Raw genomic sequence first — 56,648 nt, forward strand, 5'->3', positions numbered from 1 at the left:
GCCTCGCCGAAGCCTTGGAAATGCGGCTCAGCGTTCAGTTCCAGCCACTTCGAGAAGCAAGCTGACAGTGCGTGTCGAAGAGGGGGATCTCTCGGCGGGTTACCGGGAGATCGCGGTGGTGGCGGGGATGATCCGGTAGTCGCGCTGGAAGACCAGGTTGTGAAGGTCGGCGGCGGTGATGGCACGCAGGGTGCACAGTTCGGCTGCCGCCTGCTCCTCGTCGAAGACGTTGAGCGGCCATTCGCCGACCGTGGCGCCCCGGAGGTGGGGGTGGTGGAAGCTGCTTCCGTAGAAGGCCCGGATGACGACCGGGCTGATCTCCGCCGCCCGCTGTTCCCGCCACGACAGGGCCCAGACGGCCTCGACTCCGCCATCGGCCATCCGCTGGATGCCGCCGGAGGTCACCTCCCCGGTTCCGAGGAGCAGGGCGGAGTTGATCTCCTCCAGCGCCTGCCTGGCGTACGGATCGAGCAGCGTGACGGCTGCCGCGAAGAGCCGCTCCTTGTCCTGCCGTGAGACGGCGTCGCCGTGGGTGCCGTCACGGAGGTCGGCGAAGTGGCGCAGCAGTGCCGTGGTGTGATCGCTCTGAGGGGCGTTCATGGTGTTTCCTCCCCAGCTCATGGATGGACGGTCAAGGTGGGTGATGCCCGAAATGTGGTGTGGACCCCTTCTGCGCGCACCATGACATGAGATGCTCCATCGCCGATCGCGTGGGACGATCCCGGCGACGAGAGGGGCGCGAGGGTGGACACGGCGGAGTTGTACCTGCGGTTCGCGGTGCGGGAGGTCCGGGAACACTCCCCAGCGTATGAGAATCTGGCGCGGGGCATCGCCGCCGACGCACGGCTACTGGCCTTGATCGACGATCTGCCGCCGATCAAGCGGCAGCCGAACCTGTTGCTGGCCTCGGTGCGGTTCCTCGGCGGGCCGGTCGCTGATTTCGCCCCGTTCCGATCATGGGTCGTACGCCACTGGGCAGAGGTGCGGGACACGATCCTCACGCGCAGGACGCAGACCAACGAGGTCGGGCGGTGCGCGAGCCTGCTGCCGGTGCTCGCGGGCCTGGCGCAACCCCTGGCCCTCATCGAGGTGGGCGCCTCGGCGGGTCTGTGCCTGTACCCGGATCGCTACCGCTACCACTACGACGACCTGCCGGCCGTCGGTCCCGAGGACAGTCCCGTCGTGCTGGCCTGCCGTACGAACGGGAAGGTCCCGGTGCCCGGGCGGGTGCCGGAGGTGGTGTGGCGGGCCGGCCTCGACCTCAACCCGCTGGACGTGCGCGACGAGGAGGAGATGCGCTGGCTGGAATGCCTGGTCTGGCCCGGCCAGGACGAGCGGCTCCTGCGACTCCGCGGCGCCGTCCGGGTGGCCCGGGAGGATCCGCCGCACCTGGTCAGGGGCGATCTCAACGAGACGCTCCGCGACCTGGTCGCGCTGGCGCCCAAGGAGGCCACGGTGGTCGTGTTCCACAGTGCGGTCCTGCCGTACCTGGAGCCGGAGGCGCGGGACCGGTTCGTGTCGGCCGTACGGAGCCTGCCGGTGCGGTGGATCTCGAACGAGGGCTCGCCCCGGCTGCCCTCGATGCTCGCCCGGCTTGAGCACGGTCTCCCCGAGGATCGTCTGGCATTCCTCCCGGCGCTGGACGGCGAACCGGTCGCCATGGCCGGGCCGCACGGCGAGTGGCTGAACTGGCTCGACGCCTGACCCGCGCCGACACCGAACCTCGCTCGGACGTCCCTGTTCGGCACGGCCCGGGGCATCATGGTCGCGGCCATGACTCCAGACGTGTGGGGCGACGTGAACGGCCGCCCGGCTACTTCGTGGACCGTGCGTTCAGCGCGTTCCACTTGTGCAGCAGTTGGGGGACCTCGCCGCGGAGGAAGGCGAAGAAGCGCCGGGTCTCGTCCAGCCGGGCGCCCGCGGGCGTGTCCACGCCGAACACCTCGACCCCGTCGCGCGCCCCCTCCTCGAAGCGCCGATACACCTCGTCACTCGAGGTCGCCGCTTTGTACCACGCCGACTGGTCGACGCGGTAGTAATCACGACGCTGTCCGGGGTCTCGCTCGCGGGTCACCATCCCGACGCGCATCAGATACTTCACCGCCCCGGAGATGGCCGACGGGCCGACCTGGAGGCCGTCGGCGAGCTCCGCCGCGGTGCGTCTGCCGTCGTCGCTCACGAGGAGCGCGGCGAACACGCGAGCGGCCATGCGCGGGTAACCCGAGTCGGACATGATCACGGCGAAGTGCTCAAGGAACCGCAGCCCGTCGGCCCCGCTCTCGCTGCCGAGGTCCCCGGTCGTCCGGGCCTCTTCGGTCTCGGTCATCCAGGCCTCTCCGCATCGCCGCCAGTGCCACTGAAGTTTATACGCTATCCATACTTCACGAATTTTATGAACTTCATGTATTTTGTGTGGCATGGCAAACATGATCTCTGTGTCTGGCCTGGTCAAAACCTTTGGCCAGACACGGGCGCTCGACGGTCTGGACCTGACGGTCCGGGCCGGCGAGGTGCACGGGTTCCTCGGTCCCAACGGCGCGGGCAAATCCACCACCATCCGGATCCTGCTCGGCCTGCTGCGGCAGGACTCGGGCACGGCCCGGCTGCTGGACGGCGACCCGTGGCGGGACGCGACCGAGCTGCATCGCCGCCTGGCGTACGTACCCGGTGACGTGACCCTGTGGCCCACCCTGTCCGGCGGTGAGGTGATCGACCTGCTCGGCCGGATGCGCGGCGGGCTCGACCCCCGGCGGCGGGCCGATCTGTTCGAACGCTTCGAGCTGGATCCGCGGAAGAAGGGGCGGGCCTACTCCAAGGGCAACCGGCAGAAGGTGGCCCTGATCGCGGCACTGGCCTCGGATGTCGAGTTGCTCATCCTGGACGAGCCGACCTCCGGCCTCGACCCGCTGATGGAGGCGGTGTTCCAGGAATGCGTCCAGGCGGAACGGAGAAACGGCCGCACGGTGTTGCTGTCCAGCCACGTCCTCGCCGAGGTCGAGGCACTGTGCGACCGGGTCAGCATCATCCGGAACGGCCGCACGGTGGAGACGGGCACCCTCGCCGAGCTGCGTCACCTCACCCGTACCTCGATCACGGCCGAGCTCGCCGGCCCCGTCCCGCGGCTCGACGGGTTGATCGGGGTGCACGACCTGTGGACGGACGGCAACCGGGTGCGCTGCCAGGTCGACGGCGACGCGCTGGACGCGCTGCTGCGTGAGATCACGAAGGTCGGCGTGCGGAGCCTGGTCAGCCGGCCGCCGACGCTGGAGGAGATGTTCCTCCGCCACTACGAGGACGACTCGGCCGACACGAGTGGAAGGCACGCGGTGGTGCGGTGATGAACTCTCCCCAGGATCCTCAGGGTCCCCAGGGTTCTCCGAAGGGGACGAGCACGGACGGAAGGCAGGCGGTGGCGCGGCGATGAGCACTCTCACCGGCACCGGCGGCCTGATCCGGCTCATCCTGCGACGCGACCGGATAAGGCTGCTGGTGTGGTTCGGGCTCGTGTCGATGCTCGCGATCGGCATCGCGGCCTCGGTGGCCGGGGCCTATCCCACCGAAGAGGCGCGCCGGGCGTTCTTCGAGACGACCAACGGCGACCCGACCCAGATCATGGCGATCGGACCGATCTACGATTCGTCCCCCGGCGGGATCGCCGCATGGCGGGTGCGCGGGCAGGCCGCCCTGCTGATCGGGCTGGCGAGCCTGTTCCTGGTGATCCGCAACACCCGCGCGGAGGAGGAGTCCGGCCGCGCCGAGCTGCTGGGCTCGACCGTGGTCGGCAGGCACGCGGCACTGACGGCCGCGCTGACCGTGGTGTTCGCCGCCAACCTGGTCACCGTGCTCGTCGTGACCTCGGGGCTCGTGGGTCAGGGGCTGCCTCTGGGCGGCTCCCTGGTGATGGCCTCGTCGTTCGCCGCCGCCGGTTGGGTCTTCGCCGCGCTCGCGGGCCTGGTCGCGCAGCTGACCGAGAGCTCCCGTGCCGCGAACGGCATCGCCGTCGCGGCGCTGGGCGTCCTGTACGCGGTGCGCGCGATCGCCGACATCAGGGAGAGTGCCCGGCTGTCCTGGCTGTCGCCCTTCGGCTGGACCCAGCGCATGCGTCCCTTCGCCGGCGATCACTACTGGCCCCTGCTGCCCGTCCTCGGTCTGGTCCTGCTGCTCGTGGCCGGGGCCTATGCGCTGTCCGCACGGCGTGATCTGGGAGGAGGGCTCCTCCCGTCCAGGCTCGGCCCCGCCACCGCCACGCCGGGCCTGCGCAGTCCGCTCGCTCTGGCATGGCGGCTGCAGCGGGGCACGTTGATCGCCTGGACCCTCGCGTTCACCGCGTTCGGCGCGGGTCTGGGCGGTGTGGCGCGGAGTGCCGCCGAACAGCTGAACGAGAGTGAGGCGCTCGGAGACCTGACCGAGCGGATGGGCGGCGGCGCCCGTCCCGTCGACGGCTTCTTCGCCTTTGTCATCTATCTGATGAGCCAGGTCATCGCGGTCTACGCGATCCAGGCGACCCTGAGACTGCGGGGCGAGGAGAACTCCGCCCGCGCCGACACCGTACTGACCGGTCCGGTGGGCAGGCTGCGCTGGGCGAGCGGTCACCTGACCATCGCCGCGGTCGGATCGGGGGTCGTGCTCGCCGGATTCGGCCTCGGCATGGGGCTGGTCTACGGGCTCTCCACGGGAGACGTGGGCGGCGAGCTTGCCCGGCTGCTGGGTGCGAGCCTGACGCGGCTGCCGTCGGTTCTGGTGCTGGCCGCCATCGCGGCGATGGTGTACGGCCTGCTGCCCCGCCTCACCGCGATCATCGCCTACGCCGCGCTCGGCCTGTGTCTCTGCCTCGAGTTCGCGGTGGAACTACTGCACGCCGGCCCGTCGATCCTGAAGATCTCGCCGTTCGCGCAGACGCCCGGGCTTCCGGTCGCCGAATTCACCGTGACGCCGCTGGTCCTGCTGGTCGCGGTCGCCGCCGGTCTCACCGCCGCCGGGCTGGCCGGGCTCCGCCGCCGCGACCTCGGATGAAACGCGGAGACGCCGTCTGACGGAGGCCCGGCGCATCGCGGCGCACGTGCTCCCGCCCAGCGCGGCGACCACGAGCAGGCCTAGGCGCAGCAGGTCGGACCCGGTGAAGCCGAGCTCTCCGGCGGTGTTGACCAGGAAGCCCGTGCCGAAGAGCCATGCCATGACGGCCGTCGCCAGCGAGACCGGGACCCGGATCCCGCAGGCGGCATAGCCGAACACGGCGAGCGCCATGATCAGTACGCGGGCGGTGGTCTCCGCCGGGGCGAAGGACAGCGAGGCGACCACGGTCGCGGTGACGACAACGAGGAAACCGCCCCCGAGCGAGAACCCGACCGGCTCGGACCGGGCCGTCGCCACCGCATCCTCCGAAGGCCGAGTTCTCGCAACCGTCTCTCCGGGAGGCCGGGGCGTCCCGGCCATCCTCTCGGAAGGCCAAGCTCTCGTATCGGGAGGCCGGGGCGTTCCAGCCATCCTCGCGGAGGACGGGGTTGTCACGGCCGCTTCTTCGGGAGGCCAGACCATCACATCGGTCCCCGAGGAAGACGGGACCATCGCGTCCCCTTCTCCGGAAGACCGGGCCGGCACACCCGTTTCTCCGGGAGAGCGGTCTGTCGCACCGGCTTCTCTGGGAGGTCGGGCTACACCCGCTTCTCCGGGAGAGCGGAACACCTCAGCCGCTCCCTTGGCAGGCTGGAGCACCTCGATCGCTTCTTTGGAAGATCGGAACATCACAACCGCTCCCTACCCCGTCCCTTACAGGCCTACGTCACGGCGCATCAGGTCCTCGTCCACTTCCCGGCGGACGAGCAACCTCGCGCGGTTGTTGTGCACGGCGACGACCGGGGGCCGGCCCATGAGGTTGTAGGTCGAGGCCATCGAGTGGTGGTAGGCCCCGGTGGCAGCCAGCGCGACGAGGTCGCCCGGGCGCAGGTCGGCGGGGAGCTGGACGTCCTCCGCGATCATGTCGCCCGTCTCGCAGTGGTGGCCGACGATGGTGAACGAGCGCGGACCCTCGCGGGAGACGCGTCCGGCCAGACGGACGGCGTAGCGCGCGCCGTACAGGGCGGGGCGGGGGTTGTCGCTCATCCCGCCGTCGACGGCGACGAACGTCCGCGAGCCGCCGTGCTTGACCGCGACGACGCGGTAGAGCGTGGTCCCGGCGGTGCCGACGATCGCCCGGCCCGGCTCCACGATGAGCCGCGGCACCGGCAGGCCGAGTCCCGCGGCCCGCTCCGTGATCGCGGTGAGGACCGCATCCGCGAACCGTTCGGGGCTCAGCCCTTCCTTTCCCGGAAGGTAGGCGATGCCGTGCCCGCCGCCCAGGTCGAGCTCGGGCAGGACCACGTGGTGGGTGTCGCGGATCCTGGCCAGCTCGGAGACCAGCGTTCTGGCCGCCAGTTCGTACGGCTCGACGCTGTCGATCTGCGAGCCCAGGTGGCAGTGCAGGCCGACCAGCTGCAGCCGGGGCTGGCGCAGGACCCGTGACACCGCCTCGCCCGCGGCTCCGCTCATGATGGACAGGCCGAACTTCTGGTCCTCACCCGCCGTACGGATCTTGGGGTGGGCGCCCGCCTCGATGTCGGGTGTCACCCGGACCAGCACCTTCTGACGCCGGTCGATCGGGACGAGCGCGGCGAGCCTGTTGATCTCGCCGATGTTGTCCACCACGATCCTGCCGACGCCCTCTTCCACTGCCTTCTGCAGCTCGGCCGGGGTTTTGGCGTTGCCGTGCATGATGATCCGCTGCGCGGGGAACCCGACGGATCTGGCCATCGCCAGCTCGCCTCCCGAGCAGACGTCAAGGCTCATTCCCTCGGCCCGCATCCAGCTGGCCATCGCGCGGGACAGGAACGCCTTGGCGGCGTAGGCGATCTCAGCCTCCGGAAGCGCGGACTTGTAGGCGCGGCAGCGCAGCCGTACGTCCGTTTCGTCGATCACGTAGGTAGGGGTGCCGAACCGGCGAGCGATCTCGGCGAGGGGTACCCCGCCGATCGTGACATCTCCTGTGGCGGTGGCTCGCATGGTCGCGGACCAGGGGGCGCCGGTGGTTTCGATGAGTACGGTCATGTCAGCACCTTGATCAGAATGACTACCACGGACACCACGACGATCATGTAGATCGGGCCGAGGTAGTCGGGCCGGATGAAAGGCCGGGGAAGAGGGCGGCGGGTCACGCCGGCCTCACCGGTATCCGCGTGGAATCCGCCGGAGTCCGCAGGGGACGGAGGGCCAGGACTCCGCGTCCCGGGCGGATGGGGAGCGGCAACGGGGATCCGCCTCTGCGCGAGACGCCCATACGTTCCTCCTGCTTTCGCAGCCGGACGGGATGCCGGCACAAAGGACGCTAAGACGACAAAGGCCAAAGGGAGCGAGTCCGGACGGGATCCTGACGCGCCCTCACCCAACCCTGACGACCCCTTGACGGGTGACTACCTTGCGCAACCATGAGATTTCAGATCGTCACGGTGACATCTTGTCGATCTTGAATTCTCCACGGTCGGGTCGGCCGGGATGGGTCATTCGACTACCTAGAGGATCTCAGCGATCACTTTTCGTATCCGGGCGTCAAGAGGCTGTCAGGGTTGGGGGAGGGTGCGTCAGGATCCCATTTGGAACCGCCCTTTCCGGTCGTAACCCGCCTTAACGTTCCTTTCGCCGGTCGTCTGGCCGGCTGCGAAAGCAGGAGGAACACATGGAAAGCTCGCGCATAAGCGACCCCCCATTACTGGTGCCCGTCCGTTCGGGGAGTGGAGCCATGGGGCTTCGCCTCTTCCGGACTCCAGCGGGCGAGCGGACGGCGGTCGCGTTCACCTCGCGAGACCAGCTGGCCAAGGTATTGGGCGACGACCAGGAATGGACGTGGCTCTGTGAGCGCGCGCTTCGGGGGATGATCGAAGATCTCGATGTCATCGGCATCGTGATCGATCCCGCGGGCGCCGTGGAGAGCGGAAACCGTCACCTGAGTGCGGCCTGACGCGCTGCGACGTGGGTCCCGGCCCCGTACGACGAGGCTGCGGCGTGGGTCCCCGACCCCGTACGACGAGGCTGCGGCGTGGGTCCCCGACCCCGTACGACGAGGCTGCGGCGTGGGTCCCCGACCCCGTACGACGTGCTGTGATGTGAGTCTCCGACCCCGTACGGCGCACTGCGGCGTGAGTCTCCGACTCTGTGCGACGCGCTGATATGTGGGTCCCCGGCCCCGTGCGGAGAGAGGTTTCCGACTCCCGCGCGGGGACGGGCGAAGGCCTTCCGGCCCCGTGGAGAGATTGTTTCCGAACCCCCGGTGTGGGGATGACGCGGGTATCCGAGCCCCCCGTATGGGGATTGTCTCCGAGTCCCCGTGCGGGAAAGACCGTGAATTTCCGAACCCCGTGTAGTGACGGCGTCAAAGCTTGACGGCCCCGCGTATGGAACCCGTCAAGAAGCGCCTTGCGGGGAAAAAATCACGATTTGCTGGTTTCCGCGCCACCCATCTGGTGTGGCGACTATTTCCGGATTTTGAGGAGTGAGATGACCGACCTCATCTTCGTCGTCCTGACGATCGCGATCTTCGTGATCTTCGGGTTCGTCGTGAAGGCGGTGGAGCGCCTGTGAGCGCCGTCAACGCCGCCGGCCTGGTGGTGGTCATCGGCTTGGTGGTCTTCGTGATCGCGGCCCTGCTCTTCCCGGAGCGCTTCTGATGAGTTCTACCTTCGCGGGGGTCCTGTTCATCGGATCCCTCATCGTCGTGCTGGGCCTGACCCATCGCCCCCTGGGCGACTACATGTACCGGGTCTACACCAGCGCCAAGCACAACGTCGTCGAGCGGTTCATCTACCGACTGCTCGGCGTCCAGCCCGACTCCGAGCAGCGGTGGAGCGTCTACGCCCGCAGCGTGCTGGCGTTCTCGGTGATCTCCATTCTCTTCCTGTACGGCCTGCAGCGCCTGCAGGACAAGCTCTTCCTGTCCCTGGGCATGGCACCGGTCACCGACCACACCGCGTGGAACACCGCGATCAGCTTCGTGACCAACACCAACTGGCAGTCCTACTCCGGTGAGTCCACGATGGGCCACCTGGTGCAGATGTCCGGCCTGGCGGTGCAGAACTTCGTGTCGGCCGCGGTCGGCATGGCCGTCGCCATCGCGCTGGTCCGCGGATTCGCCCGGAGCAAGACCGAGGGGCTCGGCAACTTCTGGGTCGACCTGGTCCGGGGCTCGATCCGCATCCTGCTCCCGATCGCCTTCGTCGGCGCCATCGTGCTGGTCGCCGGCGGCCTGATCCAGAACTTCGCCGGTGCGCACGAGCTGACGACCCTCGCGGGCAACCCGCAGGCGATCACCGGTGGCCCGGTGGCCAGCCAGGAGATCATCAAGGAGCTCGGCAACAACGGCGGCGGCTTCTACAACACCAACTCCGCGCACCCGTTCGAGAACGCCGCGACGTGGACCAACTGGGTAGAGATCTTCGCGATCTTCCTCATCCCGTTCGCCCTGCCGCGCACCTTCGGCAGGATGGTCGGCCAGGTCAAGCAGGGCTACGCGATCCTCGCCGTGATGGTCACCCTGGCCGTCGTAAGCGTCGTGCTGCTCAACGTCTTCGAGCTCGCCGGCAACGCCACCGTGCCGCAGGCCGTCGGAGCCGCGATGGAGGGCAAGGACGTGCGGTTCGGAGTGTCGAACTCCGCCACCTTCGCCGCCGCGACCACGCTCACGTCCACCGGCGCGGTCAACTCCTTCCACGACTCGTTCACCCCGCTCGGCGGCATGATGACGATGTTCAACATGATGCTGGGCGAGGTCGCGCCGGGCGGCGCGGGCGCGGGCCTGTACGGCATGCTCGTCCTCGCCGTGATCACCGTCTTCATCGCGGGCCTGATGGTCGGCCGGACGCCGGAATACCTCGGCAAGAAGATCGGCGCCCGCGAGATGAAGCTCGCGTCGATGTACTTCCTGGTCACCCCGACCCTGGTACTGCTCGGCACCGCTCTCGCCATGGGCTCGGCGGAGCAACGGGCGAGCATGCTGAACAGCGGGCCACACGGCCTGTCCGAGGTGCTCTACGCCTTCACCAGCGCGTCCAACAACAACGGCTCGGCGTTCGGCGGTATCACCGTCAACACCACCTGGTGGGACGTCGCGACCGGTCTGGCCATGGTGTTCGGCCGGTTCCTGCCCATCATCTTCGTCCTAGCCCTGGCCGGATCGCTGGTCAAACAGGCGCCGGTCCCGGCGTCGGCGGGCACACTGCCCACGCACCGGCCACAGTTCGTCGGCATGGTCGTCGGCGTGACGATCATCGTCGTCGCCCTGACCTTCCTCCCCGCCCTCGCGCTCGGCCCGCTCGCAGAAGGAATCCACTGATGTCCACCCCAGTGCTCGAAGCGCCGGGTCGTACCCCCGCCACGGAGAAGAAGATCGGTGGCGGACTGCTCGACCCCAAACAGCTCATCAGATCACTGCCGGATGCCATCAAGAAGCTGAATCCGGCGACGCTGTGGCACAACCCGGTCATGCTGATCGTCGAGGCCGGCGCGGTGTTCACCACCGTCCTCGCGATCACAGACCCGTCTTTCTTCGCCTGGGCCACCGTCGTGTGGCTCTGGCTGACGGTCGTCTTCGCGAACCTGGCCGAGGCCGTGGCCGAGGGCCGCGGCAAGGCCCAGGCCGCCACGTTGCGCGCCGCCAAGCGCGACACCAACGCCCGCCGTCTGAGCGGCTGGAAGCCCGGCGCCGACGTCTCCCGGTGGGACACCGTGGGCGCGCCGGAGCTCCGGCAGGGCGACTTCGTGGTCGTGGAGGCCGGGGAGATCATTCCCGGTGACGGCGACGTGGTCGAGGGCATCGCGTCGGTGGACGAGTCCGCCATCACCGGTGAGTCCGCCCCGGTCATCCGCGAGTCCGGCGGTGACCGGTCAGCGGTCACCGGCGGCACCAAGGTCCTGTCGGACCAGATCGTCGTCCAGATCACCCAGAAGCCGGGCGAGAGCTTCATCGACCGGATGATCGCCCTGGTCGAGGGCGCCAACCGGCAGAAGACGCCCAACGAGATCGCGCTGAACATCCTGCTGGCCGCGCTGACGATCATCTTCCTGATCACCACCGCCACCATGCAGCCTCTGGCGATCTTCTCCAAGGCGAACAACCCCGGCATCCCCGACTCGCTCGCCCTGACCGGCGACGGCGTGACCGGCATCGTGCTGGTCTCGCTGCTGGTCTGCCTCATCCCGACGACCATCGGCGCGCTGCTCAGCGCGATCGGCATCGCCGGCATGGACCGCCTCGTACAGCGCAACGTGCTGGCGATGAGCGGACGTGCCGTGGAGGCGGCGGGCGACGTGAGCACGCTGCTGCTGGACAAGACCGGCACCATCACCCTGGGCAACCGGCAGGCGTCGGAGTTCGTGCCCGTACAGGGTGTCACCGCCGAACAGCTGGCCACCACCGCACAGCTGGCCAGCCTCGCCGACGAGACGCCCGAGGGCCGCTCGATCGTGGTCTACGCCAAGCAGGCGTACGGCCTGCGCGAGCGGGAGCCGGGTGAGCTGGCCCACGCCGAGTGGGTCAACTTCACCGCCCAGACCAGGATGTCGGGCGTCAACCTCGACGGCCGCCAGGTCCGCAAGGGCGCGGCCACCGCGGTCATGCGCTGGGTCCGCGAGAACGGCGGGCACCCGACCGACGACGTCGGCGCCACGGTGGACGCCATCTCCGGCTCCGGCGGCACCCCGCTGGTGGTCGGCGAGTTCGCCGACGGCACGGCGCGCGTGCTCGGGGTCATCCACCTCAAGGACGTGGTCAAGCAGGGCATGCGCGAGCGGTTCGACGAGATGCGCAGGATGGGCATCCGGACCGTCATGATCACCGGTGACAACCCGCTGACCGCCAGGGCCATCGCGGACGAGGCGGGCGTGGACGACTTCCTCGCCGAGGCCACACCCGAGGACAAGCTCGCACTGATCAAGAAGGAGCAGGAGGGCGGCCGGCTGGTCGCCATGACCGGTGACGGCACCAACGACGCGCCCGCGCTCGCGCAGGCCGACGTCGGCGTGGCGATGAACACCGGCACGTCGGCCGCCAAGGAGGCCGGCAACATGGTCGACCTCGACTCCAACCCGACCAAGCTCATCGAGATCGTGGAGATCGGCAAGCAGCTCCTGATCACCCGGGGCGCGCTGACGACCTTCTCGATCGCCAACGACATCGCCAAGTACTTCGCGATCATTCCCGCGATGTTCGCCGCGGTCTACCCGGGCCTGGACGCGCTGAACATCATGCGCCTGGCCAGCCCGCAGTCGGCGATCCTGTCGGCGGTCATCTTCAACGCCCTGGTGATCATCGCGCTGATCCCGCTGGCGCTCAGGGGCGTCCGGTACCGGCCGTCCAGCGCGTCGAAACTGCTCAGCCGCAACCTGTACGTCTACGGTCTGGGCGGCATCATCGTGCCCTTCGTCGGCATCAAAATCATCGACCTTCTCATCCAGTTCCTTCCGGGGATGTCCTAATGGAACGCCTGCCCAGCTGGGTTCGCCAGCACCTCGCCGCGCTCCGCGCGCTGATCGTCCTGACCCTGATCCTCGGCGCGGCCTACCCGCTCCTGGTCACCGGGGTCGCCCAGGCCGTGTTCAACGGCAATGCCAACGGCTCGATCATCGACAGGGACGGCAAACCGGTCGGCAGCGCGCTGATCGGCCAGAGATTCACCGATGCCGACGGAAACCCGGTGGCGAAGTACTTCCAGAGCCGCCCGTCCGCGGCCGGTGCCGACGGCTACGACCCGACCTCCACCAGCGCCAGCAACCTCGGCCCCGAGGACATCCTGGACACCCTTCCGGTGCCGGGCGCCAAGGACGACGAGGGCAACCCGGACACGGGAAAGCAGTCGCTGCTCACCCAGGTCTGCACCCGGTCCAAGGCGATCGGTGAGCTGGACGGCGTCAGCGGGGCCAGGCCGTACTGCACGCCGGACGGCGTGGGCGCGGTGCTGAAGGTCTTCCCGGCCGTCGGCACGGTCACCCGCGCGGTCAGCGTCAACCAGGCCTGCCCCGCCGCGCCGTTCATCGCCGCCTACCAGGGCGTGAAGGTGGAGTGCGGCAAGCCCGGCGAGGACTACGCGGCCGGCCGTACCGTCGCCGTCCGCGGTGACGCCAAGGCCGTGGTGCCCGCCGACGCGGTCACCGCCAGCGGTTCCGGCCTCGACCCGGCCATCTCGCCGGCCTACGCCGAACTCCAGGCACCCCGCGTCGCCAAGGAGCGTGGAATGCCTCTGGAGAAGGTCAAGCAGTTGATCACGGAGAACACCACCGGCCGCTTCCTGGGCTTCATGGGCGACCCGGCCGTCAACGTCCTGGAGCTCAACCTGGCCCTCGACAGAGGATGACCGCGGTGCGGAACGCGAGGTACGAGCGATTCGCGCCGCGACTCCGGAGCGGAGCGATCGGTTGGACGCTGTGGAATGCGGGGTACGAGCGGTTCGCGCCGAGCCCCCGGAGCGATCGGTTGAAAACTGCAGAACATGAGGTACGGGCGGTTCGCGCCGGGGTTTCGGAGCGGGGCGACCGGTTGAACACGGGGTTCGCACGGTGCCTGCAGAGTGGAGTGACCAGGTGAGCACCGCACGTGGGCGGCTGCGGATCTATCTGGGTGCGGCCCCCGGTGTCGGCAAGACCTTCGCGATGCTCGGCGAGGGACAGCGGAGACTGCTGCGGGGCAAGGACGTGGTCGTGGGTCTCGTGGAGACCCACGGCCGCCCCCGCACGGCCGAGCTGGTCGAGGACCTGGAGATGATCCCCCGGCGGTCGATGATCCACCGGGGGACCGTTTTCACGGAGCTGGACGTGGACGCGGTCATCGCGCGCAGGCCGAGGGTGGCGTTGATCGACGAGCTGGCGCACACCAACGTGCCGGGTTCGCGCAACAAGAAGCGCTGGCAGGACATCGAGGAGATCCTCGACGCCGGGATCGACGTCGTCTCCACGGTCAACATCCAGCATCTGGAGTCGCTCAACGACGTCGTCGAGGCGATCACCGGGGTGCCGCAGCGCGAGACCGTGCCCGATGAGGTCGTCCGGCGGGCCAACGAGGTCGAGCTGGTCGACATGTCGCCCGAGGCGCTGCGCCGCAGGATGGCCCACGGCAACGTGTACGCGCCGGAGAAGGTGGACGCCGCCCTCTCCAACTACTTCCGGATCGGGAACCTGACCGCGCTGCGGGAGCTGGCACTGCTCTGGGTCGCGGGCAAGGTCGACGATCAGCTCGACCGCTACCGCGCCGACCACGGCATCGCCGGGACGTGGGAGGCCCGCGAGCGGGTGGTGGTGGCGCTGACAGGCGGCCCCGAGGGCGACACGCTGGTACGGCGGGCCGCCAGGATCGCGGACAGGACCAAGGGCGCCGACCTGCTCGCCGTCCACATCACCAGGTCCGACGGCCTGACCGAGGGAGATCCGGCCAACCTCGCCCGCCAGCGCGTACTGGCGGAGAGCATGGGCGGCACCTACCACCAGGTCGTCGGCGACGACGTCCCGAGGGCGTTGCTCGACTTCGCCCGGGGGGTCAACGCCACCCAGCTCGTGCTGGGCGTGTCCCGGCGCGGCCGGTTCGCCCAGATCTTCTCCCGGGGCGTGGGGATCACGGCGACCACGATGTCCGGCTCCATCGACGTCCACATGATCACTCATGACGAGGCGAGAAAGGGGCGTCGTCCCCCGTACTCCCGGGCCGCGCTGACCCGCAGGAGGAGGCTGGCGGGATGGGCGGTCGCCGTCATCGGGATGCCGGTGCTCACCGCCGTGCTGGTCCCGTTCAGGGACGTGCTGTCGCTGCCCAGCGAGATCCTGTTCTTCCTGGTCGTGGTCGTCGGCGTCGCCCTCATCGGCGGCATGTGGCCGGCCGTCACCGCGGCGGTCGGTGGCTCCTTCCTCATCAACTACTACTTCACTCCTCCCCTCCACACCCTGACGATCTACAACCCGGAGAACCTCTTCGCCCTCGTCGTCTTCATCCTGGTCGCCGCCGCGGTGAGCGGGATCGTCGACGTGGCGGCCCGCCGTACGAGGGAGGCGGCCCGGGCGACCGCGGACGCCGAGGTGCTGTCCACCCTGGCGGGCCATGTCCTGCGCGGGGAGGCGGCGCTGCCGTCCCTGCTGGAGCGACTGCGAGAGACCTTCGCGCTGACCTCGGTCACGTTGCTGGAGCGGATCGCCGAACCGGGCCCGGACGACCAGTCGGACCCCGAGGCCTGGCGGATCGTCGCCACCGCGGGCGGCTCCCCGTGCACCTGCCCGGGTACGGCCGACACGGACGTGACCATCGACGAGGACCTGGTGCTCGTCGTACGAGGCCGGCTGCTGGAGGCGTCCGACCGGCGGGTGCTGGAGGCGTTCGCCGCCGAGGCGGCCGTGGCACTGCGCCAGGAGAGGCTGAGGGAGGAGGCAGAACAGGCCAAGCCGCTGGCCGAGGCGGACAAGATGCGCACCGCGCTGCTCGCCGCCGTCAGCCACGACCTGCGCACCCCGCTCGCCTCGGCCAAGGCCGCGGTGGAGAGCCTGCGCAACACCGACATCCAGTGGAGCCCGGAGGATCGGCACGAACTGCTCGCCACCGCCGAGGAGTCCCTGGTCAAGCTCGACCGGCTGGTCGCCAACCTCCTCGACATGAGCCGCCTGCAGGCCGGGGTGCTCGGGCTGCAGGCGCAGCCGACGGGAGTGGAGGAGGTCGTGCCCCGTGCCATCGACGATCTCGGTCACCTGGCCGAGAGGATCGAGGGGAACATCTCCGTTGAGCTGCCCGAGATCATCGCCGATCCGGCGCTGCTGGAACGGATCCTGGTCAACCTCATGTCCAACGCGATCCGGTACAGTCCGGCCGGCCAGAAGGTCCTCGTCACGGGCAGCTGGCACGGCGACCACGTCGAGATCCGCGTCATCGACCGCGGCCCCGGCATCCCCCCTGAGGCGCATGATCGCGTCTTCATGCCGTTCCAGCGACTCGGTGACCGTGACAACCACACCGGTGTCGGCCTCGGCCTCGCCCTCTCGCGGGGACTCGCGGAGGCGATGGGCGGCACCCTCACACCCGAAGAGACACCAGGGGGAGGTCTCACCATGACCCTGACACTGCCCATCTCCTCACGGTCGCAGGCCGTGCTCGCCGTTGCGGAGGAGGGATGACCCGCATCCTCGTCGTCGACGACGAGCCCCAGATCCTGCGCGCGCTCCGGATCAACCTGGCCGCCCGCCGCTATGAGGTCGCGGTGGCCGCGGACGGCGGAGCGGCACTGCGCGAGGCGGCGGACTGGCATCCCGACCTGGTCATACTCGACCTCGGCCTGCCCGACATCGACGGGATCGACGTCATCCACGGACTGCGTGGCTGGACCTCGATCCCCATCGTGGTGCTCTCCGGCCGGGCCGGAGGCGCGGACAAGGTGGACGCGCTCGACGCGGGCGCCGACGACTACGTCACCAAGCCGTTCAACATCGACGAGTTGCTCGCCCGCGTCCGCGCGGTGACCCGGCGGACCGTTCTCCACGAGTCCGAGCTCGCCCAGATCCACATCGGCGACCGCGTCGTCGACCTGGTCAGCAAGACCGTCTCCGACGGTGTGCGGCTGACCCCCACCGAATGGCATCTGCTGGAGATCCTGCTGCGCAACCCCGGCAAGCTGGTCAGCCAGCGCCAGCTGCTGACCGAGGTGTGGGGGGAGAAATACCTCAAGGAGACCCACTACCTGCGCCAGTACATGACCCAGATGCGCAAGAAACTGGAGCGGGACCCGGCTCACCCGGTTCATCTGCTGACCGAGCCGGGCATGGGGTACCGCTTCAACCCCTGACCGCGATGTCCGTACGGCGCGGGACGGAAGCCCTGACCGCGATGTCCGTACGGCGGGACGGAGGGCCGGGCTTCTGATCGTTCACGCTCTCACCCGGGGTGAGCGGTCAGGACACCGTACGGCCCGGACCGCTGATCCTCGGGCGGTTTCCTCACGCTCTCGCCGAGGCAGGACGACAGCCATGACGCGGTGCCGCCTCGGATCTCCCTCAAGGTCGGTGAGACCCAGGACGCCGTATCGCCCGGTTCCTGACCGCCGGGCGGTTCCTTCACGCTCGTATCGAGGTCGGGTGACGCCCAGGACGCCGTGCCGCCCGGCTCCTGAGAGCCGGGCGGTCCGTTTCTCACATGGGTCGGGCGACGCCCAGGACGTGGCTGACATGGTCGAAGGAGAGATGGTCGAGCCGCTCGATGCCGAACCCCGCCCGCTCGATGGCGGCGACGGTGTCGCGGGCGGGATGGCAGCCGCCGCAGGCGCGTGCCCAGAGCGGGGTCGCCATGGCCTCGACCAGCGCGACCACCGCGTTGTCCGAGCGCTGGTGCTCGTAGAACCGCAGTTCGCCTCCCGGGCGGAGAACCCGCTTCACCTCGGACAGCGTCGTCTCCGGCCGGGGCACGCAGCACAGGACCAGCGAGCAGATGACGGCGTCGCAGGACGCGTCCTCGACCGGCAGGCGCATCAGATCTCCGTCGAGGATACGGACCGGCGTCGAGATCTCGGACGCGGGCAGCTCGGCCACCGTACGGAGGAAGGGGTCCGGCTCGACAAGGATGATCTCGTCGAGTCCTTCGGGGAAGCAGGTGAGCTTGATCCCGTCGCCGGCTCCGATCTCCAGAACGCGTCCGGTGAGGCCGCTCAGCAACTGCTCGCGCTGCGAAGTCGGACGGGACTCACATCCTCGTCCGGTGTATACGGGGCGTGGGTGGTGAAACTGCTCCATCCCACATCCTGGGCTGTTCCTGGTATGCGGGGGTTCGCTGTGCCCGGGGGCGCGCACCGCCATGTCTCCTCCTGAGGTCGGCGCTTTCAGTGTCGGACCAGTTCGACCTGGATGGAGCAATTGATATGAGGCTCTTACGGGCTTGGCGCTGATTCATATGGTTTCTTGATGCCGCCCGTGGATGTGGGGGAATTGGTCGGCCAAGCCGGAGCCGGGGTAGGGGAAGTGTGTCGGTCTTGGCATATTGGCATATAGGGCATGGGGCTAATGCCTCCAGGGCGTGAGGGACGGGGGTGCGGTTTATGCCTCGCCATCTGGACAGAGATCGTGTCGCGATCGTGGCCGCGGTGGTGGCGCCGCTGGTCGTCTCGGCGATACTCGTGCCGTTTCGCACAGGCTTCTCGAACACGAACGTGGCTCTCGTACTGGTCGTGATCGTGGTCGCGGTGGCCGCCAACGGACACCGCCTCGCCGGCGCGCTCGCGGCGGTGTCGGCCGCCGTATGGTTCGACTTCTTCTTCGCCCCGCCCTACGAGCGGTTCACCGTCACCAAGCCCGCGGACATAGAGACCGCCGTCCTGCTGCTCATCGTGGGCCTGGTGGTCTCACAGCTGGCCGCCCGGGTCCGGCGCCTGCGCGTGATCGCCATCACCGACGCCGATTACCTGGCCCGGCTCCACGACACCGCCGAGCTGGCCCAGTCCGCGAAATCACCCAACAGGGTGGTCGAGCACGTCACAGCCCAGCTGATCGACCTGCTGAGCCTGCGCGGATGCCGCTTCGAGTACGGTTCCCTGATCGGTCATCCACCCCGCCTCGAACAGGACGGCACCGTGGTCTGGGACCGTAAGAACTGGGACGTCGACCGGCTGGGCCTGCCGGACCGGGAGGTCGAGCTGCGCACGATCGGCAACGGCCACTTCTACGGCCGGTTCATGCTCGATCCCACTCCGGGGGCCGTCCCGCCCCTGCAGGCGCGCCTTGTCGCGGTGATCCTCGCCGATCAGGTCGGCGCCACGCTCGACACCGCCGGCAACGGCTGAGGCGGGGCGACCTCCTTCTCCGGGAAACGATCCGCGCCCACGCGCTGCGCTGACCTCATCGGGTGCGACGCCCATCAACCACCCGTTTGACGGAGCTATGTGATCGTTTCCGGGTGCATCCTTGCGGTTTCATATTGCACCGTATTTTTATCAACTTTTTTACCGAAAAATCAGTCAATATATGTAACTACTTCGATGATCAAGCTTGTCTCGTGCGGGCCCTGGGAGTGCTGTGGACGATCCGGAATACAAGAAGCACCGGCCACGCGAAGCGCTGGAGAGGTTGATTCGGAGACGGGGATTCTGGCGAGAGGATCCTCCACTTCCGGTCATTGTGATTACCGGATCGGAGGACAGCGCGATACGGACGGCGAGGTGGCTGGCCAAGCCCTTCGAGGACCATCTTCCATTCGCCGACATTCCAGCCGGGAGCGTCAAGGACCTTCCCGACCTGATCGACCGGCTCGCCGGCGAGAACGGTCAGCTCGGGGCGCCGGTCTCCGGGTCCTTCCTTCCCGCGCCACGGTTTCCGCTCGCCCAGTTCGTGCTCTGGGCGCTGGCCCAGCGAGACGACAGGCCCGAATACTGGGATGAGGCACAGAGAGGTCAATGGCCTCCGAATCCGAATTCCCGAGCGGGCCAGAAGGAGCTCAGGAACCGGCTCAAGGACCGGCGGTGGGATCAGGCCAAGGGCACCCAGCGTGCCCTGGTGACGTCGGTGGATTTTTTCGCGAGAGCCGCCCCCACGTGGGTGCCGGCTGGAATTGTGACCGCGCTGGGTGCCGACTGGATCGCCGGAGCGGCGGTGGCCGTGACCGGAACGGTGGGACAGGCATGGCTGTCGATCAGAGGGTCGATCTTCACCCGCTGGTTCGGGAAGCAGCGCTACCTCACCCGCAAGCCGTTCGAAAAGTTGTGGAATTACGGTCTTCGGGTGGCTCAGGCACCGAAGGACGAGGTCGAGCAACTGCTGGTTCACGCGATGTTCGAGGATCTGCGACAGGCTTACAGGAAGTGGCCGATCCCCTGGCCCAGTTGGGGCCGAGGGCTGTACTGCCTGCTCGTTCTGGAGTCGGGGAAACCAGGCTCCGTCAACGACCGGTTCCTGGACGTCATGAGGACGGTGATCGACGAAACGGGAAAGTTCGTCCCCCTGGTGATTCTCGCGGGCGTGCCCCAGGCCGATCCCATCGAGATGAGGTCCGTTCCGGAGGGAACCGTCCAGTCGTTCGGTGAGGTGGCCGCCAGATGGCGGCAGCTCGGTGACCTCCGAGTCCCGGCCCTGGGCATGGTACTCCGGACCTCGGGCGACCTCTCGAGCGTGCCGCACAAGCCGAGGCTGATTCCAGCCAGGGCCCGGGCGTGGTTCTACTGGGCGGTGGTCCTCTCTCTGGTGGCCGCGCCTCTGACCTATGCCGGAGTCGCCGCGCAGGGATGCGGCAGGGACCTGCTGGAGGAGTACGGACAGTGTGTCGGGCTCAGCGACGATCTCGACCGGATGAATCCCGACCCGCTCGTACGGGGCGTGCTCAAAGCCATCAACGATGAGAATGACCGCATCCCACCAGGAGTGCCGGTCGCGACGGTTTTTTATATGGGACCGCTGACGAAGAATCCCACGTCGAAAAGCGGCGACCAGCTCAACGGAGTCATGGGTGAGTTGGCCGGGTTGCTCACACATCAGCGCAGTTACAACAATGACATCAATGGTTGGGACGTGCGGGTCGAGTTCGCCAATGTCGGTCAAGATTTCCGCAGTGCGCGATACGCGGCGGAGGTGATCGAAGAGAGGGCGAAGAGTGACCGGAGCGTCGCGGCCGTGATCGGTCTGGCGTGGAGCAAGACGGAGACGCAGGAGGCCATCGGGGTCCTCGGTGGTGCCCAGCTTCCGATGCTGAGCACCACCAACACCGCGGACCGCACTCCCATGGTCAATGGCGGCACCTCGCCGTACTTCTTCCGGATGGCGGCGCCCAACTCCGCTCAGGCCAAGGCCATGGCGTGGTGGCTCGGACAGGGACTGTCGAATGGAGGGGCTGGGATACGGCCCGAGGAGGTGGCGATACTGGAGCAGGTGGATCCTCGTGAACGCGATCTCTACAGCCGTGATCTGACGGACGAACTCCGCGAAGCGCTTCCGGGCCTGCCCGAGTCGCTGCCTTTCGAGCAGAGGGACCCGTTGGACGATCAGAAGGACTTGACGGCCGAGCAGAAGGCCGCGTCGAACAAGCGGGAGAATCTGCTGAGTCAGGTGTTGGCGGCCTGTAAAACGAGAAAAGCCAAGGTCCTCGTGTACACGGGGCGCACCATGTTTTTGAACGAACTGAATCGCACCGTCGATGCGGAGTGCAGTGATTCGCCGGTGCAGATTCTGGCCGGGGATGAAGTGACGGTCACGATCTCGGACCCCGGCAAGTTGCCGGAGCGGCGACTGAATTTCGTCTCGCTGACCAACCTGCAACAGTCGGACCCATCGAGCAGCAGTTCCTATCTGAGTGCCATTGAAGACGTGGTCGGGGAGCTGTGGGGGAAAACCGATGTCTCAGCATCCCGTGTCCATGCACGCCTGGCCCACGACGCTCTTCTGGCCGTCACGTACGCACTCGGTGAGCTGAGCAAACAGCAGGGCCCCGATGCCATCAAGTCCAGCCTGGACGTTGCGGCGGGCGTGCACTACAACCTCCGCGGTCTGCGTGCCGGTGATTCCAGCACCGGGGTTTCTGGAGACCTCTCCATCGCCGGAGCCTCCGGACGGATCTCCTTCGACGCCGGTGTCGCCGATCACACGGCTATGCCGCGGATGCTGTGGCTGTTCTCGGCGCAAAAGCAGGAGAAAGTGCTGCTACACGGCACGTGCAAGGTCACATTCGAAGGTGTGCGGTGCCCGCCCGACGCTGAGCGTCCGGTGAAATGACGAGGACCGAGTGTGGCGAAGCGGGGACCGGATCGATCAGGAATCAAGAAGCGTGGGTCACGGAGCCACAACTAGCGTCATCACTATGGCTTCCATCGAATCCGTCACCCTTGAGGTGGCCGACCCCACCGCCGTCGGAAGTTTCCACACCGCCGCCTTCGGCTTGGACTCACAGGCGGGACGGAAGCCGCGGGCTCGATCATGACACCGGGCTCGGCATCGCAGTGACCACCCGGCGCGGCCCAGGTGCCCGCGGACATCAATGAAAGGAATTCCCTCATGTGTCATCCTTCGTGGACGCGCGCACTCACCGAGGCGCATCGCCTGAGCGACCTCACGCGGTTGCGGCGCGTCCGGGACCGGATCGACCGGGAGTACGCGCAGCCGCTGGACGTCGAGGCGCTGGCCCGCGGCGCGCACATGTCGGCCGGGCACCTCAGCCGCCAGTTCCGGATCGCCTACGGTGAATCGCCGTACGGCTACCTGATGACGCGCCGGATCGAGCGGGCGATGACGTTGCTGCGCCGGGGCGATCTCAGCGTCACCGAGGTCTGCATCGCGGTCGGCTGCTCGTCACTGGGCACCTTCAGCACCCGCTTCACCAAACTGGTCGGAATGCCACCCAGCGCCTACCGGCACCAGGCGGCGCGCGCGACGGTGGGGATGCCCTCGTGCGTGGCCAAGCAGGTGACCCGGCCGCTCAGGAATCGAGAAGCGCCGACTCCCGAGCCGCACCTGGCCTGACCGTCATGGACGTCACCGTTCACACTCCGCACAACGACCCGGGCGCATCCCCGGCCTTCCACCGTGGCTCCGCGGCACCTGATCCGTGTCCAGGAGCTGCGCTGAGGCGCACCGGAGCGCTCACCGACACCCTGGTGATGACGATCCACCAGCGCTGTCCCGACGCCGGGGTGATTCGTCACAGCGACGGTGAGTATGGAAGAACCGGTCACAGGTGAGCCGCGCGTGGCGTGATCGATCCAGATGCGACCCGTGAGCTCGGCCCCATAGCCTCGGCCTCATGAACGACCCCGCCCTCGTCCCCGACGACTTCGTCATTCCTCCGGACCTGGCCACCCCACGGTTCCGCCTGGAACCCCTGGGGCCGCAGCACAACGTCGCCGACCACGCCGCCTGGACCGGCAGCATCGAACACATCCTTGCGACCCCGGGCTTCCAGGACCGAGGATGGCCTCCCGCGGCCGGGATGACCCTGGAGGCGAACCTCGCCGACCTGCAGCGTCACGCGGACGACTTCGCTCAGCGCCGCGGATTCACCTACACCGTCATCGAGCCGGCCAGCGACGAGGTAATCGGATGCGTCTACATCTATCCCTCCCGCAGCGACGATCACGACACCGACGTGGCCTCCTGGGTCCGGGCCGACCGAGCCGAGCTGGACGCGCCTCTGTATGAGGCCGTGGCAGCCTGGCTGTCCAGGGACTGGCCCCTCGGGACGCTCAACTATCACCCGCGCTGAGACCACATTCGTCCCGCGGGGACCGGGCGTGGTTCTGTAGGCCGAGCAGCGACAGTGTTTGTCGGTCGGCTGTGACAGCGATCGTTTGCAGGAACAGGCGATGTCGCTGATAAGCAGCAGCGTTTTCGGACTTGCGGTGGGACGGAATCCACGTCCCGCCCTGGCTCGCGGGTCACATCCGGCGTCCCCTGGGACGAATCTTGATGTCGCGCATGTCGGTCACCGCGAGGTGCAAGATCTCATGCGGGTGCCCGTGCGTCTCCAGCGCGACCATCGCGCCAAGCGCCGCCTCGTCCTGGCCGTCGTCCGGGCCTGCCGGCACCTGGCAGCGGAAGGTGAAGGCCGTCACGCTCTGATCATGGGTGAAGGTCCCGGCCTCGGTATAGGCGGTGCCGCCCGCGGCCAGGACGGCGGCCCGCCCGGCGTCGTCGAGCCCGGTGAACTTCCCTCTGATCGTTACCCTGAACAACTGCTCATTCCTCTCGTACGGCATAGCCGAGGAGGCGCTTCCCCATGAGTTCCTCCACGGCGTCGATCAGCTCCAGCACTTCCGCGGCGATGACGTCTGGCCGCCGGCCGGCTGTGGTCCGTCCGCCGATCTCCGACAGGACCATGCTGTGCAGGCTGCCAAGCTGCCAGGCGACAGCCCGCGGCAGCGGGTCGCCGGGCGTGGCGCCTGTCTCCTGGGCCAGCTGGTCGGCCAGCTCGGCGGTCATCTGGTGGGCGAGTTGTTCCAGCCGCGCGGTCAGCGTGGGCGCGGCCCGCATCATCTCCAGCACGCGGCCGAACCCCTCGCTCAGCCCGAGCCTGCGCTCACGCCCGCGCACCTCCTGCCGCAGCCGCGCCAGGACCGCATCGGCCGCGGACTGTCCGGGCCGGCGCTCGCGCACGATGTCGGCCAGCCGCTGCGGTGAGGCCTCCTCCGGCGGCAGGACGAGGTCCTCCTTGGCCTGGAAGTAGTTGTAGACGGTGTTGACCGACACCTCGGCAGCCGCGGCGACCTCGGCGATCGTGACGTTGTCGAAGCCGTGCGCGACGAACAGGCCGATGGCCACATCGGAGATGCGTTGCCGGGTCTGTCGCTTCTTGCGCTCGCGCAGCCCTTCAGACATATGTGGAGTCTACTCCAAATTTGGAGTCGATTGCAGTTTGTGCCTTCCAAGCTGACCGGCAGACGCTGTCACTCGTCACCGACCTGATCACGGACACGTCGATCTCCGCGGGACGCCTCGCCTTCACAACCGGCTGTACGACCGAACGCACCATCCCGGTGAGCGCCACCGGTCAGAGCACGGCGCGACGCGCTGATGACCGGTTCAACCTAGCGATCGCGGATGGTCCCCGCCTGCAGTCCCAGGGAGGTCCATGTCACGCCTTGGCGCCCATGCGGATCATCGCGCTCCGAGAGGAGGATCACCTCCAGCCCGCATCCGCGGGCCAGATCGATCGTCTCCTCCGCGGAGACGGGGAACATGCGTCGGCCGATCGGGACGGGGCCGTGACGAAGGGAGAGGATCACTCGCCCACCGTCGTTGAGCAGGCTGACCAGGCCGGCCATCGCCGACGATCGCTGTTGCTCGTCCAGGTGCATCCAGACCGCGGTCAACAGGATGAGGTCGAAGCGACGCCCCCGCTCGCGGAGCCCCGCCAGCTCGGGCAGCGCGTCGTCGACCCACTCGATGTCCTGGTCGGCGTGGATCCGCTCACCCAGCGTACGGAGTTCGGCGGTGGGTTCGGCGGCGACGACCCGGTGGCCCCGAGAAGCCAGGGCAGCCGCATCGCGGCCACTGCCCGCTCCGATGTCCAGAACCCAACTCTGCCGCGTGGGAAACAGGTGGAGCGCCTCTCGGTGAACCTCCGCGAACGCCACGCTCTCGTACTGCTCGACGAGGGCCTCCGCCGCCTCGGCGTATCCGGCCGCGGAGTGCAACCGCTCGGACGATAGATCACTGTTCACAGGGCGGCACTCTACGGCTACCCTCACCTCCGGCCGCAGAGAGGGTCATCGGCTCCGAGGTTCGTGAGCCTGCCTGTGCCGGCGGTGCCACACGCGGTCACCCGGCCCCAACCTCAACGCGGGCGAGCCTCTCCGGTTTCGGGTAGCCCACGGGGACGCATCCGCGGCACGTGATCGGCGTTCGCGGCCGGCGGTCAGTAGTAGCCCTTTTTGCCGTCGAGGAGCTCCCGGACGGCATCCATGTGACCGGCGTGCCGGGCGGTCTCCTCAACCATGTGGATCAACATCCACCGCAGGTTCGCGGCGGCGGCGCGGAAGTCCGGGTGCCGGCCGACATCGTCCAGCGAATGGGCCGCGACGATCTCGTTCGACACCGCGCACTGCCTGTCGTACTCCTCGAGGAGCTGTGTGAGCGAGATGCCCTCGACCATCATGTCGGCATCCTCGGGTCCGTCCTCGAACTGAGGCCCAATGGCCGGTCGGCCCAGGAAGAGGACCTCGAACCAGCAGTGCTCGACCCAGCGCATGTGCGAGACGACACCCGCCATCGTCATAAGGGGGGAGTCCGGAAGGACGGATCGGTGCGCGTCCGCATCGGACAACCCTTCGCATTTCCAGTGAATGATCGCGCGCTGCATGTCGAGCCAGCCGACAAGCTGAGTTCGCTCGTCGGCCACGAAGGGAGGGCGATTGCGAAGAGGGGTCATGTGCGCCGACGCTACTTCAGCCCTGATCGCATCGCACCGTGTTTTCGGCCGAGGCGACCCGACCCCCCCACGAGTTCGAGCAGCCGACTTTTCCCTGCCCTGAGGGTGCCGGCGGCCTTGGCGCGTAGCCGGTCACCCCGTGAACGCAGAAGGCCGCTCCTGATTTCTCAGGAACGGCCCACTACCTCGGGAAAATCAACGTCGGGGTGACAGGATTTGAACCTGCGGCCTCTTCGTCCCGAACGAAGCGCGCTACCAAGCTGCGCCACACCCCGGTCTTTCGGTCTTGCTCGTGCTTGGGAAAGTCTAGCGGACTTCGGGGGTGCTTGCGTCGCCTCGGCGTCGGGGCACCAGCGTCAGGAGGGTGGCCTCGGGGTAGCAGGCGAAGCGGGCCGGAGCATAAGGGCTGGTGCCGAGGCCGGCGGAGACGTGGAGGTAGGCGGAGTCGTGGCGGCTCAGACCTTTGACCCGGGCTCGGTCGATGCCGCAGTTGGTGACCAGGGCGCCGTAGAAGGGGATGCAGAGCTGCCCGCCGTGGGTGTGGCCGGCGAGCAGCAGCTGGTAGCCGTCGGCGGCGAAGCGGGTCATGTTGCGGGGCTCGGGGGAGTGCATCACGCCCAGGCGCAGATCGGCCTCCGCGGGGGCGGGCCCGGCGATCAGGTCGTAGCGGTCGCGGTTGATGTGGGAGTCGTGGATGCCGCCCACGGCCACGTCGAGATCGCCGATCTTGATGCGGGCCGTGGTGTTGTTCATGTCCAGCCAGCCCTCGACGGCCATGCCGGAGCCCAGCTCCTCCCAGGGGAGCGAGGGGATCGTCTGCCTGTGATCGCCCTTGGAGGTGCGCCAGAGGTAGCGCGTGGGGTTCTTGGGCCTCGGCGCGTACAGGTCGTTGGAGCCGTAGACGAACAGGCCCGGGCGCGACAGCAGGGGTTCGAGGGCGTACAGGAGGGGGCCGACCGCGTCGGGGTGCGCGATGGAGTCGCCGGTGTTGACCACCAGGTCGGGATTGAGGGCGCCCAGCGAGCGGACCCAGTTGATCAGCATCCGCCTGCCGGGGGTGAGGTGCAGGTCGGTGAGGTGCAGGATGCGCACCGGGCGCTGGCCGGGCTCCAGGACGGGCACGTCGAAGCGCCTCAGGCGGAACGCGTTGCGCTCGATGACCGAGGCGTAGGCGAGGCCGGCCAGGCCGACACCGAGCAGGGACAGGGGCACCGCGGCTGCTTTCCTCACCCTCTCATCATGCCCGACATGAAGCCTTCGGAAGAAAACTTGGGATACAGGGAGGCTGGTGAGACGGCAAGATGGATCGCATGAGCGCATTGAAAGACAAGCTGAGAGCCGACCTCACGGCTTCCATGAAGAGCAGGGACGAGATCCGCACCCGGACGATTCGCATGGCCCTGGCGGCCGTGGGGGTCGAGGAGGTCTCGGGCAAGACGGCGCGCGAGCTCTCCGACGACGAGGTCGTCAAGGTGCTGGCCAAGGAGGCCAAGAAGCGCCGGGAGGCGGCCGAGGCGTTCAGTGGCGCCGGCCGTACGGAGCAGGCGCAGGCCGAGGTGGACGAGCAGGCCGTGCTGGAGGAATACCTCCCCGCCCAGCTCTCCGACGAGGAGCTCGGCAGGCTCGTGGACGAGGCCGTCGCCGAGAGCGGCGCCGCCGGGCCGCAGGCGATGGGTCAGGTCATGAAGGTCCTGAACCCGAAGGTCGCCGGACGCGCCGAGGGTGGCCGGGTGGCGCAGGCCGTACGGGCCCGTCTGTCGGCCTGAGAGCTCCCTGGAACCTCGGCGACGGGCTTCCGGGCCGCCGATGATCGAGGGCAACCGCGCGCCGCCGTACGGCCCCTGAGGGCCCCGCTCGGTACGGCAGGCCGCCCCGTGTGACCGGAGCCCTCCCGACGACCCTGGAACACGGGGGTCGCCGGGAGGGCTCCGGTGTCACTACGGGATGACGATGGGAGCGCCGCCGTTGGGGTCCGGGGGCGGGGGCGGGCCGTCGCCGCCGTCGTCGCCACCATGATCGCCGCCCCGGTCACCCGGGTCGCCCTTGGCCTTCGGGGGCGGCTTGGGCGCGCACCTGCCGCCCGAGCAACCGCCGAAGCGCTCCATGTCCACCGGGGTGAAGGCGGTCGGATCGACGCCCTTCAGAGCGCGGGACATGGAGGCGTTCCAGATCTGGCCGGAGATCGTGGCGCCGTACACGTAGCTGTAGTACTGGCCGCCGATGGTCACGCCCGTCAGGTCGTGCTTGAAGGCGCCGCGCGGGTCGCCGAGGCTGACCGCGGAGGCGAGGTCGGGGGTGAAGCCGGCGAACCAGGCGGCGGTGTAGGCGTCGGTGGTGCCGGTCTTGCCCGCGGCCGGGCGGCCGATGCCGCCGTACTCGGCCATCGTGCCCTTGGTGAACACCCCGGACATGATGTGGGTGGCCGCGTCGGCGACCTTCTCGTCCAGGACCTGCTTGCACTGCGGCTTGTAGGCCGTGGCCTTGTTGTCGCGGTCGCGGATCTCGGTGATGGCCATCGGCTTGCAGTAGGCGCCGCGGGCGCCGAGCGTCGCGTAGGCGGCGGCGACCGTCACCGGGTCCATCTCGTTGACCCCGAGGGTGAAGGTCTCGACCTCCTGGAGCTTGTCGCCGTCGGCCCGCTTGATGCCCAGGCTCTTGGCCGTCTTGACCACGTCGCAGAGGCCGACCTCCTGCTCCAGGCGCATGAAGAAGGTGTTCACCGAGCCGAGGGTGCCGGTCGTCAGGGTCTTGAAGCCGCCGCCGCCCTCGCTGGAGTTGTGGATGTCGTGTTTCGGGTCTCCGACCGAGTTGCCCTTGCAGTCGCGGAAGGCGCCGTAGCTCGGGGCGTTGTAGGCCGAGCCGGTGCCGAAACCGTCGTCGATCTTGAGCCCCTCGCCCAGGGCGGTGACCAGGGTGAACATCTTGAACGTCGATCCGGCCTGGAAACCCCTTCCGCCGCCGTGGATCCCGTCGGCGGGGAGGTTGTAGCTGATCTCGTTCTTCTTCTTGTTCTGCCCGTACTTCCGGCTGGCGGCCATCCCCTTGATGGCGCCGGTGCCGGGAACGACCATCGCCTGCGAGGCGACCGGCTTGTCGCTGGTCTTCACGTACTGCTTGATGGCCTTCTCGGAGGCCGCCTGCGCCTTCGGGTCGAGCGTCGTCTTGATCGTCAGGCCGCCGCGCTGCAGCTGCCTCTTGCGCAGCGCCGGGGTCTTGCCGAAGTCCTCGTTGTTGAGCATCTCGTATTTGACGTAGAGGCAGAAGTACGGGTACGGGCTCGAGTCGCAGTCACCCGGGACCGGGGTGTCCTTGAACCCGAGCTTCTTCGCCTTGGCCTCCTGCGCCTCCTGCGGCGTGATCTTGCCGAGCGTGGCCATCCGGTCCAGGACGATGTTGCGCCGGTCCAGCAGCCGCTGGCGGCTCTCCTTGCCGGCGTTCGGGTCGGTCCGGCTCGGGTTCTGCACGGCTCCCGCGAGGGTGGCCGCCTCCCACAGGTTCAGCTTGGAGGCCGGCTTGCCGAAGAAACGCTTGGACGCGGCCTGGATCCCGTAGGCGCCCGCACCGAAGTAGGAGATGTTGAGATAGCGCTCAAGGATCTCCGGTTTGGTGTACTTCTCCTCGATGGCCAGCGCGTAGCGCAGCTCGTTGAGCTTGCGGGAGACCGTCGGCGCGATCGCGGCCGCCTTCGCCTCCTTGGTCTCGGCGCTGTTGAGCCGCACGAGCTTGACGTACTGCTGGGTGATGGAGGAACCACCCTGGACGTCACCGCCGCCCGCGGAGTTCTTCGCGAACGCGCGGAAGGTGCCTTCGAGGTCGATGGCCCCGTGCTGGTAGAACCGGTCGTCCTCGATCGCGACGATCGCGGTCTTCATGAGTTCGGAGACCTGGTCGAGGGTCACCGACTCACGGTTCTCGAAGTAGAACTGGGCGAACTGCTTGCCGTTCGCGTCGAGCAGGACGGTCTTCTCCGGGAGCGGGGGTTCCTTCAGCTCCTCGGGCTGTAGGTGCAACTCGTCCGTGGCGGCGTTCACGGTCAGCCCGGCCCCGCCTACCGCCGGAAGTGACACGGCGGCGACGAGCACACCCGCGACGGCGGCTGCGGCGAGCAGCCGAAGCACATTGAGGACCGCCGACCCCAGATTTTTGCCATGAGCTTGCACGAGTCAAGGGTACGTCGGACGGATGTCTCATACGGTAACGGAACGCCATCGAGTCCATGCGTGCGTCGGACAGATGTCCCAAACATGAACGGAACACCATTTTGGTCTGTCCGTGTCTCGATCGCTTGGACAGGTGACTAGTCATTCCCGGCCAGATGGCCGTGGATGACCATGTGAGAATTTGGTCCCGCCGGGGTCTGTCGGCCCGAACGTCTGATTGCGTACGTTCTCTTTCTGCGGCAATTGAATACCGAAGGCTCGACGCCCGCGCCCGTCGGCCCCAAAGTCACGACTGACCACCTAAGGGGAGTGGGGTCGAATGTGGATCACGGATTGGACCTCCCGTGCGGCCTGCAAGGGTGCGGATCCTGACGCATTGTTCGTTCAGGGTGCTGCCCAGAACCGAGCAAAGCTGATCTGCCGAGGGTGCCCGGTCCGGACCGAGTGCCTCGCCGATGCGCTGGACAATCGCATCGAGTTCGGGGTGTGGGGCGGGATGACCGAGCGCGAACGCCGGGCGCTGTTGCGTCGGCGACCGGATGTCGATTCCTGGCGAGACCTGCTGGAATTGGCCAAAGAAGAGTACGAGCGAACAAATGAGCTGATAGCTGGCTGAGTTCGCGCGAAAATCCTGTACGGCTGGTGCCAAGCGCCAGCCGTACATTGTGTACACCTGGCCTGGCATTTCCTATTCGTAGGTGTGCCTGGCCAGGCGTCAGCTGCACAGGCATATGCCGGGCCGGGCGCCACCGGTCCGCGCATATGCCCGTGACGCCCAATACGACATGCTTGTCCATCCGGCGGAGCCGTCCGCCGCCGCCGTATTTCCAGCGGCAGGCGGGATCGTGCCGAGCCGATCATGAGTGCCACGAGGCGCACACGCCCATGGGCGTGTGCGCCTACTGTGCGCTCAGGAGCTCGCCCACCTCGCGCAGACCCTCCAGGTCGTGCACGTCCTGCGCCATGGCGGGAACCCGTGCCACGGGCACCGTGGGATGGGCGGAGACGAAGTGTTCCTGCTCGCGGTGCTCACGGGCGGCCAGCTGCATCCGGCCGGCGTGCAGCCGCAGTACGGCGGCGGTCAGCTCGTGCTCGCCCCGTGACTCCAGATCCTCGGCCGCGGCGGTGCTCCGAGCCGCCGACAGCACGCCCGCCGGCGAGAGGTGCATCCGGTTGATCACGAGTCCGGCCAGGGGCATGCGCTCGGAGGCCAGCCTCTCCACGAAGTAGGACGCCTCGCGCATCGCGTCGCGTTCGGGCGAGGCCACGACGACAAACGCGGTGCCGGGAGCCTGCAGGAGCTTGTAGGTCTGGTCGGCGCGCGCCCTGAACCCGCCGAAGACGGCGTCCAGGGCGGACACGAAGGTCTGCAGGTCCTTGAGCACCTGCGCGCCCAGCAGCTTGGTCATGGCCCCGGCGATGACGCCGAACCCGGCGTTGAGCAGCTTGAACGCGCTGCGCCCTCCGGCCTTGGCCGGGGCCATGAGCACCCGGATGAGCCGTCCGTCGAGGAAGCGGCCCAGCCGTTCGGGCGCGTCCAGGAAGTCCAGCGCGGAGCGGGAGGGCGGGGTGTCCACGATGATCAGATCCCAGTCTCCCGAACGACGGAGCTGCCCGAGCTTCTCCATCGCCATGTACTCCTGCGTGCCGGAGAAGCTGGACGACAGAGACTGGTAAAAGGGGTTCGTCAGGATCTGGCGGGCTCGCTCGGGGTCCGCGTGCGCCTCGATGATCTCATCGAAGGTCCGCTTCATGTCGAGCATCATGGCGTGCAGCTTGCCCTTGCCCTCCACGCCCGCGACGAGCCTGGGGGTGTTGTCGAGCTCGGTGAGCCCCATGGACTGCGCCAGCCGCCGGGCGGGGTCCACGGTGAGCACCACGGCGGAGCGGCCGCGCTCGGCCGCGCGCAGTCCCAGTGCCGCCGCGGTGGTGGTCTTGCCGACGCCGCCGGACCCGCAGCAGACGATGATCCGGGTGCCGGGGTCATCGATGATCGCGTCGAGGTCGAGAACCGGGGCGTCCCGGTGCCCGCCGCGCTCGGTGCGCTTGCTCATGCCGCTCCCTGGGTGCGGATGGATTCCGCCAGCTCGTACAGTCCGGACAGGTCCACCCCGTCGGCCAGCAGCGGCAGCTCGTAGCTGGGGCGGGCCGCCTCCTCCAGCGCCAGTCTCTCGCGACTTTCGAGCTCGGCGCGGTGGGCGTGATCGGCGATCTCCTCCGCGAGCGCCTCGGCCGCGGAGACCGCGGCCGAACCGCCGTCGGTGAGCCCGGCCGCCTTGAGACCGAGCACCAGCTCCGCCGGGTCGAACCGGCCCTCGGCGGCGGCCTCCAGAACGGAGTCGGGCAGCAACGACTCCCTGACCATGTTGATGAAGACCCCGCCGGGCGGGAGACCGATCGTGCGGAGCTCCTGCAGCCCGTCCAGGGTCTCCTGGACGGGCATCTCCTCCAGGAGCGTGACGAAGTGCACCGCGGTCTCGGGGGAGGCCACGACACCGTTCACCAGGTCGGCGTGGTTCTTGATCGGGCCCATCCTGGCCAGTCCCGAGACCTCGTTGGTGACGTTGAGGAAGCGGGCGATCCGGCCGGTCGGCGGCGCGTCGAGCACGACCGCGTCGTAGACCCGCCTGCCGTTCTTGCCCTTGCGCCGGACGGCCTCGCTCGTCTTGCCGGTGACCAGGACGTCGCGGAAGCCGGGGGCGATGGTCGTGGCGAAGTCGACGATGCCCATCTTGCTCAGCACCTTGCCCGCCCTGCGCATGCCGTAGAACATCTCGAGGTAGTCGAGCATGGCCTCCTCGGCGTCGATGGCCAGCGCGTAGACGTCCCCTCCGCCGGGCGCGACGGCGATCTTCCTCTCCTCGTACGGCAGCGGCGGCAGATCGAAGACCTGCGCGATTCCCTGCCGGCCCTCGACCTCCACCAGCAGAACCTTGCGGCCACCCGCGGCGAGGGCGAGGGCGAGTGCGGCGGCCACCGTGGTTTTACCGGTGCCGCCCTTACCGGTGACGACGTGGAGACGTACGCCGTCCCAATCGGTGTCGCGAGCTCTCACATTTCGAAGGCTACCCAACGGGCCCTTGACGATTCGCCACGGCCTTGCTCCGTGCGTAAATATGTGACTTCTCACAGTTGCCGCCGCAGGCCGGTCCACGGGAAAGCCCGGATGGAACCGATCGCCACAGCCGCCTCGCTAATGTGTCCCACATGACGAAATGGGAGTACTCCACGGTGCCGCTGCTGGTCCACGCGACCAAGCAGATTCTTGACAACTGGGGCCTGGACGGCTGGGAGCTCGTCCAGGTCGTGCCCGGGCCGAACCCCGAGCAGCTGGTCGCCTACCTGAAGCGGCCCAAGCCGTGACCCCGCAGGAGAGGTTGACGGCGCTGGGCCTGGTTCTGCCGGAGGTCGCGGCGCCGCTGGCGTCGTACGTCCCGGCGGTCCGCACGGGCGACTACGTCTACACCTCGGGCCAGCTCCCGATGGTGGACGGCAAGCTGATGACGACCGGCAAGGTCGGCGACGAGGTGAGTGCCGAGGACGCCCACAGCCTTGCCAGGATCTGCGCGCTCAACGCGCTCGCGGCCGTCGCCTCGGTCTCCGGCGGCCTGCCGAACGTCGTCAGGATCATCAAGGTCGTCGGCTTCGTGGCCAGCGCTCCCGGTTTCACCGGTCAGCCGCGGGTGGTCAACGGGGCCAGCGAGTTGCTCGGCGAGGTGTTCGGCGACGCGGGCATCCATGCCCGCAGCGCGGTGGGCGTCGCGGTCCTCCCGCTGGACGCGCCCGTCGAGATCGAGATGATCGTCGAGGTTCGCTGACATTTGCCAGATTTGTTGGTGATTGTCCAGGGGCGGATGGTGCCACATGATGGATCCTGAAACCGAGTGAGGTTCTGGTGGAGGGTCTGAATGGGTGGTATCCCGCTTCCTGGTGAGCTGGGTGAGCGCGCACGCGACATTCTGGCCGGGCGGGTGGAGCCCGTCCCGGCCCGGGATGCCGCCACCGTGGTCATCCTCCGAGAGGGCCCGCGGAGCGCGGAGGTCTACCTGCTGCGGCGCAAGGCCAGCATGGCCTTCGCGGCGGGGGCCTACGTCTTCCCCGGAGGTTCGGTGGATCCGCGCGACACCGACCAGGCGGTCGCCTGGGCCGGACCCTCGCCCGCCGCGTGGGGCGAGGTCTTCCACGCGGACGGCGCGACGGCGCGGGGGCTGGTGTGCGCCGCCGTACGAGAGACGTTCGAGGAGTCGGGCGTGCTGCTCGCCGGACCGTCCGAGGACTCCGTCGTGGCCGACACCACCGGCGACGAGTGGGAGGCCGACCGGCTCGCCCTGATCGGCAGGAGTCTGTCCTTCGCCGACTTCCTGGACAGGCGCGGTCTTGTCCTCCGTTCCGACCTGCTGCGCCCCTGGGCCCACTGGATCACCCCCGAGGTCGAGCAGCGGCGTTTCGACACCCGGTTCTTCGTCGCGGCCCTCCCGCCCGGCCAGCGCACCCGTGACGTCGGCGGTGAGGCCGACCAGGTCGCCTGGGTGCGGCCCGCAGACGCGCTCGACCGCGCCAAGAACGGTGAGATCTTCCTGATGCCCCCGACCCACCGCACGCTCGGCGAGCTGAGCGCCTACGAGAAGGTCCCCGACGTGCTCGCGGCCGAGCGGGAGATCGTCACCCTCATGCCGAAGATCGCCGAGGTGAACGGGGAGATCCACATCGTGCTCGACGACGACTACAGGTTCGGTGCCGCGTGAGCGGGCTGCGGATCCCCCTGGAGGGGCCCGACGGCTCGGGCACGGCCCACGCCTTCAGCCTTCTCGCCCCGAACCCGTCCCCGATGACCCTGGACGGGACCAACACGTGGGTGATCGGCGACGGGGAGGACGTCCTGGTCGTCGATCCCGGACCGGACGACGAGGGGCACCTCGCGAGGGTCGCCGGCCACCTGGAGGGGCGCAGGGTCGCGACGATCCTGCTCACCCACGGCCACCACGACCACAGCGGTGGCGCGAGGACGTTCGCCGCCCTGGTCGGCGCGCCCGTCAGGGCGCTGGATCCCGCGCACCGGCTGGGCGAGGAGGGGCTCGGCGACGGTGACGTGCTCACGGTCGGTGGCCTGGAACTTCACGTGGTGGGCACGCCGGGCCACTCGTTCGACTCGCTCTGCTTCTGGCTGCCCGAGGACCGGGCGATCCTGACCGGGGACACCGTGCTCGGCCGGGGCACCACCGTGATCGCTCCGGACGGTGACCTGGCCGACTACCTGCGGTCCCTGGACCGGCTTCGCGCGAGGACCGAACAGGTCGGCGCCGAGGCGCTGCTGCCGGGCCACGGCCCGGTGCTGCCCGATCCGATCGGCGCGCTGGACGGCTACATCGCACACCGGCGGCAGCGGCTGGACCAGATCCGCCGGGCACGCGAGGGGGGTGCGAAGACGCCGGAGGAGATCGTGGCGATCGTCTACGCGGACGTGGACCGATCGCTCTGGTTCGCCGCCGAGATGTCGGTCCGCGCCCAGCTGGCCTACCTCGACGGTTAGCCCTGGACGGTCAGCGCGAGCGGTTGTGCAGCCGCTCCAGGTCCATGATGACCACGGCCTTGGCCTCGATGCGCAGCCAGCCGCGCTGGGCGAAGTCGGCCAGGGCCTTGTTCACGGTCTCGCGTGAGGCGCCGACCAGCTGGGCCAGCTCCTCCTGGGTGAGGTCGTGGTGGACCCGGACGCCGTCCTCGATCCGCTGGCCGAAGCGCTCGGCCAGGTCGAGCAGGGCCTTGGCGACCCGGCCGGGGACGTCGGTGAAGACCAGGTCTGCCAGCACGTCGTTGGTACGGCGGAGCCGCTGGGCCAGGGCGCGCAGCAGGTGCAGGGCGACCTCGGGGCGACCGGTCAGCCAGGGACGGAGGTCGTCGTGGCCGAGTCCGGCCAGGCGGACGTCGGTCAGGGCGGTGGCGGACGCCGTACGGGGGCGGGGGTCGAACAGCGACAGCTCGCCGAACATCTCGCTCGGGCCGAGCACGCTGAGCAGGTTCTCCCGGCCGTCCGGCGCAGTCCTGGAAAGTTTGATCTTGCCTTCGAGCACCACGTAGAGGCGGTCCCCGACCTCGTTCTCGGCGAACAGGTTCTGTCCCTTGGACAGTTGCACCTCGGAGATGCTCGTGCGCAGCGCGGCGGCGCTCTCCCGGTCGAGCGCCGAGAACAGCGGGGCCTTGCCCAGCACGTCGTCGGTGTTCACAGTGCCTCCTGTTTCACGGCTCACGCAGTCATTGTGACCTATCACACCGTCCGGCTCTCCAGGGGGCCATGCGCGTAGGCTGTCGGAGTGCTCCACAACGTCAGCCCCGCAGGTGAATCCCGGCTTGCCCTGGTCCGTCGAGCTCGCCGGATAGACCGCATTTTGGCGGAAACCTACCCTGATGCGCACTGCGAGCTCGACTTCCGCAATCCCCTGGAGTTGCTGGTCGCGACGATCTTATCTGCGCAGTGTACGGACAAAAGGGTCAATACGGTTACTCCTACGCTTTTCGCGAAATATCGGACAGCAGAAGACTATGCGAGCGCAGACCGTGCCGAGATGGAGGAGATCATCCGGCCCACCGGGTTCTTCCGGGCCAAGACCAACAGCATCGTCGGCATGGCCCAGGGCCTGTGCGACCGCTACGGCGGCGAGGTTCCCGGCAGGCTCAAGGACCTGGTGACCCTGCCCGGAGTCGGCCGCAAGACCGCCAACGTGGTGCTCGGCAATGCCTTCGGGGTGCCCGGGATCACCGTGGACACGCACTTCCAGCGGCTGGTGAGCCGGTTCCACTGGACCACGGAGACCGACCCGGTCAAGATCGAGCAGGTCGTCGCGGAGCTCATCCCGAAGCGCGACTGGACGATGATGTCCCACCGCCTGATCTGGCACGGCCGCCGCATGTGCCACGCTCGCAAGCCCGCCTGCGGCGTGTGCCCGCTCGCCGCCCTCTGCCCCTCGTACGGCACCGGCCCCGTCAACCCCGCCGAGGCCGCCAAGCTGGTGCGTCCAGGGCCGTTCTCTTGACGTCCTCTCCAGCGTGAACGCCGAAGATTCCTGCCATGTCGCTTACGCGACATCTCGGTGGGTTCCTGTTTCACAGCCAGGAGCCTGGACGAGTCCAGGTCTTATCTCAGCTCCGCAGGCGTTTCATGTCTCCGCCCGTCCGGCGGCGACTCGAAAAAATTATCGGATCGCGTCCTCATCCGATGGCAAAACCGAGAAGGTCGGGGCCTGGCCCGCATTTCGGTAGCCGGTCAGGGCCGTTCTCACAACCGGGCGAGGCCGTTCTCGTCATTGAGCGGTCCGCGCCGGGGTGGGGTGAGGCCGTTCTCGTAACGGTCCGGGACCGTCCCCGTAACCGGGCGGGGTCATTCTTCATAACCGGGCGGGGTCGTTCCCGTGACCGGGAAGCGTCGGGCGGGCCGCTGTGTTGCAGAAGACCGGAGGTGTGCCCGTGGAAGTGCCTGGGTGGTTGGAGACGCTGGCCGAGCGTGCCGCGAGGACACCGGTGCCCCCGATGTTGCGCCCGCCCCCGTCCGGTGGACGCCCGGCCGCCGTGCTGATGCTGTTCGGCGAGGGGCCGCTCGGCCCCGACGTGCTGCTGATCCAGCGCAGCTCGCGAGGGCGCACGCACGCCGGACAGCCCGCCTTCCCCGGCGGAGGGGTGGATCCCGAGGACGACGGCCCGATCGCCGCCGCGCTGCGCGAGGCTCAGGAGGAGACCGGTCTTGATCCGTCCGGTGTCCGGGTGATCGGCACGATGTCCGAGCTGTACGTGGGACACAGCGACAACCGGGTGACCCCGGTGCTGGGCTGGTGGCACACGCCCTGCGTGGTGCACGCGGCCTCGCCCGACGAGGTGGAGTCGGTGGAGCGGGTCCCGATCCGTGAGCTCGTCGATCCGGCCAACCGGCTCAGGTTGCGCCACTCGAGCGGCTACTGCGGGCCGGCGTTCCGGGTGCGCGGGCTGCTGGTGTGGGGGTTCACGGCCGGAGTGCTCGACGGGGTGCTCGCGAGTTCGGGTTTCGAGCTCCCCTGGGATCGATCAAGGGTCGAGGAGCTGCCCCCTGACGTTCTCAACCTCGCGTCCCGTTGACAGCGCCAGGCCGAGGCAGGCCCAGTCGGCCACGTCGTCGTCGGGGTCCTCGATCAGTCGCCGCAGGGCGGACAGGCCGGTCGGGTCGGGCGGGTTGCCCATGATGTTCGGCAACGCGTAGGCGGCGCCGTAACGAACCCTGGGGTCGGCGTGCTCGGCCAGGGCGATCACCGAGGGCAGCGCCCGGCGGTCTCTGAGGTGACCGAAGGCGATCAGCACCGAGTAGAGGACCAGGCAGTCGTCCTCACGGACGGACAGGGAACGGAGCACCGGCAGGCTGCGGCCGACAAAACCGAGCCGGCCGAGAATATCCACCCCGAGCATCCGCTCGGACGGAGTTTTTCCCGAACACAGCCGCCGAGCCGCGGTGAAAGTCTCTAGATCGCCCCGTTTTTGCAGCTCATTGATGGCCTGCCAGCGGATCGCGCCGTCCTGGTCCTGATCCCGCAGCGCGGTCTCGATGAGAGACTCCACGGCCGCCGACCCCCCGATCGTTGCCATCTGGACACGATAACCGCAGATACCTCGGGGAAGGTGTGCACGCGCGGGACAACGGCTGGATACCGTAAAGGGGTGAGCGGTGATCTTCTCGATCTCATCCTGATCGCCCTGATGGTGGCCTTCGCGGTGTCGGGATACCGCCAGGGGTTCATCATCGGGGTCCTAAGCTTTGTCGGATTCGTTGGGGGTGGGCTGCTGGGCATGTTCATCGCCCCGCCCATCGCCGGGGCCATAGTGAAGGGCGAGACGGAGCGAGCGCTGCTCGCCATCGTCATCGTCTTCCTCGCGGCCACGATCGGGCAGTTCGCGTCGTCGACGATCGGCGCGGTGGTCCGCAGCCATGTCACCTGGGAGCCCGCCAAGGTGGTCGACGCGGTCGGGGGCACGTTCACCAGCGCGTTCTCGGTGCTGATCATCGCCTGGCTGATCGGCTCCCTGCTGATCTCGTCGCAGTTCACCATGCTCAGCGAGCAGGTCAACAAGTCCTTGTTGATCAGCACCGTCGATCAGGTGATGCCGACGGGAGCCAAGGAGCTGCAGGGGCCGTTCAAGGCGTTCATCGACACCTCCGGCTTCCCCAAGGTGTTCGACGCCATAGGGGGCGGCCAGTTCGTCGAGGTCGCGCCGCCCGACCGGAGCGTGCTGAAGGGCCCGCAGCTCGCGCGGGCCCGCAAGGGCATCGTCAAGGTCCAGGGCGTCGCCACGAGCTGCAGCAAGCACATCGAGGGCACCGGATTCGTCTACTCGCAGAACCGGATCATGACGAACGCCCACGTGGTCGCCGGGGTCGACAAGGAGCTCCAGGTCACCGACTACCTCGGCCACTCCCACCGGGCCAAGGTGGTGCTCTACAACCCCGACAGGGACATCGCGATCCTCTACGTCCCCGGCCTGAACATGCCGCTCCTGCGCTTCGACGGCAATGCCAAGCAGGGCGACGACGCGATCATCGCGGGCTTCCCGCACGGCCTGGGCTTCACCACCAACGAGGCCCGGATCCGGGTGCAGCAGAGGGCCAACGGGCCGGACATCTACGAGCGCAAGTCCGTCACCCGCGACGTCTACTCGATCCGCGGCCTGGTCCGGCAGGGCAACTCCGGCGGGCCGTTGCTCACCACGGACGGCCGGGTCTACGGCGTCGTCTTCGCGGCGGTCCTCGACCAGCCGGAGACCGGTTTCGTGCTGACCGCCGCGGAGGTGGCCCCGGACGCCGAAGACGGCTCCAAGCTGGTCAACGCGGTGGGCACCCAGGAGTGCAACCAGAACTGAACGCGGTGGGCGCTCAGGAGCGCGCCCAGGACCGAACGCGGAGCGCGCCCAGGACTGAACACGGTGGGCGGCCAGAACCGGCGGCCCCTCCGCAGCACGTGCCGTTGAAGCGCTAGAGCAGGGCCCGGATCCTGGAGATGGCCGTCCCGGCGTCGGGATCCTCCAGCTCGTCCAGCTCGCGGGCGGCCCGGGCGATCTCCTCGTACGGCATGCCGTACGAGGAGATCCTGTCGGCGCCCCGCGCGAACAGCGCCGCGGCCCCGCGCCGGTTGCCCCGCTGAAGGTGGGTGAGGCCGACACAGATCTGCGCCAGACCCTGCCACAGCTCCCGCTCCTCCTCCGGGGCGGTCTTCCAGCGGCCCTCCAGCACCTCGTGGGCATGGAACGGCCGGCCCTCGTCGAGCAGGCGGCGCGCCTCGGAGAGGGCCTCCTCCGCGCTCGGCGCGTAGTCGTCGGGGATACGCTCCACACCCTCGGCCCCGTGGGGCAGCGGCCGTCCGAGCGCGTCCCGGGGACGCTGGTTGCGCGCCCTCCCGTCCGGATCCCGGTCGCGTGGGATCATCGGTCGGGCTCCGGGTCGGCCAGCCAGCTGATGAGCTCGGCGTCGAACTCCTCCGGGCGCTCCTCGTGCGGGAAGTGCCCCGCGCCCTCGATCAGCCGCCACCTGTAGGGGGCGACCACGTAGCGGCTGGAGCCCTGGGCGGTGCGGGGCAGCATGTGCCCGTCGAGCGCGCCGTGCAGCTGCAGGGTGGGCGCGTTGATCGCGGCGCGCATGGTCCTGGCGTAGCGGAGCCCGTCGGGGCGGAGCTGGGAGCGGGCGAACCAGCGGTGATACTCCAGTGCGCAGTGCGCGACGTTGGGGATGCGGAACGCGTCGCGGTAGGTCTTGGCCACGTCCTCCTCCGGCCAGCCGGGCCCCGACCACTGGTCTAGCATCCGTCCCACCATCGCGCCCTCGTTGGCGGTCAGCCGGCGCTCGGGGAGGAGCGGCAGCTGAAAACCCAGCGCGTAGCGGTTGGCCTTGAGCTGGCCGAACGGTTCGGTGAGCAGCGCGGAGCGGAGCCGGAGCGGGTGTGGGGCCGCCACCGGGACCAGCCGCAGGACCGTCTTGGGGTCCATCGCGGCCATGGTCCAGGCCAGCAGTCCGCCCCAGTCGTGACCGACGACGATCGCGCCGGTCTCGCCCAGCGCCCGGATCAGCCCGGTCGCGTCGGCGGCCAGGGTGCGCAGGTCATAGCCGCGAGGCGGCTTGTCGCTGGCACCGTAGCCCCGCAGGTCGACGGCGACGGTGTGATATCCCGCCGCGGGCAGCGAGACGAGCTGGTTGCGCCAGCTCCACCAGAACTGCGGGAACCCGTGCAGCAGGAGCACGAGAGGGCCCTTACCGGCCTCCACGACGTGGAAGCGGGTGCCACCGGCATGCACGGCGCGGTGGGTCCACGGGCCCTCGATCCTGGCCAGGGATTCGTCGGGATCGCTCATGGAGTCGGTCTCACCGGCTCGCTCACCGGCTCGCGACGCGCGCCGATCTGGCCTGCGGAGGCCGGAGCGGCCGGGGCGAGCTCGCTCTCACCGCTCTTGATGGTCTTGAGCGAGCGGAGGGTTCCCTTCATCCAGGTCATGCCCTTGAGCCGCCGCATGCCGATGAAGGCCAGAATCCCGGCCACGAGCAGATAGAACCCCGTGACGATCAGGAAGGCCGCCCAGGGCCAGATGCCCACGCCGATCAGGGCATAGGCGATGGCGAACGAGAGCAGGATCAGGCACAGGTGTCCCATGAACGCGGCCGCGCCGAAGAGTCCACCGGCCACGCCGACCCGTTTGGCGTCGAACCTGAGCTCGGTCTTGGCGAGTTCGATCTCGGCCCGGACCAGGGTGGAGATGTGGTCGGTGGCCGTGGCGACGAGCGCGCCCAGCGACTCCTCCTGCGGTTCCGTGGGCGGAATCTGTGTCATGAACGATCTCCTATCGAGGGCCGGTGTCAAACATCATCCTGCGCGTTGAGGCGGTGGCGCACGCGCACCCGGAGCAGGATCGTGGCCAGGACCGAAGCCGTGAGGCTCGCCACGAGCACGCCGGTGGTCACCATGTTCACCCGTTCCGGATCGTCGCCGTAGGCGAGGTTGCCGATGAGCAGGGAAACGGTGAACCCGATCCCGGCCAGTATCGAGACGGCGGCCATGTCCCGCCAGTGCAATTCCTCCGACAGTCTCGCCAGGCCCAGCCGTACGGCCAGCCACGCCCCGCCGAAGACACCGAGGAACTTACCGACAACCAGTCCGGCGATCACACCGAGCACCACCCGATCGCTCAGTATCGTGCCGAGTCCCTCCACGCCGAGTACTACCCCGGCGGACAAAAAGGCGAACACGGGCACCACGAAGCCCGCCGAGACGGGGCGGATGTAGTGGTCGGCCCGTTCGCCGGGGGAGCTCTCCTCGCGGGAGTCGCTGTGCACTCGGGTCATCAGGCCGAGCGCTACCCCGGCGACGGTCGCGTGAACGCCGCTGATCTCGACGAGATACCAGGCGACGAGGGCGAGCGGTAGATAGATCCAGAGACCTCGGACCCGTTTTGCCTGCAGCAGGCCGTACAGGGCGATGATCACGGCTCCGGCGAGCAGGGCCAGGAGGTTCAGATGCTCGGTGAAGAAGACGGCGATGACGGTGATCGCACCGAGGTCGTCCACCACGGCGCTGGTCAGGAGAAACGCCCGGAGCGCGGCGGGCATCGAGCTGGCCGTCACGGCCAGTACGGCGAGGGCGAAGGCGATGTCGGTGGCCGTGGGGATGGCCCAGCCTCGTCCCGCGCCCGGTGCGCCCCAGCTCACCGCGAGGTAGATCAGGACGGGCACGATCATGCCGGCGACGGAGGCGAGGATGGGCAGCGCGGCACTGCGGAGGTTCGAGAGCTCGCCGTGTACGAACTCCTCCTTGACCTCCACCCCCGCGATGAAAAAGAAGATCGTGAGCAGGCCGTTCTGCGCCCACTGGGAGAGGGTGAGATGGAGGTGAAGGGCTTCGGGACCGAAGGTCGCGGTGCGCAGCGCCTCGTAGGAGTCGTTGGACACATTGGCCCAGACCAGCGCGGCGACGGTGGCCAGCAGCATCAGGATGCCGCCGACGGTCTCGGCCCGGAGTGCCTCGGCGAGTTGGCGGGCGTATCGAACCGTGGGTCGGAAAGGCCACATATCAGCAGGTCGGCGCATGAAACCTCCGCGAATGCAGGGAGAGACGCTCCCTCCCCGGCCGACCAGACTTCCCGGCACACCCGGCCACCAGCCTACAGAAGCCCGTGAATCGGGCCCCTGCCAGGCTTGTGGACGCCGATGGGGCCCTGCTGCTCAGAGCACGGGGGAGTTTGCCGGCAAGAGCGCGGATGGGTCCGCTTGCAAAAGGCGCGAACCCCCGTCGCCGGACATTCGCGCCTTCGCGGTATTCGAGAGGGCGTCCGAGGGCTCGGCCCCCGCAGCCCCGGTCTCAGTCCTCGCTCTTGGCGCTGGGCAGTTTCTCGGAGATGAGGTTCATCACCGTGCTGTCGGCCAGCGTGGTGACATCGCCGATGCTGCGATTCTCCGCCACGTCGCGCAGGAGACGCCGCATGATCTTGCCGGAGCGGGTCTTCGGCAGTTCGGGGACCACCAGGATCTGACGCGGCTTGGCGATCGGGCCCAACTCCTTGGACACGTGGGCACGGAGCTCGGTGGCGATGTCGAGGCCCTCCTCGGCGTTGCCGCGCAGGATCACGAACGCCACGATGGCCTGGCCGGTCACCGGGTCGGTCGCGCCGACCACGGCCGCCTCGGCGACCTTCGGGTGGGAGACCAGCGCGGACTCGACCTCGGTGGTGGAGATGTTGTGGCCGGAGACGAGCATGACGTCGTCCACGCGGCCGAGCAGCCACAGGTCGCCGTCCTGGTCCTTCTTGGCGCCGTCGCCCGCGAAGTACACGCCCTCGAAGCGGGACCAGTAGGTGTCGATGTAGCGCTGGTCGTCGCCCCAGATCGTGCGGAGCATGGACGGCCACGGGTCGCGGATCGCGAGGAAGCCGCCGCCGCCGTTGCCGACGTTGTCGCCCTGGTCGTCGACCACGTCGGCGGTGATACCCGGAAGGGGACGCATGGCCGCGCCGGGCTTGCCGCTCGTCACGCCGGGGAGCGGGCTGATCATGATGGCGCCGGTCTCGGTCTGCCACCAGGTGTCCACGACCGGCGTACGGTTGCCGCCGATGTGCTCGCGGTACCAGACGTAGGCCTCGGGGTTGATCGGCTCGCCGACGCTGCCCAGGATGCGTAGGGACGACATGTCGTACTTGGCGGGGATGTCGTCGCCCCACTTCATGAAGGTACGGATCGCCGTCGGGGCGGTGTAGAGGATCGTGACCTTGTACTTCTGCACGATCTCCCAGAACCGGCCCCTGTGCGGGGTGTCCGGGGTGCCCTCGTAGATGACGCTGGTCGCGCCGTTGGCCAGCGGGCCGTACACGATGTAGGAGTGACCGGTCACCCAGCCGATGTCGGCGGTGCACCAGTAGACGTCGGTGTCCGGCTTGAGGTCGAACACCGCGTGGTGGGTGTAGGCGACCTGGGTCAGGTAGCCGCCCGTGGTGTGCAGGATGCCCTTGGGCTTACCGGTCGTGCCACTGGTGTAGAGGATGTAGAGCGGGTCCTCGGCGCCGTGCGGCTGCGCCTCGTGGACGTCCGGCTGCCGGTCCACGATGTCGTGCCACCAGACGTCCTTGTCGGTCCAGCCCACGTCCTGGCCGGTCCTTCTCACGACCAGGACGTGCTCGATGCCGGGGCAGCTCTCGACCGCCTCGTCCACGGTCGGCTTGAGCGCGCTGGGCGCGCCACGGCGGTAGCCGCCGTCGGAGGTGACCACGACCTTGGCGTCCGCGTCCTGGATCCGGCCGCTGAGCGCGGTGGCGGAGAACCCGCCGAACACCACCGAGTGGACCGCGCCGAGGCGGGCGCAGGCCAGCATCGTGATCGGCAGCTCGGGGATCATCGGCATGTAGATGGCGACCCGGTCACCCTTGCGTACGCCCAGCTCCTGCAGCGCGTTGGAGGCCTTGGCGACCTCGCGTTGCAGGTCGGAATAGGTGAGGGTACGGCTGTCGCCCTCGGGCTCGCCCTCCCAGTGATAGGCGACCTTGTCGCCGCGGCCCGCCTCGACGTGGCGGTCGACACAGTTGTAGGCGATGTTGAGCTCGCCGCCGACAAACCACTTGGCGAAGGGAGGGTTCCAGTCGAGCGTGGTGTCCCAGCGCTTCGACCAGGTCAGACGGTCGGCCTGCTTCTCCCAGAAGGCCAGGCGATCCTGTTCCGCCTCGGCATAGGCGTCGGCGGTCACGTTCGCGGCCGCGGCCAGGTCGGCAGGAGGGGCGAACCGCCGGGTCTCTTTCAGCAGGTTCGACAACGTCTCCTGGGTCTCACGCGGTTCGGAACCAGGGGTCTCCGGGGCCACTACGCACTCCTTAGGTACTGCTGGTCTACAGGTCGTGTCCCACTTCACCAGTCCTGTGGTGCCTGCCACAAGAGGTCTAGACAGGTCCATACCAACCGGTGACAAGGGCTCGTGATGACTCGCAAAAGCCTTATTGGCGAGGATAACTGCTGCTCAAACGTTGCGTTTTCGACACCGTAGGAAAGTGGCGGGTGCTATTCAACGTGGTTCGGGGCGATGGAGCGCTGGACGGTGCCAGGCGCTCGGTGAACGGTCCGACGGTCTTTCCCGCCCTCCGCTCCAACCCGTTCTCCGCGCCGATCCGTTCTCCGCGCTGACCCGTCACCCGGCCTGACCCTTCACCCGCTCTGGTCCGCGACTCGCCCGTCACCCGCTCTGGTCCGTCATCCGGCCCAACCCGCGATACGGCCTGGCCTGGAGCCTTCTCGACGGTGCCGTCGGGACCCTGCCGACTGGCCGGTAGGGTCGGGGAACGTGAGCGACCCATTGGCTGTAATCGCCGAACTGCCCGGGGTGTCCGAGGCGGTCACCGATGCCCGCAAGGCCGTGGACAGGCTCTACGGGCACCGCGTGCTGCGGCGCAAGAGCCCCGAGGTGTCGGCCAGGTCGGCACTGCGTGGGGCCAGGGCGTCCGCCGCGTTGGAGGGCGTAGACGTCCCCCTTGAGGCCATCCCGGAGGTCACCGACCCCGTCGTCCAGGGCGCGCTGAGGGTCTCGGCCGAACTGGGACGGCTCGGTCCGACCTGGCGTACGGCGCCGCGACAGGTTCTGGCCAGGCTGCACACCTTGGCCGCCGCCGGCCTGACCGAGGATCTCGGCCGCCCCCGGACCGGCATCGAGGCACCCGACCTTCTCGGTCTGGGCGACGCTCCGGGCCCCGAGGAGACGGTGGCTCGGGTGGACGGGCTGGTTGAGCTCGTCACGGGGTCCGCCGGGGGTTCCTCCAAGGCGCCCGCGTTGGTGCTCGCCGCCATCGTGCACGCCGAACTGGCGGTGTTGCGGCCGTTCGGGTCGGCGGACGGAGTGGTCGCGAGGGCCGCGGAGCGGCTGACGCTGGTGGAGTTCGGTCTGGATCCGAAGTCGCTGGCGGCCGTCGAGGTGGGTCATCTCGAACTCGGCACGGCCTACGCGGAGAGCCTGAAGGCCTACCTGAGCGGAACCCCCGACGGGGTCGCGACGTGGGTACGGCACTGCGCCTCGGCGATCACGCTGGGCGTGCGCGAGGCCACGGCGATTTGCGAGGCCATGCAGCGCGGCTGATCACGTAGCGCTGCTGATTACGGACATCGTCCCCACAAGACCGACGGCGCCCCTGGTAATGGGGCGCCGTCGCCGGCACGTCCAACCTGGTTACCAAGCGTGCACCCAATAATCGTTGTAACGGGACAAGCCCGTTACAACGCGCCTCCCGCGGCTGGCGGCGCGTGGGTACCAGGCGGCCGTGCCCGGACAATTGGTCCGTAAAACCTTTGTACGACGGATCCCGGCTGATGGGAAGCCCCAGAACCAAGACCTTTACGGATCGTGGGTATTAATGGACAAAACATCCTTATGCGGAGCGGTCTGTCTTGTCGGCGGCGATCAGACCGGTCGGCCGGGCCGGTCGACGCACCGACCTTGATCACTCTATGTGATCATAATCTGGTGCGTCGGAACGGGTTTCGGTCGGACGATGTCAGGCGTCTGGACCGATGCATTAAAAAAACTAGTGAAAAGTGGAGATTACTCCTCGACGAAACTGAAGTGGATCGGGCAGCATGAGGGTGTATCTCCCCAAACCGGAGTAACTGCGCACGGGTTGGTATCGCAATCCTCTTGCCATGCTCTGGTTGCTGTTGAAAGCTTTCTTCTGAAACGGGACCGGCTCTACCCCCCCAGAGCCGGACCGGTTGGCGACCCCCGCTCTCCCCCCCGGCGGGGGTCGCCACTTTTTTGATCACTCCGCTCCCGCCCGCACCGGCGGCGCCCCCTCCGCCGGCGCTGTTTCCGGCGGTTGCGTTCACGGGGTTGCGGCCATTGATCATCGGCGCTGACCATGCTTTCCGCGCTTCCGCGAGGCTCGGCGACGTCCGCGGTCACGAACCTGAGACCCCGCGGACCTCGCCATCGGTCGAAGCGCCTCTCCGCCCCGGTCGCCGAGCCGGGTTTCCTCAGGCACCGGCCTGAGCACCTCTCCGCCCCGGTCATCAGGCCGAGTCCGTCCCTTGGTCGTGGTCGCTGAGCCGAGTCTCCCCGGTCTCCAGGCGCCGGCCCGAGTGCCCCTGCCTTGGTCACCGGCCTAACTCCCCTCGGCACACCACGAGGACATCATTCGAACAGTGCGTTCCCGGGCTCTCCGGGTGATGACCGGCCGGCATTTCGGCGACCGGTTGTCCACAGGTGAGATGGAATCCGGTCCGGTTATCCACAGCCCGGCATCCGGCGCCCCTGGAGGGACGGGCCATCCCGGAAGGTGGGGTTCCCGCACTTCAGGGAGGAACCGTTGGACCGCCCTCTGGTCATCACCGAAGACCACGATCTGCTTGATGATCTGCTCCGCGTGGCCGCGGCCGCCGGAGCCGAGCTTGACGTCGCTCATGTGCCCGCACATGCCCGGCCCTACTGGAATCGCGCTCCCCTGGTCGTGGTCGGCAGCGACATGGCCGACGCGCTGGCCGCCACCGGCCCGCCGCCCCGCCACCGCGTCATCCTGGTCACCCACGCCTCCGAGGACCCCGACACCTGGCGCAAGTGTGTCGCCGTCGGCGCCCAGACCGTCCTGGAGCTGCCCTCGGCCGAGCGACAGCTGGTCGACGAGTTCGCCGATGTCGTAGAGCCGCAGACGAGGGCGGGACACGTGGTCTGCGTCGCCGGTGGACGCGGCGGAGCCGGAGCCAGCGTCCTCGCGACCTCGCTGGCGCTGGCGGCCTCGCGGCAGCGCGTCCGCACCCTCCTCATCGACGCCGACCCGCTTGGCGGCGGCCTGGACGTCCTTCTGGGTCAGGAGGAGACAGGCGGAGCTCGCTGGTCCGACCTGGTCGCCCGCGAGGGCAGGGTCAGCTTCACCGCGCTCCAGGCGGCGCTGCCCTCGTTCGCAGGGCTGACGCTGCTCTCCTTCCACCGCGGCGAGGTCGAGGCCATCCCCGCAGAGGCGATGCGCTCGGTCATCGAAGCGGGGCAGCGAGGGTTCGACCTGGTGGTCGTCGACCTGCCTCGCCATCCCGACCAGGCCGCGGTGGAGGCTCTGGGCAGGGCCACCACCACCCTCCTCGTCGTCACCGCCGACGTGCGCGGCGTGCTCGCCGCGGCTCAGGTGCTCAGCGGGCTGCGCAGGCACACCGGTGAGGTGCGGGTCGTCGTGCGCAGCGGGGTCCTGGACGACGACGTGGTGACGACCTCCCTGGGCATGCCGTACGCGGGGAGTCTCCCCGATCAGCCTCGGCTCTCGGCCGCCCTCAACCGCGGAGACTTCCCCCCGCTCAGCCGTCGAAGCTCTCTGGGTCGCTTCTGCGCCTCGTTCCTGCAATCGCTGTTCGGAGGTTCTCCATGAGGCGCGCCGAGATCGCTGCGGTCTCACCCGAGCTGGTGGAAGCAGTCCGGGTACGACTGGCGCGGACCGGAGTCGAGCCCAGCGCCGCACACGTCGCGGTCGCGCTCCGCGCAGAGCGAGCGGTGCTGGGCGACGCCGAGATCCTCGCGGTGGCCCGTGTCCTGTGTGCCGACCTGATCGGCGCCGGCCCTCTGGAGCCGCTGCTGGCCGAGGCCGAGGTCACCGACGTGCTGGTGAACGGCCCACGCGAGGTGTGGGTCGACGACGGTCACGGCCTGCGCCTGACCTCGGTCGTCTTCCCCGGAGAGGACGCGCTCCGGCGGCTCGCCCAGCGCCTTGCCTCGGCCGCGGGAAGGCGTCTCGACGATGCCTGTCCCTATGTCGACGCTCGCCTCGCCGGGGGCGTCAGGCTTCACGCGGTCCTCCCGCCCGTGGCCCCGGGTGGCACCTGCCTGTCTCTGCGGCTCCCGCCCCGCCGCACTTTCACCCTCCCCGACCTGGTCGAAGCGGGCACGATCAGAGCCGACAGCGTCCCCGTGCTCACCGCGGTGGTCGAGTCAAGGCTTGCCTTCCTGGTCACCGGGGGCACGGGCACAGGAAAGACAACCCTGTTGTCGGCCCTGCTGTCCCTGGCCGATCCCGGCGATCGGCTGCTGCTGGTCGAAGATTCGGCCGAACTGAGGCCACTGCATCCCCACGTCGTCCGTCTGGAGTCCCGTCCGGCCAACCTGGAGGGAGCCGGCGGCGTCGGTCTGCGTGACCTTGTCCGCCAGGCCCTGCGCATGCGCCCGGATCGCCTTGTCGTCGGTGAGGTCAGGGGAGCCGAAGTAGTTGATCTACTGGCCGCCCTCAACACCGGTCACGAGGGCGGATGCGGCACCTTGCATGCCAACACCGCGACCGATGTGCCACCCCGGCTGGAGGCACTCGCCTGCGCCGCCGGCCTCAGCCGGGAGGCGGTCCACAGCCAGATCGCCGCAGCCCTGGACGTCGTCATCCATCTCGCCCGTGACCACGCCGATGGCCGCCGCAGGGTGGCCGAGATCTGCATGATGATCCGTCGTCCCTCAGGGTTCGTTGACGCCGAGCCGGCCCTCACCTTCTCATCGGACGGCCGAGTGACCTCCGGCCCGGGTCTACCTGCCCTTGCGGCCCGCGCACCCGGCATTCTCACGCCGCCCGGTGTTGCCCGTCAGCTGTACGATCCTGCGCCGTCCGGTGCCACCCGTAGGTCATGCGAATCTGCGTCGCCCGGTGTTGCCCGTCAGCCGTTTGATCCTGCGTCGCCCGGTCTCATCCGTCAGCCGTTTGATTCTGCGCCGCCTGATGTCACTCGTCAGCCGCTCGGACCTGTGTCGCCCGGTCTCATCCGCAGGCCGTACGGATCCGCTCGGCAGGAGCATCGCCACGAGCGGCCGGAAGGGTCCCCGGCGACTCGCCGATCGCTGTATGGCTCTGCTCCGGGTTACGGCTCCGTTCCGGACGCTCGGGAGGCGTCGTCATGACGGTGATGGCACTGATCCTTGCCACCCTGGCGGTGTGGCTGTGGACGGGCTCCGATCCTGGGGCGGCCCGGTTGAGATGGATGTGGACACAGCATCGCGGCTCGGGCGAATCGCGTTCTCTGCGTGAGAGATTCACCGGCCGTTCCCGGCCTTCCAAGCGCACGCATGCCTGGCGAACCGCGTCGATCGAGCTGTGCCAGGCGTTCGCGGCCGAACTGGCAGCCGGCCGGACCGCCGGCGAGGCGCTCGCACGGGCCGTGCCGGCCGCGGAGTTTCCCGATTCCGTGGCGATGCGCCCACTGATCGCGGCAGCGAGAGACGGCGGCGATGTCCCTGCGGCTCTGCTCGCCGTGGCCCCGGAGCGCGGCGGTGAGGCCTTCCGCCGGTTGGCCGCCTGCTGGAAGGTGAGCATGACCGCCGGGGCAGGCCTGGCCCTTCTCGTCGACCGGGTGGCCGATTCGCTCAGAGAGGCCCAGGCCCACCGTCAGGATGTCGCCGCCCAGTTGGCCGGCCCCCGGGCCACCGCCCGTCTACTGGCCGGGCTCCCGGTGCTGGGCCTGCTGATGGCGGCGGGGCTCGGTATGCGACCGCTGCACTTCCTGCTCGGCAGCCCGGCGGGGGCAGGCTGCCTGCTTCTGGGCCTCGCACTCGACGCCTGCGGTCTGTGGTGGACCCACCGCCTGGTCACTCGCGCAGAGGAGACCTGATCTCTCACCGGTCGGTGCCGGGCAGCATTCCGGCCCGTGGATGAGACCGCCGAGGTGGTTGCTGAGGCGGCCGAGGTGATTGAGGCGGTTGTGAGGATCGGACGACCGCCTGCGGCTCGTGGTTATCGTCTCCGGCTCGTGGTTGAGGTGATTGTGAGGAGCGAAAGAAATGATCATTTTGCTTGCCACGGTGCTTGCCGGAATCGCCGGGTGGTTGTGGATCACGCCCGGTGACCCTGCCGTCCGGATCCGCCGAGCTCGAAGACGATCGCCGTCTTTGGAATTCCCTTCTTCGGGAGGGACCTCTGGACCTCTCGGACCTCAGGGGATACGACCAAACCTTCAAGGGACGCGACCAAACATGGAGGGGCCCTCGTTCTCTCCGTGGGCGGCATCCTCTCCGCATCTGGCGGGCCGGGAGCCGCTCGGAAGGCGACGACCGAGCCGGAGCGAGGTGATGGTGGCGTCCGCCGCCGGGCTGATGGCGGCTCTGGCCGTCGGCGGAACGCCGGGGCTCGTCGTGGGGGTGGTTGGCTTCGCGACCGTGTTGGTGGTCGTGCGGAGGCGGGAGCCACCCGAGTTCCGCCGGCAACGTGCTCGGGTGACGGCGGATCTGCCCCTGGCGGCCGATCTCATGGTTGCCTGTCTCCGTGCGGGACAGCCGATCAGCGGGGCCATCGGTGTCACGGTGGAGGCGATCGGCGGGCCGCTCGGTGACCGGCTGGCCTGGGTGAACGGACAGTTGAGGCTGGGTGCCGCGCCGGAGAGCGCCTGGCAGGTCCTCGCGTCCGAGCGCTTGCTCGCTCCCCTGGCACGCACGATGATCCGGGCCGCGCTCAGCGGAGCCCCGGTGGCCGATGTCCTCACCAGATTGGCCGATGACTCACGCCAGGCCGCCCGCGCCGCGTCGTCGGCGGCGGCCCAGCGGGTGGGGGTCCAGGCTGTCGCTCCGCTGGGTCTCTGCTTCCTGCCGGCCTTCGTCTTTCTCGGAATCATCCCCGTCGTGGCCGGCCTCGCCGGGGAGGTGCTGCTTCCCTGAGTTATCCACAGGGCTTCCTCGAACGATTCCAGGTTGTCCACAGGAAAGCATGGGTCTGTGGATAAACAATCAAGGCTCATTCAAGCAACGGCGATGGGTTCGCATGGAGCCGCAAGTCCCCTGGGGAGACTCGGGTGTGGCTTCGGCCACACGGGCTACCGCAGGACGACCTCCTGAGTCTCCTGGGCATCCTGATCGCCGGTGTCCGCGGTGCCACTTCCACCCGGCGGAGCCGTCTCTGCCGCCGGCATTGTCACCGGGAACCGAACCATCGCGGTGCCGACCACCTCCCACTCTGCGACGCATGAATCTCGTGAGGCGAGCGAGGCCACACCTGTCCCTCAACGCGTCTGTTCTTCAAACGGCGGGGGTGACTCGGACGTCGCCCGAGGGAAGGCCCGCCGGTAGTCGCCTGGCGACACTCCGACCTGTTTGAGGAAATGGTGGCGGAGGTTGTTCGCCGTGCCGAGCCCGCTCAGTTCCCCGACCTTCTCAATCGGCAGGTTCGTAGATTCCAGCAGACCCTGTGCCCGCACCAGGCGCTGATTGAGGAGCCACTGAAGCGGGGTCGTTCCTGTGGCGGCCTGGAGCCGCCGATAGAACGTGCGTGAGCTCATCGCTGCTCGTCGTGCCAGGTCCTCGACCGTCAGCGGTCGATCCAGGCGTACTCGGGCCCATTCCAGCACGGGCCCCAGCCCTTCATCGTCGGTGGCGGGCACGGACAGGTCGATGAACTGTGCCTGCCCGCCCGGTCGGTGGGCGGGCACCACCATCCGACGGGCCAGTTGGTTGGCGACATGCGCGCCCAGATCGCGGCGCACCAGGTGTAGACAGAGGTCGAGTCCCGCGGTCAGCCCGGCGCTGGTGAGCACATCGCCGTCGTCCACGTACAGCACCGAGTCGTCGACCCGTATCTTCGGGTAACGCTCGGCCAGTTGCGCGGTGTGCATCCAGTGGGCGGTAGCACGGCGGCCGTCGAGCAGTCCCGCCTCGGCGAGCGCGAAGGCGCCGGTGCACAGAGAGACCATGCGGGCGCCCGCGTCGTGGGCGCGGCGCAGGGCCGTGACCAGCCCCTGTGGCAGTGGCTTGCCGTCCTCGACGCAGGCGTCGGGCACCGAGGACACGATGACCGTGTCCGCGCCGGCGAGGTCGTCGAGCCCGTAACGGGTCCGCAGCGCCAACCCGAATTCGGCTGCCGGGTTGCTCTCCGGTCTCTCTCCCGTACCGCACAGTCGCAGGTCGTACCAGGGGTCGGCCAGGTCGGGCTGCGGCTTTCCGAAGACCGTGCAGGGAATGCTCAGCTCGTACAGATCCCACGAGGGAACCTCTATGCCCTCGGGCACGACCACCGCGACGGAACCGGCACTCATGCCTCGAGGGTATGGCAGGAATTTGGTGTCCGCCGTCATCCCTGTCACTGTTCCTGGCCGCCGCGTGCTGCGAGCGTGGTTCGTAGACGATCAACTGCCACAGGCGGACGACAAGGAGCCGGGACATGACTGCTGAACAGACGGCCGTAACCGTCATCGGACTGGGTTCGATGGGTTCGGCACTGGCCGCCGCGCTGCTGGATCGGGGCCATCCGACCACGGTGTGGAATCGCTCGGCGCACAAGGCGCAGACACTGGTAGAACGGGGCGCCCGCCGGGCTGTGACATGTGAGGAGGCGATCGCGGCGAGCCCGCTCACCATCGTGTGCGTACTGGACTACGAGGCGTTGCACACCATCCTCGACCCTGTCGCAGGCACTCTCGCCGGCAAGGTCCTGGTCAATCTCACCTCCGGCTCCCCGGAGCAGGCCCGCGAGGCCGACGCGTGGGCACGGTCGCACAGCGCCGACTATCTCGACGGAGCGATTATGACCACCCCACCGGGTGTCGGCGGTTCGGAGATGATGTTCTTCTACAGCGGTTCGCCCGCCGCCTTCGAAGCCCATCGGCCGACCCTGGCGACGCTGGGAGACCCGCTGCACCTAGGAGTGGACCCGGGCCTTGCCTCTCTCTACGATGTCGCGCTGCTCGGCCTGATGTGGTCCACAATGACCGGCTGGCTGCACGGCACCGCGCTTGTGGGCTCGGAGAAGACGGAGGCGACGACCTTCACCCCCATCGCGGTCCGCTGGCTGACCGCCGTGGCCGGCTTTCTGACCACGTACGCGTCCCAGGTGGACGCCGGTCGCTACCCGGGTGACGATGCCACCGTCGATGTACAGATCACTGCAATCGACCACCTCATCCACGCCGCGGCGGCGCGTGGCCTGGACAACGCGCTGCCCGAACTCCTGAAGGCCACCATGGAACGGGCCAAGGCCGCAGGCCATGGCTCCGACAGCTACGCAAGCGTGATCGAAGTCCTGAAGAGCCCGGCGGGCGGAGAGTGACTATGACACCGACAGTCACCGCGAGTCCCTCGTCGGACCCGCTGCCCGCCATCGGAGCCGGGCCATGGCCGGACCTGTTGCGTGCCGCAACCGACGACTGCCTGTCCGTCCTCATGGAGGGAGCCGACCAGGACTGGTCACGCCTCGCCGGCGACCTCGACTGGAGCTGCGGTCAGACTCTCGACCACCTCGCCCTCGGCCTGGTCGGTTATGCGGGCCTGCTCATCGCCCGCCCCACCGATCGCTACATCACCCTCTTCGCCTCGCTCGACCCCCGAGCCCCCGTTCCCGCCCGCATAGAGGGCATTCGCATCGCGGCCTCCCTCCTCACCTCCGCGGTCCGCGATACGACTGCGGACGCACGGGCCTGGCACCCCTGGGGCCAATCCGACGCCACCGGTTTCGCAGCCATGGGAATCGTCGAACTGGCCGTCCACACCTACGACATCACTCGTGCCCTCGGCCTTTCCTGGACGCCGCCCGCAGGCCTCAGCGCCGCCGTTCTCGCTCGCCTCTTCCCTGAGTCCCCACTTGGACACGGGCCTTCCGACAGCCTCCTGTGGTGTACGGGCCGCCTCCCACTGCCTGGGCTGCCCCGGCGCGTGAACTGGCAGTGGGACGGCACCGTACGCTGACCCGGTTCCGGCCTGGAAGAAAATCATCCCCATGGCTCGTCGATGGTCCACAGCTTGTCGATGCCGCCAATGGCCGGCACTGCCGTCGGCGGATCGCAGCCCTCGGCAGCCTCGCGGTAGGCGGCGGACGCGCGGGTGAAACAGCCGAATCGGGTGTCGGGCCGCGCGGGTGAGTAGCCACCGAGGATTTCGCCGACCTTCTTCCGGGCGGGGCCGCGATCCGATACGGGTAAGCGGGCCTTGGCCGACCTCACCGCCCGCGTCCACGACGAGATCGCCGATTCCCGCTACTGCCATACCGTCTTCGGGGGTCTCCTCAGGCTTCACGCCGGTCGTCCTGGAAATGAGTCTGGGCCCCTACCGCCAGAGCGGTAGGGGCCCAGATCAGAGGTCGGTGCGTTGCTTACAGCGCGGTGACCTGCTCGGCCTGCGGGCCCTTGGGGCCACGCGTCGTCTCGAACACGACGCGCTGGTTCTCCTCGAGGCTGCGGTAGCCACCGGTGGTAATCGCCGAGAAGTGCACGAACACGTCTGCACTACCGTCGTCGGGGGCAATGAATCCAAAGCCCTTTTCGGCGTTGAACCACTTCACGGTGCCTTCAGTCAACTGCTTCTCCTATTAAGGGGGAGCCTCACCACATCACCAAGTCGGTGATACGGGGCTGCACGCGGACCGCATATTGCGTCCGCCGAAATATTCGGAGAAGCAAAAAAGCCCGCTGTCAGGGAACTTCCCGCGGCGCTTCAGACAGAGCAAACGTACGAGGAAACTAAGACTGCAACCCTTCAAAGCTACTCGGCGCTCGCGAGCCATGTCAAACAAGAACGTGATCAAGCACGACGGTGCGACCGGATGGGTCCGATCCTCGTCGTTCCAGATTCTGGAACCGTTGTTCCGGATTCTGGAACTGATCGACACGATCATGATCTGGAACGGATGGACACGGTCGTCGAATCGAGTTTCGACAGGGCCATGAGGTTGGAGACCACCGCTCAATCTGTGCCCCGGAACCCGAAACGGGATTACTCCTACGTGCAACCGTGGCCTGGGCCTCGAAACGGGATTGCGCTCACCATCCCGACCTGCTCGCCATCCCAATCCGACCTGTGGGTCGGAACCTCGAAATTCAACGGCAACGCGCGGCACCGGATGGCTCCTCGGGCCCCGGGTCTGACGCGTAGCGCGACCGGACGTCTGTGTGCCCTGCCGATGATGCCGCAGGTCGGCCGGTCAGTCGCTGTGGACAACCGGAAGTTGTCCCCAGAACGCCGTTCGGGTCAACGGGGTCGTGGGGCCGTGGGGAAACCTGGCTGGACCGACGCCGGGCACTGGGCCCGGCTGGGATTCCCAGGAGGAAACGATGGGTCAAGTGAGCGCCGGCCGCACCCGGTGTGATCGGCTGCGATGGTTTCGGGCGCGCTGGGCGTTGCTGACCACCGGTCCACACCGTGATCGGGGCATGTCCACCGCCGAATACGCGGTCGGCA

The 56,648-nt window shown here is 68.4% G+C and carries 52 protein-coding genes, 1 tRNA gene and 1 pseudogene (1 of these 54 running past the window's edge); 31 read left to right on the plus strand and 23 right to left on the minus strand.

Annotation, left to right across the window (positions count from 1 at the left end; genetic code table 11):
* Positions 1-99: 99 nt before the first annotated feature.
* Positions 100-600 (minus strand): hypothetical protein, encoded by a 501-nt coding sequence (locus DKM19_RS00005; RefSeq protein WP_110693919.1) that lies wholly within the window; start codon positions 598-600, stop codon positions 100-102.
* A 144-nt stretch (positions 601-744) separates the two neighbouring features.
* Between DKM19_RS00005 and DKM19_RS00010 the strand changes: the two genes are divergently transcribed.
* A complete protein-coding gene (locus tag DKM19_RS00010) occupies positions 745-1,704 on the plus strand; it encodes a DUF2332 domain-containing protein (RefSeq protein WP_110693920.1) in 960 nt (319 codons plus the stop codon).
* A gap of 109 nt (positions 1,705-1,813) precedes the next feature.
* On the opposite strand, the gene DKM19_RS00015 is transcribed toward DKM19_RS00010, so the two are convergent.
* Positions 1,814-2,326 (minus strand): GbsR/MarR family transcriptional regulator, encoded by a 513-nt coding sequence (locus DKM19_RS00015; protein WP_110693921.1) that lies wholly within the window; start codon positions 2,324-2,326, stop codon positions 1,814-1,816.
* Positions 2,327-2,417: 91 nt separating this feature from the next.
* On the opposite strand from DKM19_RS00015, the gene DKM19_RS00020 reads away from it, so the two are divergent.
* Together DKM19_RS00020 and DKM19_RS00025 are read left to right on the plus strand one after the other, a co-directional pair.
* Positions 2,418-3,338 carry an ABC transporter ATP-binding protein gene (locus DKM19_RS00020; RefSeq protein WP_110693922.1) on the plus strand — a complete coding sequence of 307 codons (921 nt, stop codon included), beginning with the start codon at positions 2,418-2,420 and terminating at the stop codon, positions 3,336-3,338.
* An 82-nt stretch (positions 3,339-3,420) separates the two neighbouring features.
* Positions 3,421-5,013, plus strand: a complete 1,593-nt coding sequence (locus DKM19_RS00025; RefSeq protein ID WP_110693923.1) for an ABC transporter permease — start codon at positions 3,421-3,423, stop codon at positions 5,011-5,013.
* Between the two features lie 753 nt (positions 5,014-5,766).
* Here the strand turns inward: DKM19_RS00025 and lysA are convergent.
* Entirely contained in the window at positions 5,767-7,080 is a 1,314-nt protein-coding gene (gene lysA / locus DKM19_RS00030; RefSeq protein WP_110693924.1) for a diaminopimelate decarboxylase, read from the minus strand.
* A 625-nt stretch (positions 7,081-7,705) separates the two neighbouring features.
* Here lysA and DKM19_RS00035 point away from each other — a divergent pair.
* The 7 genes from DKM19_RS00035 (at position 7,706) to DKM19_RS00070 (ending at position 16,826) form a co-directional block, all read left to right on the plus strand.
* Complete coding sequence (locus DKM19_RS00035) at positions 7,706-7,987, plus strand: SAV_915 family protein (RefSeq protein WP_110693925.1); 282 nt, start codon at positions 7,706-7,708, stop codon at positions 7,985-7,987.
* A 616-nt stretch (positions 7,988-8,603) separates the two neighbouring features.
* Positions 8,604-8,693, plus strand: a complete 90-nt coding sequence (locus DKM19_RS00045; RefSeq protein ID WP_110693927.1) for a potassium-transporting ATPase subunit F — start codon at positions 8,604-8,606, stop codon at positions 8,691-8,693.
* A complete protein-coding gene (kdpA, locus tag DKM19_RS00050; protein ID WP_110693928.1) occupies positions 8,693-10,354 on the plus strand; it encodes a potassium-transporting ATPase subunit KdpA in 1,662 nt (553 codons plus the stop codon). Before DKM19_RS00045 ends, kdpA begins: the two co-directional genes overlap by 1 nt.
* On the plus strand, positions 10,354-12,495 hold the full coding sequence (gene kdpB / locus DKM19_RS00055; protein WP_110693929.1) for a potassium-transporting ATPase subunit KdpB: 2,142 nt from the start codon (positions 10,354-10,356) through the stop codon (positions 12,493-12,495). Before kdpA ends, kdpB begins: the two co-directional genes overlap by 1 nt.
* Positions 12,495-13,370, plus strand: coding sequence for a potassium-transporting ATPase subunit C (locus DKM19_RS00060; protein ID WP_110693930.1), 876 nt, complete (start codon positions 12,495-12,497; stop codon positions 13,368-13,370). The genes kdpB and DKM19_RS00060 overlap by 1 nt, the downstream gene beginning before the upstream one ends.
* Positions 13,371-13,596: 226 nt before the next feature.
* Complete coding sequence (locus DKM19_RS00065) at positions 13,597-16,161, plus strand: sensor histidine kinase KdpD (RefSeq protein ID WP_110693931.1); 2,565 nt, start codon at positions 13,597-13,599, stop codon at positions 16,159-16,161.
* Positions 16,158-16,826 (plus strand): response regulator, encoded by a 669-nt coding sequence (locus tag DKM19_RS00070; protein WP_089213835.1) that lies wholly within the window; start codon positions 16,158-16,160, stop codon positions 16,824-16,826. Before DKM19_RS00065 ends, DKM19_RS00070 begins: the two co-directional genes overlap by 4 nt.
* Before the next feature lie 343 nt (positions 16,827-17,169).
* On the opposite strand, the gene DKM19_RS00075 is transcribed toward DKM19_RS00070, so the two are convergent.
* Positions 17,170-17,766 (minus strand): class I SAM-dependent methyltransferase, encoded by a 597-nt coding sequence (locus DKM19_RS00075; protein ID WP_162641158.1) that lies wholly within the window; start codon positions 17,764-17,766, stop codon positions 17,170-17,172.
* Between the two features lie 302 nt (positions 17,767-18,068).
* Between DKM19_RS00075 and DKM19_RS00080 the strand changes: the two genes are divergently transcribed.
* The 4 genes from DKM19_RS00080 to DKM19_RS00100 all read left to right on the plus strand — a co-directional run bounded on the left by DKM19_RS00080 (position 18,069) and on the right by DKM19_RS00100 (position 23,206).
* Complete coding sequence (locus DKM19_RS00080; protein WP_110693933.1) at positions 18,069-18,809, plus strand: DUF4118 domain-containing protein; 741 nt, start codon at positions 18,069-18,071, stop codon at positions 18,807-18,809.
* Between the two features lie 232 nt (positions 18,810-19,041).
* Entirely contained in the window at positions 19,042-21,723 is a 2,682-nt protein-coding gene (locus DKM19_RS00085; protein ID WP_162641159.1) for an ABC transporter substrate-binding protein, read from the plus strand.
* A gap of 279 nt (positions 21,724-22,002) precedes the next feature.
* A complete protein-coding gene (locus DKM19_RS00095; RefSeq protein ID WP_110693935.1) occupies positions 22,003-22,467 on the plus strand; it encodes a helix-turn-helix transcriptional regulator in 465 nt (154 codons plus the stop codon).
* A 280-nt stretch (positions 22,468-22,747) separates the two neighbouring features.
* Positions 22,748-23,206, plus strand: coding sequence for a GNAT family N-acetyltransferase (locus tag DKM19_RS00100; protein ID WP_110693936.1), 459 nt, complete (start codon positions 22,748-22,750; stop codon positions 23,204-23,206).
* A gap of 172 nt (positions 23,207-23,378) precedes the next feature.
* On the opposite strand, the gene DKM19_RS00105 is transcribed toward DKM19_RS00100, so the two are convergent.
* From DKM19_RS00105 to DKM19_RS00130, 6 genes are all read right to left on the minus strand, one after another.
* A complete protein-coding gene (locus tag DKM19_RS00105) occupies positions 23,379-23,675 on the minus strand; it encodes a DUF6204 family protein (RefSeq protein ID WP_110705386.1) in 297 nt (98 codons plus the stop codon).
* A 4-nt stretch (positions 23,676-23,679) separates the two neighbouring features.
* Positions 23,680-24,318, minus strand: a complete 639-nt coding sequence (locus tag DKM19_RS00110; protein ID WP_110693937.1) for a TetR/AcrR family transcriptional regulator — start codon at positions 24,316-24,318, stop codon at positions 23,680-23,682.
* 209 nt (positions 24,319-24,527) lie between these two features.
* The gene (locus tag DKM19_RS00115; RefSeq protein WP_204358596.1) at positions 24,528-25,163 is read right to left on the minus strand and encodes a bifunctional 2-polyprenyl-6-hydroxyphenol methylase/3-demethylubiquinol 3-O-methyltransferase UbiG; all 636 of its coding nucleotides are present in this window, start codon (positions 25,161-25,163) and stop codon (positions 24,528-24,530) included.
* A gap of 194 nt (positions 25,164-25,357) precedes the next feature.
* Positions 25,358-25,840 (minus strand): DinB family protein, encoded by a 483-nt coding sequence (locus DKM19_RS00120; protein WP_369987710.1) that lies wholly within the window; start codon positions 25,838-25,840, stop codon positions 25,358-25,360.
* Between the two features lie 231 nt (positions 25,841-26,071).
* Positions 26,072-26,145: transfer RNA gene (locus tag DKM19_RS00125), tRNA-Pro, on the minus strand.
* 31 nt (positions 26,146-26,176) lie between these two features.
* Positions 26,177-27,100 (minus strand): metallophosphoesterase, encoded by a 924-nt coding sequence (locus DKM19_RS00130; RefSeq protein WP_110693940.1) that lies wholly within the window; start codon positions 27,098-27,100, stop codon positions 26,177-26,179.
* Between the two features lie 80 nt (positions 27,101-27,180).
* Between DKM19_RS00130 and DKM19_RS00135 the strand changes: the two genes are divergently transcribed.
* Positions 27,181-27,636 (plus strand): GatB/YqeY domain-containing protein, encoded by a 456-nt coding sequence (locus DKM19_RS00135; protein WP_110705387.1) that lies wholly within the window; start codon positions 27,181-27,183, stop codon positions 27,634-27,636.
* A 171-nt stretch (positions 27,637-27,807) separates the two neighbouring features.
* Here the strand turns inward: DKM19_RS00135 and DKM19_RS00140 are convergent, their stop codons facing one another.
* Entirely contained in the window at positions 27,808-29,988 is a 2,181-nt protein-coding gene (locus DKM19_RS00140) for a transglycosylase domain-containing protein (RefSeq protein ID WP_239514008.1), read from the minus strand.
* 361 nt (positions 29,989-30,349) lie between these two features.
* Between DKM19_RS00140 and DKM19_RS00145 the strand changes: the two genes are divergently transcribed.
* Positions 30,350-30,646: a WhiB family transcriptional regulator gene (locus tag DKM19_RS00145; RefSeq protein WP_012887233.1), complete on the plus strand. Its 297-nt coding sequence runs from the start codon at positions 30,350-30,352 to the stop codon at positions 30,644-30,646.
* Between the two features lie 283 nt (positions 30,647-30,929).
* On the opposite strand, the gene DKM19_RS00150 is transcribed toward DKM19_RS00145, so the two are convergent.
* Together DKM19_RS00150 and DKM19_RS00155 are read right to left on the minus strand one after the other, a co-directional pair.
* Positions 30,930-32,084, minus strand: coding sequence for an ArsA family ATPase (locus tag DKM19_RS00150; RefSeq protein ID WP_110693942.1), 1,155 nt, complete (start codon positions 32,082-32,084; stop codon positions 30,930-30,932).
* Positions 32,081-33,085 (minus strand): ArsA-related P-loop ATPase, encoded by a 1,005-nt coding sequence (locus DKM19_RS00155; RefSeq protein ID WP_110693943.1) that lies wholly within the window; start codon positions 33,083-33,085, stop codon positions 32,081-32,083. The genes DKM19_RS00150 and DKM19_RS00155 overlap by 4 nt, the downstream gene beginning before the upstream one ends.
* Positions 33,086-33,237: 152 nt before the next feature.
* Here DKM19_RS00155 and DKM19_RS50465 point away from each other — a divergent pair, with 152 nt between their 5' ends.
* The 4 genes from DKM19_RS50465 to DKM19_RS00170 all read left to right on the plus strand — a co-directional run bounded on the left by DKM19_RS50465 (position 33,238) and on the right by DKM19_RS00170 (position 35,560).
* Positions 33,238-33,393: a hypothetical protein gene (locus tag DKM19_RS50465; RefSeq protein WP_089209016.1), complete on the plus strand. Its 156-nt coding sequence runs from the start codon at positions 33,238-33,240 to the stop codon at positions 33,391-33,393.
* Positions 33,390-33,848 carry a RidA family protein gene (locus tag DKM19_RS00160; protein ID WP_110693944.1) on the plus strand — a complete coding sequence of 153 codons (459 nt, stop codon included), beginning with the start codon at positions 33,390-33,392 and terminating at the stop codon, positions 33,846-33,848. The genes DKM19_RS50465 and DKM19_RS00160 overlap by 4 nt, the downstream gene beginning before the upstream one ends.
* A 90-nt stretch (positions 33,849-33,938) precedes the next feature.
* Entirely contained in the window at positions 33,939-34,775 is an 837-nt protein-coding gene (locus tag DKM19_RS00165) for an NUDIX domain-containing protein (RefSeq protein WP_110693945.1), read from the plus strand.
* The gene (locus DKM19_RS00170) at positions 34,772-35,560 is read left to right on the plus strand and encodes an MBL fold metallo-hydrolase (RefSeq protein WP_239514009.1); all 789 of its coding nucleotides are present in this window, start codon (positions 34,772-34,774) and stop codon (positions 35,558-35,560) included. Before DKM19_RS00165 ends, DKM19_RS00170 begins: the two co-directional genes overlap by 4 nt.
* A gap of 10 nt (positions 35,561-35,570) precedes the next feature.
* On the opposite strand, the gene DKM19_RS00175 is transcribed toward DKM19_RS00170, so the two are convergent.
* Entirely contained in the window at positions 35,571-36,251 is a 681-nt protein-coding gene (locus tag DKM19_RS00175) for a Crp/Fnr family transcriptional regulator (RefSeq protein ID WP_110693946.1), read from the minus strand.
* Between the two features lie 87 nt (positions 36,252-36,338).
* On the opposite strand from DKM19_RS00175, the gene nth reads away from it, so the two are divergent.
* Together nth and DKM19_RS00185 are read left to right on the plus strand one after the other, a co-directional pair.
* Complete coding sequence (gene nth / locus DKM19_RS00180) at positions 36,339-37,058, plus strand: endonuclease III (RefSeq protein WP_089208988.1); 720 nt, start codon at positions 36,339-36,341, stop codon at positions 37,056-37,058.
* Between the two features lie 430 nt (positions 37,059-37,488).
* A complete protein-coding gene (locus DKM19_RS00185; RefSeq protein ID WP_369987716.1) occupies positions 37,489-38,130 on the plus strand; it encodes a CoA pyrophosphatase in 642 nt (213 codons plus the stop codon).
* On the opposite strand, the gene DKM19_RS00190 is transcribed toward DKM19_RS00185, so the two are convergent.
* A complete protein-coding gene (locus DKM19_RS00190; RefSeq protein ID WP_110693947.1) occupies positions 38,080-38,631 on the minus strand; it encodes a HEAT repeat domain-containing protein in 552 nt (183 codons plus the stop codon). The two genes, DKM19_RS00185 and DKM19_RS00190, sit on opposite strands and share 51 nt — an antisense overlap.
* 72 nt (positions 38,632-38,703) lie before the next feature.
* Between DKM19_RS00190 and DKM19_RS00195 the strand changes: the two genes are divergently transcribed.
* The gene (locus DKM19_RS00195; RefSeq protein ID WP_110693948.1) at positions 38,704-39,900 is read left to right on the plus strand and encodes a MarP family serine protease; all 1,197 of its coding nucleotides are present in this window, start codon (positions 38,704-38,706) and stop codon (positions 39,898-39,900) included.
* Positions 39,901-40,012: 112 nt separating this feature from the next.
* Here the strand turns inward: DKM19_RS00195 and DKM19_RS00200 are convergent, their stop codons facing one another.
* The 5 genes from DKM19_RS00200 to acs form a co-directional block, all read right to left on the minus strand.
* Positions 40,013-40,462 (minus strand): DUF309 domain-containing protein, encoded by a 450-nt coding sequence (locus tag DKM19_RS00200; RefSeq protein ID WP_110693949.1) that lies wholly within the window; start codon positions 40,460-40,462, stop codon positions 40,013-40,015.
* Positions 40,459-41,382, minus strand: a complete 924-nt coding sequence (locus DKM19_RS00205; RefSeq protein WP_110693950.1) for an alpha/beta fold hydrolase — start codon at positions 41,380-41,382, stop codon at positions 40,459-40,461. Before DKM19_RS00205 ends, DKM19_RS00200 begins: the two co-directional genes overlap by 4 nt.
* Complete coding sequence (locus tag DKM19_RS00210) at positions 41,379-41,855, minus strand: phage holin family protein (protein ID WP_110693951.1); 477 nt, start codon at positions 41,853-41,855, stop codon at positions 41,379-41,381. The genes DKM19_RS00205 and DKM19_RS00210 overlap by 4 nt, the downstream gene beginning before the upstream one ends.
* A gap of 26 nt (positions 41,856-41,881) precedes the next feature.
* Positions 41,882-43,090, minus strand: a complete 1,209-nt coding sequence (nhaA, locus tag DKM19_RS00215) for a Na+/H+ antiporter NhaA (protein WP_239514010.1) — start codon at positions 43,088-43,090, stop codon at positions 41,882-41,884.
* A 289-nt stretch (positions 43,091-43,379) separates the two neighbouring features.
* A complete protein-coding gene (gene acs / locus DKM19_RS00220; protein ID WP_110693953.1) occupies positions 43,380-45,365 on the minus strand; it encodes an acetate--CoA ligase in 1,986 nt (661 codons plus the stop codon).
* 474 nt (positions 45,366-45,839) lie between these two features.
* Between acs and DKM19_RS00225 the strand changes: the two genes are divergently transcribed.
* The 5 genes and pseudogenes from DKM19_RS00225 to DKM19_RS00245 all read left to right on the plus strand — a co-directional run bounded on the left by DKM19_RS00225 (position 45,840) and on the right by DKM19_RS00245 (position 52,145).
* Entirely contained in the window at positions 45,840-46,625 is a 786-nt protein-coding gene (locus tag DKM19_RS00225) for a Fic family protein (protein WP_110693954.1), read from the plus strand.
* A gap of 1,222 nt (positions 46,626-47,847) precedes the next feature.
* A complete protein-coding gene (ssd, locus tag DKM19_RS00230) occupies positions 47,848-48,894 on the plus strand; it encodes a septum site-determining protein Ssd (RefSeq protein WP_110693955.1) in 1,047 nt (348 codons plus the stop codon).
* A pseudogene (locus tag DKM19_RS00235) lies at positions 48,891-50,060 on the plus strand (TadA family conjugal transfer-associated ATPase); the annotation flags it as partial. The gene ssd and the pseudogene DKM19_RS00235, both read left to right, overlap by 4 nt.
* A 335-nt stretch (positions 50,061-50,395) precedes the next feature.
* Positions 50,396-51,106: a type II secretion system F family protein gene (locus DKM19_RS00240; protein ID WP_110693956.1), complete on the plus strand. Its 711-nt coding sequence runs from the start codon at positions 50,396-50,398 to the stop codon at positions 51,104-51,106.
* Positions 51,107-51,563: 457 nt separating this feature from the next.
* Positions 51,564-52,145, plus strand: coding sequence for a type II secretion system F family protein (locus DKM19_RS00245; protein WP_110693957.1), 582 nt, complete (start codon positions 51,564-51,566; stop codon positions 52,143-52,145).
* 341 nt (positions 52,146-52,486) lie between these two features.
* Here DKM19_RS00245 and DKM19_RS00250 read toward each other — a convergent pair whose 3' ends face one another.
* Positions 52,487-53,515 carry a GlxA family transcriptional regulator gene (locus tag DKM19_RS00250; protein WP_110705390.1) on the minus strand — a complete coding sequence of 343 codons (1,029 nt, stop codon included), beginning with the start codon at positions 53,513-53,515 and terminating at the stop codon, positions 52,487-52,489.
* Between the two features lie 125 nt (positions 53,516-53,640).
* On the opposite strand from DKM19_RS00250, the gene DKM19_RS00255 reads away from it, so the two are divergent.
* Together DKM19_RS00255 and DKM19_RS00260 are read left to right on the plus strand one after the other, a co-directional pair.
* Positions 53,641-54,525 carry an NAD(P)-dependent oxidoreductase gene (locus DKM19_RS00255; RefSeq protein WP_110693958.1) on the plus strand — a complete coding sequence of 295 codons (885 nt, stop codon included), beginning with the start codon at positions 53,641-53,643 and terminating at the stop codon, positions 54,523-54,525.
* 2 nt (positions 54,526-54,527) lie between these two features.
* Positions 54,528-55,160, plus strand: coding sequence for a maleylpyruvate isomerase N-terminal domain-containing protein (locus DKM19_RS00260; RefSeq protein WP_110693959.1), 633 nt, complete (start codon positions 54,528-54,530; stop codon positions 55,158-55,160).
* A 23-nt stretch (positions 55,161-55,183) separates the two neighbouring features.
* On the opposite strand, the gene DKM19_RS00265 is transcribed toward DKM19_RS00260, so the two are convergent.
* Both DKM19_RS00265 and DKM19_RS00270 read right to left on the minus strand, forming a co-directional pair.
* Complete coding sequence (locus DKM19_RS00265; RefSeq protein WP_110693960.1) at positions 55,184-55,414, minus strand: hypothetical protein; 231 nt, start codon at positions 55,412-55,414, stop codon at positions 55,184-55,186.
* 149 nt (positions 55,415-55,563) lie between these two features.
* Positions 55,564-55,767 (minus strand): cold-shock protein, encoded by a 204-nt coding sequence (locus tag DKM19_RS00270; RefSeq protein WP_089208975.1) that lies wholly within the window; start codon positions 55,765-55,767, stop codon positions 55,564-55,566.
* A gap of 754 nt (positions 55,768-56,521) precedes the next feature.
* Here DKM19_RS00270 and DKM19_RS00275 point away from each other — a divergent pair.
* A protein-coding gene (locus DKM19_RS00275; protein WP_110693961.1) for a DUF4244 domain-containing protein crosses the window boundary here: on the plus strand, positions 56,522-56,648 show its 5' portion. Its footprint extends 110 nt past the window's final position; the window shows 127 of its 237 coding nt (coding positions 1-127); its start codon is at positions 56,522-56,524; the stop codon falls past the right edge of the window.

The sequence above is a fragment of the Streptosporangium sp. 'caverna' genome, assembly GCF_003203775.1.
GTDB classification, from domain to species: Bacteria; Actinomycetota; Actinomycetes; order Streptosporangiales; family Streptosporangiaceae; genus Streptosporangium; species Streptosporangium subroseum.

What these genes read in the sequence shown, in the direction of transcription:
- DKM19_RS00150 (WP_110693942.1), bottom strand. Translation starts at nt 32,084, where the DNA reads ATGAGCAAGCGCACCGAGCGCGGCGGGCACCGGGACGCCCCGGTTCTC.
- DKM19_RS50465 (WP_089209016.1), top strand. Translation starts at nt 33,238, where the DNA reads ATGACGAAATGGGAGTACTCCACGGTGCCGCTGCTGGTCCACGCGACC.
- DKM19_RS00145 (WP_012887233.1), top strand. Translation starts at nt 30,350, where the DNA reads ATGTGGATCACGGATTGGACCTCCCGTGCGGCCTGCAAGGGTGCGGAT.
- DKM19_RS00080 (WP_110693933.1), top strand. Translation starts at nt 18,069, where the DNA reads ATGCCTCGCCATCTGGACAGAGATCGTGTCGCGATCGTGGCCGCGGTG.
- kdpB (WP_110693929.1), top strand. Translation starts at nt 10,354, where the DNA reads ATGTCCACCCCAGTGCTCGAAGCGCCGGGTCGTACCCCCGCCACGGAG.
- DKM19_RS00025 (WP_110693923.1), top strand. Translation starts at nt 3,421, where the DNA reads ATGAGCACTCTCACCGGCACCGGCGGCCTGATCCGGCTCATCCTGCGA.
- DKM19_RS00070 (WP_089213835.1), top strand. Translation starts at nt 16,158, where the DNA reads ATGACCCGCATCCTCGTCGTCGACGACGAGCCCCAGATCCTGCGCGCG.
- DKM19_RS00245 (WP_110693957.1), top strand. Translation starts at nt 51,564, where the DNA reads ATGGTGGCGTCCGCCGCCGGGCTGATGGCGGCTCTGGCCGTCGGCGGA.
- lysA (WP_110693924.1), bottom strand. Translation starts at nt 7,080, where the DNA reads ATGACCGTACTCATCGAAACCACCGGCGCCCCCTGGTCCGCGACCATG.
- DKM19_RS00005 (WP_110693919.1), bottom strand. Translation starts at nt 600, where the DNA reads ATGAACGCCCCTCAGAGCGATCACACCACGGCACTGCTGCGCCACTTC.
- DKM19_RS00260 (WP_110693959.1), top strand. Translation starts at nt 54,528, where the DNA reads ATGACACCGACAGTCACCGCGAGTCCCTCGTCGGACCCGCTGCCCGCC.
- DKM19_RS00135 (WP_110705387.1), top strand. Translation starts at nt 27,181, where the DNA reads ATGAGCGCATTGAAAGACAAGCTGAGAGCCGACCTCACGGCTTCCATG.
- DKM19_RS00075 (WP_162641158.1), bottom strand. Translation starts at nt 17,766, where the DNA reads ATGGAGCAGTTTCACCACCCACGCCCCGTATACACCGGACGAGGATGT.
- DKM19_RS00095 (WP_110693935.1), top strand. Translation starts at nt 22,003, where the DNA reads ATGTGTCATCCTTCGTGGACGCGCGCACTCACCGAGGCGCATCGCCTG.
- DKM19_RS00015 (WP_110693921.1), bottom strand. Translation starts at nt 2,326, where the DNA reads ATGACCGAGACCGAAGAGGCCCGGACGACCGGGGACCTCGGCAGCGAG.
- DKM19_RS00255 (WP_110693958.1), top strand. Translation starts at nt 53,641, where the DNA reads ATGACTGCTGAACAGACGGCCGTAACCGTCATCGGACTGGGTTCGATG.
- DKM19_RS00035 (WP_110693925.1), top strand. Translation starts at nt 7,706, where the DNA reads ATGGAAAGCTCGCGCATAAGCGACCCCCCATTACTGGTGCCCGTCCGT.
- DKM19_RS00250 (WP_110705390.1), bottom strand. Translation starts at nt 53,515, where the DNA reads ATGAGTGCCGGTTCCGTCGCGGTGGTCGTGCCCGAGGGCATAGAGGTT.
- DKM19_RS00100 (WP_110693936.1), top strand. Translation starts at nt 22,748, where the DNA reads ATGAACGACCCCGCCCTCGTCCCCGACGACTTCGTCATTCCTCCGGAC.
- DKM19_RS00110 (WP_110693937.1), bottom strand. Translation starts at nt 24,318, where the DNA reads ATGTCTGAAGGGCTGCGCGAGCGCAAGAAGCGACAGACCCGGCAACGC.
- DKM19_RS00020 (WP_110693922.1), top strand. Translation starts at nt 2,418, where the DNA reads ATGGCAAACATGATCTCTGTGTCTGGCCTGGTCAAAACCTTTGGCCAG.
- DKM19_RS00165 (WP_110693945.1), top strand. Translation starts at nt 33,939, where the DNA reads ATGGGTGGTATCCCGCTTCCTGGTGAGCTGGGTGAGCGCGCACGCGAC.
- DKM19_RS00240 (WP_110693956.1), top strand. Translation starts at nt 50,396, where the DNA reads ATGACGGTGATGGCACTGATCCTTGCCACCCTGGCGGTGTGGCTGTGG.
- nhaA (WP_239514010.1), bottom strand. Translation starts at nt 43,090, where the DNA reads ATGTGGCCTTTCCGACCCACGGTTCGATACGCCCGCCAACTCGCCGAG.
- DKM19_RS00205 (WP_110693950.1), bottom strand. Translation starts at nt 41,382, where the DNA reads ATGAGCGATCCCGACGAATCCCTGGCCAGGATCGAGGGCCCGTGGACC.
- DKM19_RS00190 (WP_110693947.1), bottom strand. Translation starts at nt 38,631, where the DNA reads ATGGCAACGATCGGGGGGTCGGCGGCCGTGGAGTCTCTCATCGAGACC.
- DKM19_RS00210 (WP_110693951.1), bottom strand. Translation starts at nt 41,855, where the DNA reads ATGACACAGATTCCGCCCACGGAACCGCAGGAGGAGTCGCTGGGCGCG.
- DKM19_RS00200 (WP_110693949.1), bottom strand. Translation starts at nt 40,462, where the DNA reads ATGATCCCACGCGACCGGGATCCGGACGGGAGGGCGCGCAACCAGCGT.
- DKM19_RS00060 (WP_110693930.1), top strand. Translation starts at nt 12,495, where the DNA reads ATGGAACGCCTGCCCAGCTGGGTTCGCCAGCACCTCGCCGCGCTCCGC.
- kdpA (WP_110693928.1), top strand. Translation starts at nt 8,693, where the DNA reads ATGAGTTCTACCTTCGCGGGGGTCCTGTTCATCGGATCCCTCATCGTC.